Source organism: Streptomyces sp. WAC 06738 (assembly GCF_003945505.1).
Classification (GTDB): domain Bacteria; phylum Actinomycetota; class Actinomycetes; order Streptomycetales; family Streptomycetaceae; genus Streptomyces.
Genome location: NZ_CP029618.1, coordinates 6,889,336 through 6,945,059, shown reverse-complemented (window position 1 = coordinate 6,945,059; position 55,724 = coordinate 6,889,336). Strand labels below are relative to the sequence as shown.

53 protein-coding genes (1 of these 53 running past the window's edge) are annotated in these 55,724 nt (G+C 74.2%); 22 read left to right on the top strand and 31 right to left on the bottom strand.

Annotated features, from left to right (window positions below; genetic code table 11):
- On the bottom strand, nt 1-52 hold the beginning of the coding sequence (locus tag DMB38_RS30340) for a hypothetical protein (protein WP_240662549.1). 1,208 nt of this gene lie to the left of the window's left edge; 52 of the gene's 1,260 nt are visible here — the first part of the coding sequence; it begins with the start codon at nt 50-52; its stop codon lies beyond the left edge, outside the window.
- Nucleotides 53-321: 269 nt separating this feature from the next.
- On the opposite strand from DMB38_RS30340, the gene DMB38_RS30335 reads away from it, so the two are divergent.
- Nucleotides 322-1,065: a hypothetical protein gene (locus DMB38_RS30335; protein WP_125937824.1), complete on the top strand. Its 744-nt coding sequence runs from the start codon at nt 322-324 to the stop codon at nt 1,063-1,065.
- 133 nt (nt 1,066-1,198) lie between these two features.
- Complete coding sequence (locus tag DMB38_RS30330) at nt 1,199-1,945, top strand: GntR family transcriptional regulator (protein ID WP_125937823.1); 747 nt, start codon at nt 1,199-1,201, stop codon at nt 1,943-1,945.
- A gap of 19 nt (nt 1,946-1,964) precedes the next feature.
- On the opposite strand, the gene DMB38_RS30325 is transcribed toward DMB38_RS30330, so the two are convergent.
- Complete coding sequence (locus DMB38_RS30325) at nt 1,965-2,411, bottom strand: DUF6278 family protein (RefSeq protein WP_047018769.1); 447 nt, start codon at nt 2,409-2,411, stop codon at nt 1,965-1,967.
- A 177-nt stretch (nt 2,412-2,588) separates the two neighbouring features.
- On the opposite strand from DMB38_RS30325, the gene DMB38_RS30320 reads away from it, so the two are divergent.
- Entirely contained in the window at nt 2,589-4,400 is a 1,812-nt protein-coding gene (locus tag DMB38_RS30320; protein WP_125937822.1) for an SGNH/GDSL hydrolase family protein, read from the top strand.
- Nucleotides 4,401-4,448: 48 nt separating this feature from the next.
- Here DMB38_RS30320 and DMB38_RS30315 read toward each other — a convergent pair whose 3' ends face one another.
- The 8 genes from DMB38_RS30315 to DMB38_RS30280 form a co-directional block, all read right to left on the bottom strand.
- Complete coding sequence (locus DMB38_RS30315) at nt 4,449-5,240, bottom strand: exodeoxyribonuclease III (RefSeq protein WP_125939379.1); 792 nt, start codon at nt 5,238-5,240, stop codon at nt 4,449-4,451.
- 91 nt (nt 5,241-5,331) lie between these two features.
- On the bottom strand, nt 5,332-5,976 hold the full coding sequence (locus tag DMB38_RS30310) for an MBL fold metallo-hydrolase (RefSeq protein WP_125937821.1): 645 nt from the start codon (nt 5,974-5,976) through the stop codon (nt 5,332-5,334).
- A gap of 21 nt (nt 5,977-5,997) precedes the next feature.
- Nucleotides 5,998-6,540: a hypothetical protein gene (locus tag DMB38_RS30305; protein WP_125937820.1), complete on the bottom strand. Its 543-nt coding sequence runs from the start codon at nt 6,538-6,540 to the stop codon at nt 5,998-6,000.
- Nucleotides 6,541-6,605: 65 nt separating this feature from the next.
- The gene (locus DMB38_RS30300; RefSeq protein ID WP_125937819.1) at nt 6,606-7,727 is read right to left on the bottom strand and encodes an ROK family glucokinase; all 1,122 of its coding nucleotides are present in this window, start codon (nt 7,725-7,727) and stop codon (nt 6,606-6,608) included.
- A 258-nt stretch (nt 7,728-7,985) separates the two neighbouring features.
- Nucleotides 7,986-8,807, bottom strand: a complete 822-nt coding sequence (locus DMB38_RS30295; protein WP_125937818.1) for an ATP-binding cassette domain-containing protein — start codon at nt 8,805-8,807, stop codon at nt 7,986-7,988.
- On the bottom strand, nt 8,804-9,856 hold the full coding sequence (locus tag DMB38_RS30290) for an ABC transporter permease (RefSeq protein WP_125937817.1): 1,053 nt from the start codon (nt 9,854-9,856) through the stop codon (nt 8,804-8,806). Before DMB38_RS30290 ends, DMB38_RS30295 begins: the two co-directional genes overlap by 4 nt.
- Nucleotides 9,853-10,854 (bottom strand): sugar ABC transporter substrate-binding protein, encoded by a 1,002-nt coding sequence (locus tag DMB38_RS30285; protein WP_047018762.1) that lies wholly within the window; start codon nt 10,852-10,854, stop codon nt 9,853-9,855. The genes DMB38_RS30290 and DMB38_RS30285 overlap by 4 nt, the downstream gene beginning before the upstream one ends.
- A 164-nt stretch (nt 10,855-11,018) precedes the next feature.
- Nucleotides 11,019-11,783: a GntR family transcriptional regulator gene (locus DMB38_RS30280; RefSeq protein ID WP_125937816.1), complete on the bottom strand. Its 765-nt coding sequence runs from the start codon at nt 11,781-11,783 to the stop codon at nt 11,019-11,021.
- A gap of 98 nt (nt 11,784-11,881) precedes the next feature.
- On the opposite strand from DMB38_RS30280, the gene DMB38_RS30275 reads away from it, so the two are divergent.
- The gene (locus DMB38_RS30275; RefSeq protein ID WP_125937815.1) at nt 11,882-12,889 is read left to right on the top strand and encodes a Gfo/Idh/MocA family oxidoreductase; all 1,008 of its coding nucleotides are present in this window, start codon (nt 11,882-11,884) and stop codon (nt 12,887-12,889) included.
- A gap of 34 nt (nt 12,890-12,923) precedes the next feature.
- Here the strand turns inward: DMB38_RS30275 and DMB38_RS30270 are convergent, their stop codons facing one another.
- The 3 genes from DMB38_RS30270 to DMB38_RS30260 form a co-directional block, all read right to left on the bottom strand.
- Nucleotides 12,924-13,916 carry a hypothetical protein gene (locus tag DMB38_RS30270; protein ID WP_125937814.1) on the bottom strand — a complete coding sequence of 331 codons (993 nt, stop codon included), beginning with the start codon at nt 13,914-13,916 and terminating at the stop codon, nt 12,924-12,926.
- A 36-nt stretch (nt 13,917-13,952) separates the two neighbouring features.
- Nucleotides 13,953-14,573, bottom strand: a complete 621-nt coding sequence (gene eda, locus DMB38_RS30265) for a bifunctional 4-hydroxy-2-oxoglutarate aldolase/2-dehydro-3-deoxy-phosphogluconate aldolase (RefSeq protein WP_125937813.1) — start codon at nt 14,571-14,573, stop codon at nt 13,953-13,955.
- 111 nt (nt 14,574-14,684) lie between these two features.
- Nucleotides 14,685-15,656, bottom strand: coding sequence for a sugar kinase (locus DMB38_RS30260; RefSeq protein WP_125937812.1), 972 nt, complete (start codon nt 15,654-15,656; stop codon nt 14,685-14,687).
- Nucleotides 15,657-15,903: 247 nt separating this feature from the next.
- On the opposite strand from DMB38_RS30260, the gene DMB38_RS30255 reads away from it, so the two are divergent.
- On the top strand, nt 15,904-18,612 hold the full coding sequence (locus tag DMB38_RS30255) for a beta-N-acetylglucosaminidase domain-containing protein (protein WP_125937811.1): 2,709 nt from the start codon (nt 15,904-15,906) through the stop codon (nt 18,610-18,612).
- A gap of 84 nt (nt 18,613-18,696) precedes the next feature.
- Here the strand turns inward: DMB38_RS30255 and alc are convergent, their stop codons facing one another.
- Together alc and allB are read right to left on the bottom strand one after the other, a co-directional pair.
- The gene (gene alc / locus DMB38_RS30250; RefSeq protein WP_125937810.1) at nt 18,697-19,788 is read right to left on the bottom strand and encodes an allantoicase; all 1,092 of its coding nucleotides are present in this window, start codon (nt 19,786-19,788) and stop codon (nt 18,697-18,699) included.
- A complete protein-coding gene (allB, locus tag DMB38_RS30245) occupies nt 19,785-21,146 on the bottom strand; it encodes an allantoinase AllB (protein ID WP_125937809.1) in 1,362 nt (453 codons plus the stop codon). Before allB ends, alc begins: the two co-directional genes overlap by 4 nt.
- Before the next feature lie 174 nt (nt 21,147-21,320).
- Between allB and DMB38_RS30240 the strand changes: the two genes are divergently transcribed.
- The 4 genes from DMB38_RS30240 (at nt 21,321) to DMB38_RS30225 (ending at nt 25,428) form a co-directional block, all read left to right on the top strand.
- A complete protein-coding gene (locus DMB38_RS30240) occupies nt 21,321-22,112 on the top strand; it encodes an IclR family transcriptional regulator (protein WP_125937808.1) in 792 nt (263 codons plus the stop codon).
- 56 nt (nt 22,113-22,168) lie between these two features.
- Nucleotides 22,169-22,822 carry an NTP transferase domain-containing protein gene (locus DMB38_RS30235; protein WP_125937807.1) on the top strand — a complete coding sequence of 218 codons (654 nt, stop codon included), beginning with the start codon at nt 22,169-22,171 and terminating at the stop codon, nt 22,820-22,822.
- A gap of 166 nt (nt 22,823-22,988) precedes the next feature.
- Nucleotides 22,989-24,590, top strand: coding sequence for a malate synthase A (aceB, locus tag DMB38_RS30230; protein WP_125937806.1), 1,602 nt, complete (start codon nt 22,989-22,991; stop codon nt 24,588-24,590).
- 64 nt (nt 24,591-24,654) lie between these two features.
- The gene (locus DMB38_RS30225; protein WP_125937805.1) at nt 24,655-25,428 is read left to right on the top strand and encodes an SIS domain-containing protein; all 774 of its coding nucleotides are present in this window, start codon (nt 24,655-24,657) and stop codon (nt 25,426-25,428) included.
- Between the two features lie 247 nt (nt 25,429-25,675).
- Here the strand turns inward: DMB38_RS30225 and DMB38_RS30220 are convergent, their stop codons facing one another.
- The 6 genes from DMB38_RS30220 to DMB38_RS30195 are packed head-to-tail and all read right to left on the bottom strand — an operon-like array spanning nt 25,676 to nt 29,706.
- Complete coding sequence (locus DMB38_RS30220; RefSeq protein WP_125937804.1) at nt 25,676-27,052, bottom strand: 8-oxoguanine deaminase; 1,377 nt, start codon at nt 27,050-27,052, stop codon at nt 25,676-25,678.
- A 41-nt stretch (nt 27,053-27,093) separates the two neighbouring features.
- Nucleotides 27,094-28,071 (bottom strand): factor-independent urate hydroxylase, encoded by a 978-nt coding sequence (gene pucL / locus DMB38_RS30215; RefSeq protein WP_125937803.1) that lies wholly within the window; start codon nt 28,069-28,071, stop codon nt 27,094-27,096.
- Nucleotides 28,072-28,074: 3 nt separating this feature from the next.
- Nucleotides 28,075-28,476, bottom strand: a complete 402-nt coding sequence (gene uraH / locus DMB38_RS30210) for a hydroxyisourate hydrolase (protein WP_125937802.1) — start codon at nt 28,474-28,476, stop codon at nt 28,075-28,077.
- Nucleotides 28,477-28,478: 2 nt separating this feature from the next.
- The gene (uraD, locus tag DMB38_RS30205; protein ID WP_125937801.1) at nt 28,479-28,991 is read right to left on the bottom strand and encodes a 2-oxo-4-hydroxy-4-carboxy-5-ureidoimidazoline decarboxylase; all 513 of its coding nucleotides are present in this window, start codon (nt 28,989-28,991) and stop codon (nt 28,479-28,481) included.
- Between the two features lie 56 nt (nt 28,992-29,047).
- The gene (locus DMB38_RS30200; RefSeq protein ID WP_125937800.1) at nt 29,048-29,437 is read right to left on the bottom strand and encodes a helix-turn-helix domain-containing protein; all 390 of its coding nucleotides are present in this window, start codon (nt 29,435-29,437) and stop codon (nt 29,048-29,050) included.
- Nucleotides 29,434-29,706, bottom strand: a complete 273-nt coding sequence (locus tag DMB38_RS30195) for a hypothetical protein (RefSeq protein ID WP_173534898.1) — start codon at nt 29,704-29,706, stop codon at nt 29,434-29,436. The genes DMB38_RS30200 and DMB38_RS30195 overlap by 4 nt, the downstream gene beginning before the upstream one ends.
- Nucleotides 29,707-29,827: 121 nt before the next feature.
- Between DMB38_RS30195 and DMB38_RS30190 the strand changes: the two genes are divergently transcribed.
- A complete protein-coding gene (locus DMB38_RS30190; RefSeq protein ID WP_125937799.1) occupies nt 29,828-30,949 on the top strand; it encodes an FAD-dependent monooxygenase in 1,122 nt (373 codons plus the stop codon).
- Between the two features lie 360 nt (nt 30,950-31,309).
- Nucleotides 31,310-31,978 carry a response regulator transcription factor gene (locus tag DMB38_RS30185; protein ID WP_125937798.1) on the top strand — a complete coding sequence of 223 codons (669 nt, stop codon included), beginning with the start codon at nt 31,310-31,312 and terminating at the stop codon, nt 31,976-31,978.
- A gap of 4 nt (nt 31,979-31,982) precedes the next feature.
- Here DMB38_RS30185 and DMB38_RS30180 read toward each other — a convergent pair whose 3' ends face one another.
- The 4 genes from DMB38_RS30180 to DMB38_RS30160 all read right to left on the bottom strand — a co-directional run bounded on the left by DMB38_RS30180 (nt 31,983) and on the right by DMB38_RS30160 (nt 36,157).
- Nucleotides 31,983-32,645: a response regulator transcription factor gene (locus DMB38_RS30180; RefSeq protein WP_101420740.1), complete on the bottom strand. Its 663-nt coding sequence runs from the start codon at nt 32,643-32,645 to the stop codon at nt 31,983-31,985.
- On the bottom strand, nt 32,642-33,643 hold the full coding sequence (locus DMB38_RS30175) for a sensor histidine kinase (protein ID WP_240662548.1): 1,002 nt from the start codon (nt 33,641-33,643) through the stop codon (nt 32,642-32,644). The genes DMB38_RS30180 and DMB38_RS30175 overlap by 4 nt, the downstream gene beginning before the upstream one ends.
- Nucleotides 33,644-33,696: 53 nt before the next feature.
- Nucleotides 33,697-34,944, bottom strand: coding sequence for a sensor histidine kinase (locus DMB38_RS37260; protein ID WP_240662547.1), 1,248 nt, complete (start codon nt 34,942-34,944; stop codon nt 33,697-33,699).
- 118 nt (nt 34,945-35,062) lie between these two features.
- Complete coding sequence (locus tag DMB38_RS30160) at nt 35,063-36,157, bottom strand: HAMP domain-containing sensor histidine kinase (RefSeq protein WP_125937797.1); 1,095 nt, start codon at nt 36,155-36,157, stop codon at nt 35,063-35,065.
- A 196-nt stretch (nt 36,158-36,353) separates the two neighbouring features.
- On the opposite strand from DMB38_RS30160, the gene DMB38_RS30155 reads away from it, so the two are divergent.
- Complete coding sequence (locus DMB38_RS30155) at nt 36,354-37,517, top strand: peptidoglycan bridge formation glycyltransferase FemA/FemB family protein (RefSeq protein ID WP_125937796.1); 1,164 nt, start codon at nt 36,354-36,356, stop codon at nt 37,515-37,517.
- Between the two features lie 101 nt (nt 37,518-37,618).
- Here the strand turns inward: DMB38_RS30155 and murF are convergent, their stop codons facing one another.
- Complete coding sequence (gene murF, locus DMB38_RS30150; RefSeq protein WP_125939377.1) at nt 37,619-38,962, bottom strand: UDP-N-acetylmuramoyl-tripeptide--D-alanyl-D-alanine ligase; 1,344 nt, start codon at nt 38,960-38,962, stop codon at nt 37,619-37,621.
- A 233-nt stretch (nt 38,963-39,195) separates the two neighbouring features.
- Between murF and DMB38_RS30145 the strand changes: the two genes are divergently transcribed.
- From DMB38_RS30145 to DMB38_RS30125, 5 genes are all read left to right on the top strand, one after another.
- The gene (locus DMB38_RS30145) at nt 39,196-40,185 is read left to right on the top strand and encodes a D-isomer specific 2-hydroxyacid dehydrogenase family protein (protein WP_206337765.1); all 990 of its coding nucleotides are present in this window, start codon (nt 39,196-39,198) and stop codon (nt 40,183-40,185) included.
- Nucleotides 40,178-41,218, top strand: coding sequence for a D-alanine--(R)-lactate ligase VanA-Sc (vanA-Sc, locus tag DMB38_RS30140; protein ID WP_125937795.1), 1,041 nt, complete (start codon nt 40,178-40,180; stop codon nt 41,216-41,218). The genes DMB38_RS30145 and vanA-Sc overlap by 8 nt, the downstream gene beginning before the upstream one ends.
- The gene (vanX, locus tag DMB38_RS30135; protein WP_125937794.1) at nt 41,215-41,823 is read left to right on the top strand and encodes a D-Ala-D-Ala dipeptidase VanX; all 609 of its coding nucleotides are present in this window, start codon (nt 41,215-41,217) and stop codon (nt 41,821-41,823) included. Before vanA-Sc ends, vanX begins: the two co-directional genes overlap by 4 nt.
- 136 nt (nt 41,824-41,959) lie before the next feature.
- On the top strand, nt 41,960-42,781 hold the full coding sequence (locus tag DMB38_RS30130) for a TIM barrel protein (RefSeq protein WP_125937793.1): 822 nt from the start codon (nt 41,960-41,962) through the stop codon (nt 42,779-42,781).
- A 66-nt stretch (nt 42,782-42,847) separates the two neighbouring features.
- A complete protein-coding gene (locus DMB38_RS30125) occupies nt 42,848-43,762 on the top strand; it encodes a 2-hydroxy-3-oxopropionate reductase (protein ID WP_125937792.1) in 915 nt (304 codons plus the stop codon).
- Between the two features lie 112 nt (nt 43,763-43,874).
- On the opposite strand, the gene gcl is transcribed toward DMB38_RS30125, so the two are convergent.
- Nucleotides 43,875-45,662, bottom strand: coding sequence for a glyoxylate carboligase (gcl, locus tag DMB38_RS30120; RefSeq protein ID WP_125937791.1), 1,788 nt, complete (start codon nt 45,660-45,662; stop codon nt 43,875-43,877).
- A 163-nt stretch (nt 45,663-45,825) separates the two neighbouring features.
- Here gcl and DMB38_RS30115 point away from each other — a divergent pair, with 163 nt between their 5' ends.
- From DMB38_RS30115 to DMB38_RS30100, 4 genes are all read left to right on the top strand, one after another.
- A complete protein-coding gene (locus DMB38_RS30115; RefSeq protein ID WP_125937790.1) occupies nt 45,826-46,596 on the top strand; it encodes a hypothetical protein in 771 nt (256 codons plus the stop codon).
- 116 nt (nt 46,597-46,712) lie between these two features.
- Nucleotides 46,713-48,263, top strand: coding sequence for a histidine kinase (locus tag DMB38_RS30110; RefSeq protein ID WP_125937789.1), 1,551 nt, complete (start codon nt 46,713-46,715; stop codon nt 48,261-48,263).
- 98 nt (nt 48,264-48,361) lie between these two features.
- The gene (locus tag DMB38_RS30105; protein WP_276314999.1) at nt 48,362-49,018 is read left to right on the top strand and encodes a response regulator transcription factor; all 657 of its coding nucleotides are present in this window, start codon (nt 48,362-48,364) and stop codon (nt 49,016-49,018) included.
- A 24-nt stretch (nt 49,019-49,042) separates the two neighbouring features.
- Complete coding sequence (locus tag DMB38_RS30100) at nt 49,043-50,047, top strand: LLM class flavin-dependent oxidoreductase (protein ID WP_125937787.1); 1,005 nt, start codon at nt 49,043-49,045, stop codon at nt 50,045-50,047.
- A gap of 7 nt (nt 50,048-50,054) precedes the next feature.
- Here the strand turns inward: DMB38_RS30100 and DMB38_RS30095 are convergent, their stop codons facing one another.
- From DMB38_RS30095 to DMB38_RS30085, 3 genes are read right to left on the bottom strand one after another with little or no spacing between them, the layout of a single operon-like run.
- Nucleotides 50,055-50,804: an MBL fold metallo-hydrolase gene (locus DMB38_RS30095; RefSeq protein WP_125937786.1), complete on the bottom strand. Its 750-nt coding sequence runs from the start codon at nt 50,802-50,804 to the stop codon at nt 50,055-50,057.
- A 28-nt stretch (nt 50,805-50,832) separates the two neighbouring features.
- On the bottom strand, nt 50,833-52,449 hold the full coding sequence (locus DMB38_RS30090) for an AMP-binding protein (protein ID WP_125937785.1): 1,617 nt from the start codon (nt 52,447-52,449) through the stop codon (nt 50,833-50,835).
- Nucleotides 52,446-54,119 carry an AMP-binding protein gene (locus tag DMB38_RS30085; protein ID WP_125937784.1) on the bottom strand — a complete coding sequence of 558 codons (1,674 nt, stop codon included), beginning with the start codon at nt 54,117-54,119 and terminating at the stop codon, nt 52,446-52,448. Before DMB38_RS30085 ends, DMB38_RS30090 begins: the two co-directional genes overlap by 4 nt.
- A 131-nt stretch (nt 54,120-54,250) precedes the next feature.
- Here DMB38_RS30085 and DMB38_RS30080 point away from each other — a divergent pair, with 131 nt between their 5' ends.
- The gene (locus DMB38_RS30080; RefSeq protein ID WP_125937783.1) at nt 54,251-55,105 is read left to right on the top strand and encodes a LuxR C-terminal-related transcriptional regulator; all 855 of its coding nucleotides are present in this window, start codon (nt 54,251-54,253) and stop codon (nt 55,103-55,105) included.
- Nucleotides 55,106-55,143: 38 nt separating this feature from the next.
- Here the strand turns inward: DMB38_RS30080 and DMB38_RS30075 are convergent, their stop codons facing one another.
- On the bottom strand, nt 55,144-55,494 hold the full coding sequence (locus DMB38_RS30075; protein WP_047018730.1) for a VOC family protein: 351 nt from the start codon (nt 55,492-55,494) through the stop codon (nt 55,144-55,146).
- Nucleotides 55,495-55,724 lie beyond the last annotated feature (230 nt).

The following is a 55,724-nucleotide window of genomic DNA, read 5'->3' as shown; positions in this document are numbered from 1 at the left end:
GCTCGGCCAGGTCGTGCAGGAGCGACTCGACGACGTCCCACGGGGCCGGCACGGAGCCGTCCAGGCAGGCTTGCAGCCCGTCGGGATCGCCGCGGCGAAAGACTCCGTACCAGCCGGACCCTTCATCCAGCCATCCTGTGATCTGCCGCAAGAATCGCGCGAATTCCGCCATTTCCGGCGGCAGCGATTGTTCCGCCACGGCGGGCATTCGACACCCGTTGTATTTCGTCCGCGCTACGGGGGCTTTGCAGCCGCGGTAAACGGAACCCGAGGTACGGCAGCCTCGAACAATGTTACGGACGACCGCTAGCATGCCCGGTCATGAGCGAACCCATCCTCGTCCTCGTCTCGGCCGCCGCCGGCCTCGTGGTCGGCGCCGCGCTCGGGTGGTACGCGCGCGGCAGCCTCGTCGGGCGCCGCCACCGGCGCCGGGAGCGCTTCTTCGGGCTGCCGCGGAACTCGGAGGCCCTGGTCGTGGTGAACCGGGACGCCGGCGGCGGGGACTGGAGCGTGGCCAAGCACGACGCGCTCGCCCTGCTGGAGCTGTCCGCGGTGATCAAGTCCTGCGGGGCGCACGCGCAGGTCGTCGCGCAGGACACCGCGCAGCAGACGTTCGGCGACCGCACCGAGTTCTGCGTCGGCACCCCGATATCCAACCGCCGCATGGCCGCGCACATGCAGTCCCTGCTGCCGGGGGTACGGATCAACACCGACCCCGAGCCGGGCCCCGACCGCGGTGCGTTCGCGGTGGGCACGGAGCGCTACCGGCTGGAGAACGGGGTGAGCGAGCACGTGCTGCTGGCCCGGCTCTCCGCGGGCCAGGAGGCCAGGCCGGTCTTCCTCTCGTGCGGCCAGCGCTCCATCACCAACCAGGCGGCGATGCGCTATCTGGTGAAGAACGAGAGCCGGCTGAACCGGAAGTACGGCAGCAACTCCTTCGTCCTGCTCCTGAAGGTCGTCAACTCGCAGTCGTACGGACCCGATGTGGTGGAACTCGTCGGCGACGTGACCAAGCAGGCACAGACGCCGCTCGCCCAGCCGAACGGGAAGCACGGCAAGTCGTGACCCCGCCACGGCGCGCCCGCGCGGCCGGAGCGCACGCCCGGCGGCCAACGTGGCAAGGAAGCCGACCTAGGTACGCATTCGCTCCCTGAGTACCTAGCCTGTCGGGCGAGTTGCGGGAGAGGAGCCCCCGGGTATGGGCGACGCCAAGCCGGTGTACCAGCGCATCGCCGACGATCTGCGCGAGCGGATCGACGGCGGTGAGCTGTCCGTGGGGGCGCAGATCCCGTCGCGCTCCCAGCTCAAGCGCGCGTACGCGGCGAGCGACCAGACCGTCGACCGGGCCGTGCGGGTGCTGAAGGCCGCCGGCTACGCCCACGGGCAGTTCGGCCGCGGCGTGTTCGTCGCCGACCGCACCCCCGTGGGCAGCCTGCTGCGCAGCACGGGCGCGGTCGACTCCCCCTTCGCCGCCCGGCTGCTGCCCGAGGGGGTGACGCTGACCTGGGAGGCGGTCTCCACCCCCGGGCCCGCGCCGCGGGAGGCCGCGCGCCGGCTCGGCATCCCGGTCGGCGACCGGGTGATGTGCACGCAGTACGAGTACCTGGCCGACCGCAAGCCGGTGCAGCTGGCCGTGAGCTGGGAGCCGCTGGCCTTCACCGACGGCACGGACGTGGTCTTCCCCGAGCGCGGCCCGTACGCCAGGCGCGGCGTCCGCGGCCGGTTCGCGGCCATCGGGATCCGGGTGGTGCGGGCCGCGGAGCTGGTCGGCTCGCGGTCGGCGACGACGGCGGAGGCGGAGGCCCTGGGCTGTGCGCCCGGGCAGTGCGTGACGACGGTGGAGCGCACGCACTACGACGAGCGCGGCCGGGCGGTGGAGACCTCGGAGGCGGTGGTACGGGCCGACCGCTGGCGGCTGGAGTACGACATCGCCTTCACCGGCTGACGGGCCGGGGCGCCGCGCGTCAGCCCTCGGCGACCTCGGCGTACATCTGGGACAGCTCCGGCGCCCCGTTCGCCGCCCACTCCGCGCCGATCTCCAGCACGTCCATCTCCCGCCCCGAGGAGAGCCGCACCACCGGCGCGCCGTCGTGCGAGTCGATCACCCACTGCGCGCCCGCGATCGTCCGCACGATCACCGTGCCCAGGTAGAGTCCCGCGTCGCTGCCCAGCCAGGGCGTGACCTCCGGGTCGTCCCGCCAGCGCGGCAGCAGTTGGTCCAGCTCCTCCAGCGACCGCGGGGTGTCGTCCAGCTCGACGCCCGCCGACTCCGCCTGGACGCGCAGCAGTTCGCATTCGCTCAGCAGCTCGGCGACGCCCTCCTGGTCGACCGACGTGTCCGGGTGCGACGTCCGCTGCTCACGCCCGGAGCCGTGCCGTCTACGCCAGTTGTCGAGGAAGGAGATGTTCATGCCCCCACCCTCGCATCCGGGCAGGCGGGAGCACCACAGGCGCGCGGATCCACTTTCCTCACCAGGTGTTTCCCGGAACGCCTTCTTGACCGTTCACCCGTGTCTCTCTAGCTTCATTGCGCCCCCCTGAGATGACTGGTCATGTCGAGACGCCGAACCGGGACCCGGAGGGCCACCTTGCGGATTCGCCTCGTCACCACCGCCACCCTGCTCGCACTCGCCGCCACCGCCGTGCCGGTGGCCGCCCAGGCCGCCGAACGGCCCGGCGGGCCACAGCCGTTGGCGAAGCTCTTCGACAACACCGCCGTCAGCGACGACGCCGACCCCGGCGCCGCGGACTTCGACGGCGCGGGCAGCTCCCTCTCCGCCGGGGACCTGGCCGCCGCCGGCTGGACGCCCGGGCGGAAGCTGGACATCGACGCGGCCGGGCTGCGGCTGCCGCGCTACGGCCGCGGCGCACCCGACAACGTCGTCGCCGACGGCCAGTCCGTCGCGCTGGACGGCAAGGGCAACGCCGTCTCCCTGCTCGTCGCGGGCTCCACCGCGGGCGGCCCGGGCACCGGGGTCTCCGGCACCGGCACCGTGGGGTACGCGGACGGCAGCTCCAGCCCGTACAGCCTGACCGCGCCGGACTGGCGCGCCGGGCCGCTGACCACCAAGGCGCTGGCGCTGCCGCGGATCAACACCCCGGAGGGGCCGCGGGCCGAGGCCACCCGGCTGTACGCGGTGACCGTGCCGGTCACCCGCGGCAAACGGATCACCTCGCTCACCCTGCCCGACGACCCGGGCCCTCAGTCCGACCTGCACGTCTTCGCCGCCTCCGTACGGGCGGAGGCCACCGGCTGGACCGGGAGCTGGGCCGCCAGCACCTCCGGATACACCGCCGTGGGCCCGTGGACGGACCGGACGCTGCGGCTCGTGGTGCACGCCGGTGCGGGCGGCGACCGCACCCGCGTGCGGCTGGCCAACACCTTCGCCGCGTCGCCGGTACGGTTCGGGCAGGCGACCGTCGCCGTGCAGGGCGAGGGCGCCGCGACCGCGGGCCGGCCGGTGCCGCTGACGTTCGGCGGCAGGACCGGCACCACGGTCGCCGCCGGCGCCGAAGCGGTCAGCGACCCGGCCCGCTTCACCGTGCCGCCGGGATCGAACCTGCTGGTGAGCATCCACCTGCCGGAGACCGTCCGCGCCGCCCCGGTGCACGCGCTGGCCATGCAGACCTCGTTCATCAGCGCCGACGGCAGCGGCGACCGCGCGGCGGACACCGGCGCCGACGCCTTCACCGGCACCATCACCACCTGGCCGTTCCTCACCGGCATCGACGTCGGCGGCGGCCCCGGCTCCGTCGTGACGCTCGGCGACTCCATCACCGACGGGCACAGCTCCGGTACCGGCACCAACCAGCGCTGGCCCGACGTGCTCGCCGCCCGGCTGCGGGCGCAGGACGACGTGCCCCGCTACGGCGTCCTCAACCAGGGCATCTCCGCCAACCGCATCGTCACCGACCGGTACAAGGGCGACGGCGTGAGCAGCGACGTCGGCGGCGTCAGCGCCCAGCACCGGCTGGAGCGCGACGTGCTGGCGCAGACCTCGGCCCGTACCGTCGTGGTCTTCGAGGGCATCAACGACGTCCGCGCGGGCACCAGCGCGGAGGAGGTGATCGCCGGGCTGCGCAGCATCTCCGAGCGGGCGCAGGCCCGCGGGCTGCGGGTGGTGGCCGCGACCGTCGCGCCGTGCGAGGGCTACGGCGACTGCAGCCCCGCGGTCGACGCGCGGCGCACCGCGGTCAACGAGTACATCCGCGCCAACGCCACCGGGGCGGACGCCGAGTTCGACGCGATGCTCGACTTCGACGCCGTGCTGCGCGATCCGGAGCGGCCGCAGCGGCTGCTGCCCGCGTACGACAGCGGGGACCATCTCCACCCCGGGCCCGCGGGGCTGAAGGCGGCGGCGGACTCGATCGACCTGGGGCTGCTCGTGCCGCGCCCGTAGCGCCGCACGTCACACCCGGCGCATGCCGGCCCGGAGGCCGGTGACGGCCTAGAGGTCGAGGTCGACGACGACGGGGGCGTGGTCGGACGGGTTCTTGTCCTTGCCCGGCCGCCGCGCCTCCCGGTCGACGTACGAATCGGTGACGGCGGCGGTGAACGCCGCGTTGCCGTAGACGTGGTCGATGCGCATGCCCTTGTTCTTCTGGAAGCCGAGCTGGCGGTAGTCCCAGAAGGTGAAGGGGATGTCGTACTTCAGCGCCCGCGGATAGACCTCGCTCAGTCCCGCGGACTTCTGCAGCTCGTCGAGGGCCGTGCGCTCCGCCTCGCTGACGTGCGTGTGCCCGCCGAAGAGGGAGATGTCCCAGACGTCCTCGTCCTTCGGCGCCACGTTGTAGTCCCCGAGGAGGGCGTACGGCCGCTCGCCCGCGGCCTCCTGCGCGGCCATCGCGCGCAGGGCCTCCAGCCAGCGCAGCTTGTACGCGTAGTGGTCGTGGCCGACGTCGCGGCCGTTCGGCACGTACAGCGACCAGACGCGCGCCGGACCGCACGTCGCGCCCAGGGCGCGCGGCTCGGTCACGCCCTCGTACTGCGGCTGGTCCGGCAGGTCCACGGTGACGTCGGCCAGGCCGACCCTGGAGACGACCGCCACCCCGTTCCACCGGCCGTCGGCGCGGATCGCCGCCTCGTACCCCAGATCGGCCAGGGCGGCGCCCGGGAACGCCTCCTCGGTGCACTTCAGCTCCTGGAAACAGACCACGTCGGGCGCGGTCTCCTCGAGCCACTGCAGGATGCGGGGCAGCCGGGGATTGATGCCGTTGACGTTCCACGTAGCGATGCGCACAGCCATGCCCACAACCTACCCCGCCCCTCTGACACCGCTCCCGGGCCTCCCGCCGCCCCGGCCCGCACCCCCGGTCCCCGGGGCGGGAGGGCTACACCGTGAGGGTCGTGCCCCGTTCGAGGTGGAGGTGCTCCGCGCCGGCCACGCCCGGGCCGTTCGGGCCCAGCATGCGGCCGTAGAGCTGCGGTGCGAGGTCGGAGAGGAGCGCGTCGTGGACGTCGACGGCGCGGCGGGGGGCGACGGCGCGGACGTAGTCGATGACTTCGGCGACCTTGTTCCACGGCGCCATCACCGGCAGCAGCAGCGTCTCGACGGCCCGGTCCGGCACGGTCAGCGCGTCGCCCGGGTGGAAGACGGCGCCGTCCACGACGTAGCCGACGTTGGTGATCCGCGGGATGTCCGGGTGGATCACGGCGTGCAGTTGGCCGTGCACCTCGACCTCGAAGCCCGCGGCGGTGACCACGTCGCCCTCGCCGACGGTGTGCACCCGCCCGGGGAACGCCGCGGAGACCTGCTCCGCCACGCTGCGCAGCGTCCACAACTGCGCCGCCGGGTTGGTGTCGAGCGCGGCGCGCAGCCGGCCCTCGTCGAAGTGGTCGGGGTGCTCGTGCGTGACGAGGAGGGCGTCCGCGCCGACCGCCGCGTCCGGCTCGCTGTACCCGCCGGGGTCGATGACGAGCACCGCGCCGTCCTTGGCCAGCCGGACGCAGGAGTGCCCCTTCTTCGTCAATTCCATGATGCCGGTGACAACTCCTCGTCAGTACTCCGTCGTGGACACGGTACGCACCACGAGGTTCTCGGGGTCCGCGGTGTTGACGACGATGGACACGTCCGGGCGCGCGCCGGGCTGCTTGAGCTTCAGCCCCGACCAGTCCCCCTCGGTGAAGTCCCAGCCGGCGGTGTCCGCCTGCGCGGGGGTGATGGGGTTGAGCCCGTCCTTCAGCCGCGGCAGGGGCCGGACGTCGGAGCGCGAGAAGGTCGTCTCCAGATACTCGTCCACGGACTCCTGCGGGGCGGTGAAGTCGACGTACAGGGCGCTGTCGTGCAGCGCGTTCTCCTCGTAGTAGCGGATGTACTCGGCGCCGCCGGGCACGGGCACCTGGTAGATGCGGCGCAGCAGGCGCGGCGGCCAGCCGGGCTCCATGTCGGTGAAGGCGGCGCGCTCCGCCTTGTCGCGGCCGCTCTCGCGGCTCTGCTGGGTGGAGATCCAGCCGTAGACCAGCGGGATGCCGACGAGCAGGGCGATGGCGAGGTACGCCTTCCAGGAGCGGGCGACACGGCGCGGGGGGCGGTGATGCATGTGCCCATTCTGGGCGGGATCCGGGTCGTGGCGGCGCACGGGACGCTCGCCGGAGTCCTGGAGGGTCACTTGCCGACCACCTGCGCGAATCGCTCGTAGCGCTCCACCCGCCGCCGGTTGGTGCGGCGGAACCTGCGGGCCACGAGACGGGCCAGGTCGGCGGCGCCGACCAGCCCGGCGTCGTTGCCGAGGCGGGCGCGTACTATCCGCGCCTCCGGCCGGTAGCCGCGGCCGGTGAGGCTGCGGCCGAAGGCGTCCTGGGCGGGCTTGATGAGCAGGTCCTCCGCGGCGCTGACGCCGCCGCCGATGACGAAGCAGGAGGGGTCGAGGGCCGCGGCGAGGTTGGCGATGCCGACGCCGAGCCACTGGCCGATGTCCTGGAGCAGCTCTATGCACATCGCGTCGCCCTCGCGGGCCAGCTCGGTGATGAGCGGGCCCGTGATGTCGCCGACGTTGCCCTTGACGCGGTCGATGATCCCGTACGCGACTGGGGACTCTGCCGCCGCCAGCTCGCGGGCCTCGCGGACCAGCGCGTTGCCGGAGCTGTACTGCTCCCAGCAGCCCCGGTTGCCGCACGGGCAGCGGTGCCCGCCGGGCACCACCTGCATGTGGCCGAACTCGCCGGCCACCCCGTACTTGCCGCGCTTGACCTGGCCGTCCTCCAGGATGGCGCCGCCGATGCCGGTGCCCAGTGTGATCATGACGAGGTAGTCCTCGCCGCGGCCGGCGCCGAAGCGCCACTCGGCCCAGGCGGCGGCGTTGGCGTCGTTGTCGACCATCACGGGGACCCGCAGCCGCTCGGAGAGCGCGTCGCGCAGCGGCTCGTTCCGCCAGGACAGGTGCGGGGCGAAGAGCACCCGGCTGCGGTCGGCGTCGATCCAGCCGGCCGCGCCGATGCCGACGGCGTGCACGTCGTGGCGCTCGGAGAGGTCGAGGACCAGCTCGACGATCACGTCCTCGACGACCTTCGGGCTCTTGGACTTGTCGGGTGTCTCGGTGGTCGCGCGCTCCAGGATGTGCCCGTCGGCGTCGACGACGCCGGCGGCGACCTTGGTGCCGCCGATGTCGATGCCCACGGTGGGCACCCGGGGCGCGGTCAGGTGCGAGCGCCGCTCGCGGTGGCTCACGCTGCGCAGCACGGTGGCGCGGGCGGTGCTGCCGTGCGGTGTCCTCTCGGCGGCCGTCACGGGCGCTCCCCTCGCCCGGGCCGGGGATGCGGCTCGGTGGGTGCGGGTGATCGCAAGGGGTGGCCCCTTCCCCTGTCGGGAGTCGCTGACGTGTGCCGATTCTGCCTCACAGGCCCCCTCCCTCGCACGGCGGAGTGGGCAGCGGGCGGCGCCGGGGCCGCGTGCCGCCGCCGCGGGGTGCGGCGGCGGCCGCCGCGTACGGCGTCGGGCGTGGTCAGGCCCGTTTTACCGCTCCGGCGCGGGCTCTCCCGGCTCCGGCTAGGACTTCTCCCGCTGGAGTTCGTGGCTGAGCTGCTCCAGCTCGCTGCCGCCCGCCATCTGCCGGGTCAGCTCGTCCAGGGTGATGCCGGCGCGGGCGTGGCTGCCGGCCATGGCCCCCCGCTTGAGCAGGATGAACCGGTCCCCGACGAGGTAGGCGTGGTGCGGGTTGTGGGTGATCAGCACGACGCCCAGGCCGTGGTCGCGGGCGGCGGCGACGTACTTCAGCACCACGCCGGACTGCTTGACGCCGAGCGCCGCGGTCGGCTCGTCCAGGACCAGCACCTTGGCGCCGAAGTAGATCGCCCGGGCGATCGCCACCGACTGCCGCTCGCCGCCGGACAGGGTGCCGATGGGCTGGTCCACGTCCCGCAGGTCGATGCCCATGCGCAGCAGCTCGGCGTGGGTGGTGGCGCGCATCTTCGCCACGTCGAGCCGGCGCAGCGGGCCGCGGCCCAGCGTCGGCTCGGAGCCGAGGAAGAAATTGCGCCACACGGGCATCAGCGGCACCACGGCGAGGTCCTGGTAGACGGTGGCGATGCCCCGGTCCAGCGCCTCGCGCGGGTTCGACAGCCGGGAGTCCCGGCCGTCGATGCGGAAGCTGCCCGCGTCGTGCTGGTGCAGCCCAGAGATGATCTTGATGAGGGTGGACTTGCCCGCGCCGTTGTCGCCGAGCACGCAGGTGATCTCGCCGGGGTGCACCTGGAGGGAGACGGCCTCGAGCGCGCGGATGTTGCCGTAGTACTTGCTGACGTCCGCCAGTTCCACCAGCGGCCGGCCCGCCGCGGACCCTGCGGCCGTGTCGTCCGTGGCCTTGGTCATCTGGCCGCCTCCGCGCGCTTGCGTACCCAGGAGTTGAGGATCGTGGCCAGCAGCAGCATCGCGCCGAGGAAGAACCAGAACCAGTCCGAGTCCCACTGCGCGTAGACGATGCCCTGCTTGGCCATGCCGAAGATCAGCGCCCCGATCGCGGCCCCGATCGCCGAGCCGTAGCCGCCGGTCAGCAGGCAGCCGCCGATCACGGCCGCGGCGATGTAGTGCAGCTCCAGTCCGCGGCCCTCCGCGGACTGCACCACCCCGGAGAACGAGAACAGCAGGTGCTGCCCGGAGATCCAGGCCGCCACCGCGACGCCGAGGTAGAGGCCGATCTTGGTGCGCCGCACGGGGACGCCGACCGCGCGGGCCGCGTCCTTGCCGCCGCCGACCGCGAAGATCCAGTTGCCCCAGCGGGTGCGCAGCAGGATCCAGGTGGCCAGCGCGACCAGCCCGATCCACCACAGGATCGTCACCCGCACCTTGAACGAGCCGACGTCGATCGACGAGGCGAAGAGCACCCGCGCCGACTCGAAGCCCTGCATGTCCGAGATGGACTTCGTCGAGACCGTGCCCTGGATCCTCTTGGTGAGGCCGATGTTGGCGCCCCACAGCATCAGGTACGTGCCCAGCGTGATGATGAAGCTGGGCAGCCCGGTGCGGACGAGCATGTAGCCGTTGAAGAAGCCGACGGCGAGGGTGACCAGCAGGGAGACGAAGACGCCCACCCAGACGTTGGCGGTCATCTCGTACGCGAACATCGTCGACGTCAGCGCCGCCGAGGTGACCAGCACGCCCGCCGACAGGTCGAACTCGCCGCCGATCATCAGCAGCGCCACCGGCACCGCCATGATGCCGATGGTGGAGGCGGCGTACAGCACGGTGTCCAGGCTGGACAGGAAGCTGTCCGCGATCACGGCGAAGAAGAGGAAGACCGCGACGGCGCCGATGACCGAGCCCAGCTCGGGCCGGCCGAGGAGCCGGTGCAGCGGGGAGGCGTGCAGGAGGCGTTCGTCCGGCGCCTTCGGCGCCGGGTCCGCCGGGAGGGTGGCGGTCATCGGGTGCCGCGCTCCGTGAACTTCTTCAGGTCCGGGGCGTCCTCCTCGGTGACGATGGCGGGACCGGTGAGCACCGTCTGGCCGCCGCCGATCACGTTGCCGTTCGTCTCGTAGAGCCACAGCTCGTCGACCGCGAGGTAGCCCTGCAGATAGGGCTGCTGGTCCACGGCGAAGCTGAGCTGCTTGCTCTCCAGCGACGCCGCCACGGCCGCGTTCAGGTCGAAGGTCGCGACCTCCGCCTTGCTGCCGGAGGCGTCCTTCGCCTCCACTGCGGAGGCGGCGACGTCCGCGTTGAGGGTGACGACCGAGTCGATGCCGCCGTCGGCCTCCAGCTTGGCCTGGATCCCCGAGAGCACCGCGGGCTTGCTCGCGCCGTCCACGGTCAGGTTCTCCACCGAGCCGGAGAAGGTCTTCTTCACCCCGGCGCAGCGCTGCTCCAGGCCGACGTTGCCCTGCTCGTGGATGACGCAGACGGCGTTCTTGCGGCCGCGCTCGTTCAGCTCCTCGCCGACCGCCTCGCCGGCGACCGCCTCCTCCTGGCCGATGTGGCTCAGGGCCCCGTACTCCTTGGAGAACTCGGCGCCCGAGTTGATCGTCACCACCGGGATGCCGGCGTCCACGGCGGCCTGCACCGCGCTCTTCATCGCCTCCGGCTTGGCGAGCGTGACGATGATGCCGTCGACCTTCTTGTCGACGAAGGTCTGGACCAGCCGCGCCTGCTCGTCGTCCTTCTCGCTGTTGGCGTAGAGGAACTCGACGTTGTCCTTGGCCGCGGCCTGCTTGGAGCCGCTCTGGACGATGTCCCAGAAGGTGTCGCCCGGCGCGGAGTGGGTCACCATGGCTATCTCCATGCGGGGCGTGTTCACGCCCCCGCCGCCGCCCCCGCCGCCGTCGTTCTCCTCGGCGTCCTTGCCGCCGGAGTCGCTGCAGCCCGCCGCGGCGACCGCCAGCAGGGTGGCCGTCGCCACCGCCGCGAACACCCGCGTGCTACGGGCCATACGGCTGCGCGCCATCTGGGTACCCGCCTTTCTTCCCTGGTCGTCCCCCGCCGCCCGCGTGGCGGCTGGAGGTGTTCTAGCCGGGGGCGGGGGCCGAGTCAATGCCTTGTCCGATCATTCTGACCCGCGGCTACCCGCGAGTCACCCCGTGGGTCCCCGCCAGGTCAGCCCCGGTCGAGCAACTGGAACTCGAAGCTGTAGCGCGAGGCCCGGTAGAGGTGCGAGCCGAATTCCACCCCGCGCCCCGTGTCGTCGTACGTGAACCGCTCCATCGTCAGCACCGCGGCGCCCTCCTCCTCGCCCAGCCGCGCCGCCTCCGCGGCCGTCGCGGGCCGGGCGCCGACCCGCTGGCGGGCGCTGTGCAGCGCGATGCCGGCGGCGCGGAGCACCCGGTAGAGCCCCGTCGACTCCAGCTCGTCCGCGCGCAGCCCGACCAGCTCGGCGGGCAGGTGGTTGCAGAGCATCGCGACCGGCTCGCCGTGGGTCAGCCGGAGCCGGTCCACGCGGACGACGTCGGTGCCCTCGGCGATGCCGAGGGCCGCGGCGACGTCCGCGGTGGCCTTCACCTCGGCCACTCCCAGCACCCGGGTGGCGGGGCGCTGCCCGGCGGCCTCCAGGTCGTCGTAGAGGCTGGTCAGGCCGAGCGGGCGGCGCACCTGGCTGTGCACGACCTGGGTGCCGATGCCCCTCTTGCGTACGAGCAGCCCCTTGTCGACCAGCGACTGGATGGCCTGCCGCACGGTGGGCCGGGACAGGCCGAGCCGGGCCGCCAGCTCGATCTCGTTGCCGAGCAGGCTGCCGGGGGTGAGCGCCCCCTGCTCGATCGCCGCCTCCAGTTGCTGGGACAACTGGAAGTACAGCGGGACCGGGCTGCTGCGGTCCACGCCGAGCCGGAGGGCCGGGACGGGGCCTGTGCCGCGCTTCGTCACGCTCCGGAGCGTAACGGTCGGGCCGGGCCACCGGAAGGCTTCACGTCAGGTTGTCCTGACAATTGACAATCCCGCTGGCCACGGGAGATTTTGAGGCCATGCGCATCGGACTCCTCGGCACCGGCAGGATCGGCGCCTTCCACGCGGCCGCGCTGCGGCGGCACCCGGACGTCACCTCCCTCGTCGTGACCGACGCGGACCCGCGCCGGGCCGCCGAGGTCGCGTCCCGTACGGACGCCGAGGCGGTCGCCACGCCCGCCGGCGCGCTGGCCGCGGGGGTGGACGCGGTGGTGATCGCCGCCGCGACCGCCGCGCACGCGGAGCTGCTGGGCGCGGCGGCGCGGGCCGGGCTGCCGGTGTTCTGCGAGAAGCCGATCGCCGTCGACCTGGCGGGCACGCGTGCGGCGCTCGCGGAGGTGGCCGCGGCCGGGATCGTGCTCCAGATGGGCTTCATGCGCCGCTTCGACGCGGGGTACGCCGCGGCCCGCGAGGCGGTGCGCGGCGGGCGCCTGGGGCGGCTGCACACCGTACGGACCGCCACCTCGGACCCGGCGCCGCCGCCGGCCGCGTACCTGCCGCTCTCCGGCGGGCTGTACCGGGACTGCGTGATCCACGACGTCGACGCGCTGCGGTGGGTGACGGGCCGCGAGGTCACCGAGGTGTACGCGGCGGGCTCGGACGCGGGCCCGGCGATGTTCCGCGAGGCCGGCGACGTCGACACCGCGGCGGCGCTGCTCACGCTGGACGACGGCACGCTGGCCACCGCGACGGCGACCCGCGTCAACGGGGCGGGCTACGACGTGCGGATGGAGCTGGCGGGCGAGCGGGACCAGATCGCGGTGGGCCTGGACGAGCGGACGCCGCTCACCTCCGTCGAACCGGGCGCCCCGGCGCGGGCCGGCAAGCCGTGGCAGGGCTTCCTGGAGCGCTTCGGCCCGGCGTACGAGGCGGAGTTGGCGGCGTTCGTCCGGGTGGTCCGCGGCGAGCTGGCCAACCCGTGCGACGGCGCGGAGGCGCTGGCCGCGCTCCACGTGGTGGAGGCGTGCGAGCTCTCGCGCCGCGAACGGCGCCCGGTCCGGGTCGCGGAGATCGCGGACGCGCCGTAGGGCACCGCGAGGGGTGGGAAGGTCCGGCCCGGATTCACTCCGCGGCCAGGGCGGCGAGAACCTCACGGAGACGGGCGCGTTCCTCCGGGAGCGGAGTCGTGGGGGTGTGTGCCACGGTCCAGGGGGAGACACGGATCTCACCGCCTCCTTCCTGCGCCGCCAGCCGCTCGGTCAACCGGGCGAAGTCGCCGACCGGGTCGCGCTCCCCCAGCCGTTCCAGCCGCTGGGCCAGCAGGGCGGCGCCGGGGCGCAGGCCGGGCCTGGCGAAGCCGAGCGCGCCCGCGGCGGCGCGCTCGTGCTCCTCGTACCGGTCCGCCCAGAAGGTCCACTCCCAGCCCGGCCACCGGCGCGGCCCCGCCGCGGCCGTCCCCGCGAAGTACAGCAGGGTCCAGGCGCAGACGCGGCGCCGCACCGTGTCGACGTGCAGGCCGCCCGCCGGGATCGTGTCCAGCCGGTCCGTCAGCGCGGCCCGCGGCAGTTGCCCGGCCACTACGGGGCCACGGTCCAGCAGATCCTGCAGTTCCTCCTCGAAGACGGCGTACGCGCGGATTCCGTCGCCGTCGGCGACCGTGACGGCCAGCGCGGACTCCTCCCCCGGGTCGGCGGGCTCCGGCTCGGCCGTCGCGGGCGGCTCCGGGTCCGCCCGCGACCGGGCGCTGCGCACCAGCCCGGGGTCCGCCCCCACGTACGCCGCGACGTCCTCCAGCCCGTCGTACGCCCAGCGGATCCGCCACCCCGGCCACGTCCGGCCGAGCACGGTGAGCACGGCCCGCCGGTGGACGTAGCCCTCGAGGTGCCAGGTGAAGAAGAGCAGTTCCCGCGCGTCGTGATCGACCAGGGCGGCGCCCTCGCACCACACGTCGTCGAGCCAGGCATCGCGCTCCATCTCCCGCTGGGCGGTGACGAAGCGGGTCGCGCTGCCGGGGCCGTCCAGCAGGTGCACGTCGAGACCGGAGGCGCCCCAGTGCGAGTAGTACAGCCGCCACTCGCCGTCGCGCACCAGCACGTAGGTGGCCCGGTGGCCCATCGTCGGTCCTCCGCCCGCGGCGACGCTGTCGTCCGGTCAGGCCGGGGAGAGGCGGGAGAGGAGGTCGGTGGCGCGTTTGGCCACCTCTTCGCGGTCGCCGCCGGAGAGGGCCGAGCCCATGCCGACGGCCACCGCGCCCGCGGCGATCCAGTCGGGGGCCTCGGCGATCGAGATGCCGCCGGTCGGCAGCACCGCGGCCTGCGGCAGCGCGGCCCGTACGTCCTTGACCCAGCCCGGCTCGTGCGCCGAGGCCGGGAAGAGCTTCATGACGTCCACGCCCAGCTCCAGCGCGCGCACCATCTCGGTGGGGGTGGCGACGCCGGCGAAGACCGGGATGCCGTAGCGGTGCGCGGTGGCGACCACACCGGCGTCGAGGTTGGGCGCGACGAGGTAGCGGGCGCCGGCGTCGACGGCCAGCCGCGCCGAGGCGGCGTCCAGAACCGTACCGGCGCCGATGACCGCCTCCGTACCGACCTCGCGGCGCAGCGAGTTCACCAGCTCCAGCGCGAAGGGCGTGGTGAGCGAGATCTCCAGACTGCTGATCCCGGCGGAGAGCAGCGAGTCGGCGGTGGCGGCGGCACCGTCGTAGGTGTCGCTGCGGACGATGGCGACGACCCGCTGTTCCAGCGCGGCCCGGGTGATCTCCCAGCGGTACACGGTGTTCCTCCGGCTGTTCTCTCTGGGCGTCTCTGGGCGTCTTACCGGGCGGTGCCCGGTGCCGCGTTGCCCCGGGCGGGTGCGGCCGTACGTCTCGTACGGGCCGGGCGCTCAGCGGTGGACCGCGTCGCCGCCCGAGGTGAACGCGGCGAGCGCGCGGTCCCGGGCGGCCGCGGTCGGCAGCCCGTCGGTGTCGGTCACGGTCTGGATGACGAGGGCGGCGACGCAGGCGCCCTCGGCGAGCGCGCGGTCCAGCGGCAGGTCCCGCAGCCGGGCGGAGAGGAACCCGGTGGCGAAGGCGTCGCCGGCGCCGACGGGGTCGGTGAGCCGCACGTCGTACGGCGGCTGGTCGACGCGCTCGCCGGCGGCGGTGAGCGCGGTGGCGGTGTGGTCGGCGCGCTTGATCACGACGGTGTCCGTACGGCCGCGCAGCAGCCGCGCGGCGGCGGCGTCGGCGGGCTCGCCGGTGAGCGTCTCCAGCTCGTCGTCGCCGGCGAGCAGCAGGTCCGCCTCGGCGAGCAGCGGTCCCACGACCTCGGCCCAGCGCTCGGGTCCGGCGAGCTTGCGGCGGACGTTGGGGTCGAAGGAGACGAGGGCGCCGGCCGCGTGGGCGAGTTCGACCAGCTTCACCGTCGCCTCGGCGGCGGACGGCGACAGGATCGGCGTGATGCCGGAGAGGTGCAGCACCCGCGCGCCCTCGACGACCTCGGGGCTGATGTGCTCGGGGGCGAGGCGGGAGGCGGCGGAGCCGGCGCGGTAGTACTGCACGTCGATGGCGCGCTGCGGGTGGCTGTCGCGGAGCAGCATGCCGGTGGGCGCGTCCGGGTCGACGTCCGCGTACGACACGTCCACGCCGTCCGCGCGGAGTTGGGCGAGGACGGCCTCCCCCGCGGGGTCCGCGCCGACGCGGCCGAACCAGCGGGCCCGGTGCCCGAGCCGGGAGAGCCCGGCGGCGACGTTCGACTCGGCGCCGCCGATGGCGCGGCGGAAGTTCACGGCGCGCGCCAGCGGCATCCCGGGCTCGGCCAGCATCAGCAGCATGGCCTCGCCGCAGGTCAGCACCTCCGGTGCGGGTTCCGCCATCAGTTCCTCCACGGTGGTGGCGCGCGTTCGTGCTCCGATGCGTCCTCCGAACGTTATCCCGGGCGGCGCCCGCGCCGGTATGGCGGGGGGCACAGGGCGACCCCGGCGAGCGGCCCGTTCGGGGCTCCGGGGACGACGTGAGTCCATGCCGGAGCGCGGGTAAGTCCATTGCCTCCGGGGCCGGTCGGGGTGACGCTCGACGCTGAGTGACGTGTGCACTACACCCCCGAGATCCCGGAGGTTCCGGATGCCCGTCCCCCGCCCGGCCGTCGTCGGCGCCGTACTCCTGGCCCTGGGCTTGAGCCCGCTCGCCGCCCCGCCGGCCGCCGGCGCACCACCGCCGCCGGCCAGGGCCGGCGACATCAGCCCGACCCCGCGCTCCGTCGAGGCGCGCGCCGACAGCGTCACCGTGACCCGCACCGTCACCCTCGTCACCGGACCGGAGCCCGACGGGCCCGCGCTCGCCGTCGCCGAGAAGGCGCTGCGCGACGCGGGGGCCGAGGACGTACGGCGCACGGCGACCGCCCCGGACGAGAGCCGCGGGCTCACCGTCTACCTCGGCGGCCCCGACGCCAACCCCGCCTCCGCCGCCGCCCTCGGCGCCCTCGGCGTCGAGGGCCCCGCCGGGCTGCCCGCCGACGGCTACGTCCTGGCGGCCGGCACCGCGGAGCCGGCCGGCGGCACCCCCGGCGGCGACGGCATCGTGCTGGCCGGCACCGACGCCACCGGCACCTACTACGCCGCCCAGAGCCTGCGCCAGCTCCTCCCCCACCGCGACTCCCCCGGCACCCGCGTCGCCGGCACCGCCGTCCGCGACTGGCCGGGCACCGGCTGGCGCGGCGCCATCGAGGGCTTCTACGGCGTCCCCTGGTCCCACGCATCGCGCCTGGACCAGCTCTCGTTCTACGGCGAGCACAAGATGAACATCTACGTCTACTCGCCCAAGGACGACCCGTACCTGCGCGAGCGCTGGCGCGAGCCGTATCCGGCGGACGAACTCGCCCGCATCGCCGAGCTGGTCGAGCGCGCCCGCGCCAAGCACGTCGAGTTCACCTACGCCCTCTCCCCCGGTCTGTCGGTCTGCTACAGCTCCGACGCGGACGTGCAGGCGCTGAACGACAAGTTCCAGACGCTGTGGGACATCGGCGTCCGCACCTTCGCCGTGCCGCTGGACGACATCAGCTACACCGACTGGAACTGCGCCGCCGACGAGGAGCGCTTCGGCACCGGCGGCGGCGCCGCGGGCGCGGCCCAGGCGCATCTGCTCAACCGCGTCAACCGCGAGTTCGTCCGCACCCACGACGGCGCCGAGCCGCTGCAGATGGTGCCGACGGAGTACTACGACACCACCCCGTCCCCGTACAAGAAGGCGCTCGCCGAGCAGTTGGACGATGACGTGCTGGTGGAGTGGACCGGCATCGGCGTCGTCGCGCCCGTGATGACGGTCGCGCAGGCGCGCGACGCCCGCGAGGTCTTCGGCCACCCGATCCTCACCTGGGACAACTACCCGGTCAACGACTACGCGCAGCAGCGGCTGCTGCTCGGCCCGTTCAACGGCCGGGAGAAGGGGCTGCCAGGCGAGCTGGCGGGGATCACGGCCAACCCGATGAACCAGGCCGCCGCGTCGAAGATCGCGCTCTACACGGTCGCGGACTTCGCCTGGAACGACGCCGCGTACGACGCGCGGAAGTCCTGGGCCGGGGCGCTCGCCGAGCTGGCGGGCGGCGACCGGCACACGACCGCCGCGCTCCGGGCCTTCGCCGACGCCTCGTACGGCTCGGCGCTCAACCCCGGCCAGGCGCCGGAGCTGTCGGCGGCCATCGCCGCGTACTGGGACCGCGGCGGAGAAGACGCCCTGGACGACGCGCTGGCCGCCCTGGAGGCCGCGCCGGGCGTGCTCCGCGACCGGCTGCCCGACCGGGCCTTCGTCGACGAGTCGGGTCCCTGGCTGGACGCGACCCGCGACTGGGGCACCGCGACCCGCACCGCCCTGCGGATGGTCGAGGCCGCCCGCGACGGCGACGGCGAGCGCGCCTGGCGGCTGCGGCAGCGGCTGCCGGAGCTGGTGGACCAGGCCACGTCGCACATCTACACGGGGCTCGGCGGGCGCGAGGTGAAGGTCGTCGTCGGCGAGGGCGTGCTGGACGCCTTCGTCGCGGACGCCGCGGCGGCGCACGACCGCGCGCTGGGGCTGCCCCCGCGGCCGAAGGGCGCGACGAACCTCGGTACGTACCAGGGCAACACCGTGGACCGGATGACGGACGGCGACGACTCGACGTTCTTCTGGAGCGACGGGGCGCCGCGCGCCGGCTCGTGGGTGAGCGTGGACCTGCACGGCGAGCGGGAGATCGGCGAGGTCGGGCTGGCGATGGCGAAGTCCGGCAGCCCGAACGACTATCTCCACCAGGGCGTGCTGGAGTACTCGGCCGACGGCGAGACCTGGAAGGAGCTGGCTTCGTTCTCCGGTACGCCGGACGTCGAGGCGACGGCGCCCGAGGGCACGAAGGCGCGGTACGTGCGCGCCAGGTCGACGGCGGCGCAGGGCAACTGGCTGGTGGTACGGGAGTTCACCGTCGCCGGCGGCGGCCCCGCCACGACGTCCGGCGGTCCGCCGGCGGCCGAGGGCAGCTCCCTGGCCGCCGCGGCGGACGGCGACACCGCCTCCGTCTACCGCGCCGCGCGGGCGCCGCAGGCGGGCGAGTCGCTGGACATCCGCTTCGCGGAGCCGCGCGCGGCGAAGTCCCTGATCGTGCTCCGCCCGCAGGACGCGCCGAACGCGGGCGCGACGGTGGAGATACGCAACGAGCCGGACGGCCCGTGGCGTACGGCGGGCACGCTGGCCGGCGCGTACACCGAACTCCGCGTACCGGGCGGGGCGGTGGCGGAGGTGAGGCTGCGCTGGTCGGGCGGCGGGGCCGTGCCGCAGATCACGGACGTGGGGGTGGCCGGAAGCTGAAGCGCGGCGGCGGCCCGGCGGCGACCTGACGCGGTCGCCGGGCCGCCGCCGGTCACGGGACCGTCCGCCCCTCACCCGTCCCCCTCACCCGGCCCCGCCGCCCTCCGGCGCCAGGCTCCCGTGCAGCCGCAGCCGCGAAATCCCCCCGTCCGGATGGATGTCGATACGCGCGTGGGTGCCGACCGCCGCGGCGGGCAGCACGAAGCGGTGGTTGGTGTCCGGCTGGAGGCGGGTGCGGGGCAGGATCTCGGTCCACGCGCCCGCGGACCCGTCCCGTACCGACACCGCCGCCCAGCCCGCCGCGTTGCCCTTCAGATACGCCGTGTCTATCTCCACCGCCCGGATCTCCCCGCGGCCCGCGAGCGCGTAGCGGATCCAGTCGTGGCCGGTGTCGCGGCGGCGCCGCGTCTCCCAGCCGTCGTCCATCTGCCGTGAGCGGCCCGGCCTGATGGTGTTGACCGGCGGGGAGTAGAAGCGGTCCGAGGCGTCCTCGACGCGGCCGCCGTGCTCCAGCGCGACGAGGTCGAAGGTGCCGAGCGCCGCCAGCCACACCGGGTCCGGGACGACCTCGCCGTGGACGCGCAGGCGCGCGATGCCCCCGTCGGGGTGCTGGCGCAGCCGCAGATGCGTGAACCGCCGCCCCCCGGCGACCGCGAAGCCGTTCGCGGCGTGGCCGCCGACCTCCGTGCGGGGCACCAGTTCCGTCCACCGCACACCGTCCGCGAGCAGCGCCTCGGGCGACGGCGTACCGGCAACCTCCGCGCCCTCGACGCTCACGGACCGGGGGTGGTTGCCGCGGAAGTGGGCGGTGTCGACGACGATGCCGCGTACGACGCCGGGGGCGCCGAGGCGTACCAGCGCCCAGTCGTGGTCGTCCGCGGCCGGGTGCGGGGCCCCGGCGGAGGCGCCGCGGCGACGCCTGGTCTCCCAGCCGTCCATGACCTTGCCCTTGTGCCCGAACGCCGCCGGGTCGAACTCCGCCCGCTCCGGCAGCAGCAGGTTCTCGCGCGGGGCGAAGAACTCGTCGTTCGCGGCGATCACCGCGCCGCCGAGGCGCCGGTCGGCGAGGTCCGGCAGCGCGGCGAAGGCGAAGTCGGCGGTGCGGTAGTCGGCGTAGGGGTCGCCGCCGCCGTACGGGGCGGCGGCGCCGGTGAAGCGGGTGATCTGGGCGGTCATGCCTGCTGCTGCCTTTCGTCCCGGTCGGTACGGCCGAGGAGGAGGCCGCGGGGTTCGGTGTGCACGCCGCCGTGGTGGATGCGGCGGCCGCGGAGCCAGGTGGCGCGTACGACGCCGTGGAGTCTGCGGCCCGCGTACGCGGTGACGCGGTTCCTGTGCTCCAGGCCCGCGGGATCGACGGTGAAGGCGGCGTCGGGGTCGAGGACGGCGAAGTCCGCGTCGCGGCCCGGCTCGATGGCGCCCTTGGCGGTGAGCCCGGCGAGCCGCGCGGGGCCCGCGGCCATCCAGCGGGCGACGTCGGCGAGCCCGTGGCCGCGGCGGCGCGCCTCGGTCCAGACGGCGGGCAGGCCGAGCTGGAGGGAGGAGATGCCGCCCCAGGCGGTGGCGAAGTCGCCGGTCTTCAGCTCGGCGGTGGCCGGTGAGTGATCGGAGACGACGCAGTCGATCGTTCCGTCGGCCAGGCCCGCCCAGAGCAGGTCCCGGTTGGCGGCCTCCCGTATCGGCGGGCAGCACTTGAACTCGGTGGCGCCGTCCGGGATCTCCTCCGCGGTGAGGGTGAGGAAGTGCGGGCAGGTCTCGGCGGTGACGGGCAGCCCGGCGCGGCGGGCGGCGGCCAGGACGGGCAGCGCGTCGGCCGAGGAGAGGTGCAGGACGTGGACGCGGGTGCCGTGGCGCTCGGCGAGCGCGACGACCCGGGCGACGGCCCGGTTCTCGGCGGCTCGCGGGCGGGAGGCGAGGAAGCCGGCGTAGCCGGGTCCTGGGACCTGCGGGGCGCCGTCGAGCACATCGGGGTCCTCGGCGTGGACGATGAGCAGCGCGCCGAGGCGGGCGGCCTCGGCGGCGGCCCGCTCCAGGTCCGTACCGGCGAGGCGCGGGAACTCGTCGACGCCGGACGGGGAGAGGAAGCACTTGAAGCCGAAGACGCCGGCGGCGTGCAGCGGCGCGAGGTCGGCGGTGTTGCCGGGGATGGCGCCGCCCCAGAAGCCGACGTCGACGTGCGCCCGGGGGCGGGCGACGGCCTGCTTGACCGCGAGCGCCTCCGTGTCGGTGGTCGGCGGCAGGCTGTTGAGCGGCATGTCGATCAGGGTGGTGATCCCGCCGGCGGCGGCGGCCCGGGTGGCGGTGGCGAAGCCCTCCCACTCGGTGCGGCCGGGGTCGTTGACGTGCACGTGGGTGTCGACGAGGCCGGGGAGCAGCGCGTCGTCGCCGCAGTCCGCGGCGCGGGCGCCGGGCGGCGGGGCCGTCTCGTACGGCAGCACGGCGGCGATCCGGCCGCCGGCGACCGCGACGGCGGCGGGCCGCACGCCCTCGGGGGTGACGACGCGGCGTGAGCGCAGCACCAGTTCGGCGTCCGGCACCCGGTCTCCTCTCGACGGCCCACAGCTTCAACGTTCTGTTGAAATGCACTGTCGTCGCGGGTGCCCGCCCTCGTCAAGGGCCGGTTCGCGGGCGGTTTGGCGGATTCCACATGCTGAAAGCGGGATTCCGGACCGTTAAGCTGCGGTCGCACCCGTACGGAAGGAACCGCGAACGTGCCCCGCAGCACCGATGAGCCCAGGCCGCCCGCAGGCGGCGGCGTCCAGTCGCTGGAGCGCGCCTTCGACCTGCTGGAACGGATGGCCGACGCGGGCGGCGAGGTGGGGCTGAGCGAGCTGGCGGGCAGCAGCGGGCTGCCGCTGCCGACCATCCACCGCCTCATGCGGACCCTGGTCGCCACCGGCTACGTACGCCAGCAGCCCAACCGCCGCTACGCGCTGGGCCCGCGGCTGATCCGGCTCGGCGAGAGCGCGTCCCGGCTGCTCGGCACCTGGGCGCGGCCGCATCTGGCGCGGCTGGTGGAGGAGACCGGCGAGACCGCGAACATGGCGCTGCTCGACGGCGACGAGGCCGTGTACGTCGCGCAGGTGCCGTCGCGGCACTCGATGCGGATGTTCACCGAGGTCGGGCGGCGGGTGCTGCCGCACTCGACCGGGGTGGGCAAGGCGCTGCTCGCGCACCTGCCGGACGAGGAGGTACGGGCCCTGCTGGCCCGTACCGGCATGCCGGCGGCGACCGAGAAGACGATCACCTCGGCGGACGTCTTCCTCAAGGCGCTGGCCGCCGTCCGCGCGGACGGCTACGCGGTGGACGACAACGAGCAGGAGATGGGCGTGCGCTGCCTGGCCGTCGCGGTGCCGGACGCGCCCACGGCGGCGGCGGTCTCGATCTCCGGGCCCGCGGGCCGGGTGACCGAGGCGGCGACGGAGCGGATCGTGCCGGTGCTCCAGGAGGTCGCGCGGGAGTTGTCGGCGGCACTGACGGACGCGACCGCGGGCGCGGACTGACGGCGCGGCGGGACGGCCCTCGTGACGCGGCACACCACCGGAAACGGACGCTTCGGATGAGCGCGGCCACCGGACCCTCCGGCAGCGGCCCCGCGGTCGCCGGGCTGCTCCTCGCCGCGGGCGGCGGGCGGCGGCTCGGCGGGCGGCCCAAGGCGCTGCTGCCGGCCGGTCCCGCAGGGCGGCCGCTGGTGGAGCGGGCGGCCGGAGTGCTGCGGGCGGCCGGCTGCGCGCCGGTGCACGTGGTGCTGGGCGCGGCGGAGGAGGCGGTACGGGCCGGGGCGCGGCTGGCCGGCTGCGTACCGGTGTCCAACCCGGACTGGGAGTCGGGCATGGGCTCGTCGCTGCGCGCCGGTCTGGCGTCGCTGGAGCCGACCGCCGCCGCGGCGGTGGTGGTGCTCCTGGTGGACCAGCCGCGCGTCGGGCCCGCGGCGGTCGCGCGCGTGGTCGCCGCGTACGCCGCCGGCGGCGCGGAGTTGGCGGCGGCCACGTACGACGGGGTGCGCGGCCACCCGGTGCTGCTGGGCCGCCCGCGCTGGCCGGAGGCCGCGGCGGGCGCCACCGGCGACCGGGGCGCCCGCGACGTGCTGGCCAGCGCGGCGCGCCGGGGGGAGCTGGCGCTGGTGGAGTGCGGCGACGTCGCGGCGCCCGACGACGTGGACACCCCCGCGGATCTGGCGCTGCTCGACGAGCCGCGGGCAGGCTGGCACTGAGCGCCGCTCGGCCCGTACCGAAAAGCCTCTCGACGTCAACAGACCGTTGAACTTCCGGCATAAGGAAACTATTCTCCACAGGCCAGAAGGGTTCGGAATGCGCTTCCGGCCGCCCACGCCACGTTCCGCTGCGCCCGGCACCCCGTGCCGCCAAGGAGTGACAGCCATGTCCGCAGTCGTCGCCGCCACCGAGCCCGCGCCCGGCCAGGACGACGTCCTCACCGACGCCGCCCTCGCCTTCCTCGGCGAACTCCACCGCCGGTTCACCCCCCGCCGCGACGAACTCCTCGCCCGCCGCGCCGAACGCCGCGCCGCCATCGCGCGCACCGCGACCCTCGACTTCCTCCCCGAGACCGCGGCCGTCCGCGCCGACGACACCTGGCGCGTCGCCCCCGCCCCGCCCGCGCTGGAGGACCGCCGGGTGGAGATCACCGGCCCCACCGACCGCAAGATGACGATCAACGCCCTCAACTCCGGCGCCCGGGTCTGGCTCGCCGACTTCGAGGACGCCTCCGCGCCCACCTGGGCGAACGTCATCGGCGGCCAGGCCAACCTCATCGACGCCTACGAGCGCCACATCGACTTCACCGACCCCGCGTCCGGCAAGTCCTACGCCCTCCGGCCCGCCGCGGAGCTGGCGACCGTCGTCGCCCGGCCCCGCGGCTGGCACCTGGACGAGCGCCACCTGACCGTCGACGGCCGCCCCGTGCCGGGCGCGCTGGCCGACTTCGGGCTCTACTTCTTCCACAACGCCCGGCGGCTCCTCGACCTCGGCAAGGGCCCGTACTTCTACCTGCCGAAGACCGAGTCGCACCTCGAAGCGCGCCTGTGGAACGAGGTGTTCGTCTTCGCCCAGGACTACTGCGGCATCCCGCAGGGCACCGTGCGGGCCACCGTCCTCATCGAGACCATCACCGCCGCGTACGAGATGGAGGAGATCCTCTACGAGCTGCGCGACCACGCCTCCGGCCTCAACGCCGGCCGCTGGGACTACCTCTTCTCGATCGTGAAGAACTTCCGCGACGGCGGCGCGAAGTTCGTCCTCCCCGACCGCAACGCCGTCACGATGACGGCACCCTTCATGCGCGCCTACACCGAACTCCTCGTCCGCACCTGCCACAAGCGCGGCGCGCACGCCATCGGCGGCATGGCCGCCTTCATCCCCTCCCGGCGCGACCCCGAGGTGAACGAGGTGGCGTTCGAGAAGGTCAAGGCGGACAAGGACCGCGAGGCGCACGACGGCTTCGACGGCTCCTGGGTCGCGCACCCGGACCTGGTGCCCCTCGCCATGGAGTCGTTCGACGCGGTGCTCGGGGAGCGGCCGCACCAGAAGGACCGGCTGCGCGAGGACGTGTCCGTGGCCGCCGCCGACCTGATCGCCGTCGACTCCCTGGACGCGAGGCCGACGTACCCGGGGCTGGTCAACGCCGTGCAGGTGGGCATCCGTTACATCGAGGCGTGGCTGCGCGGCATGGGCGCGGTGGCCATCTTCAACCTCATGGAGGACGCCGCCACGGCGGAGATCTCGCGGTCGCAGATCTGGCAGTGGATCAACGCGGGCGTCGTCTTCGACGACGGCCGGGCGGTGACGGAGGAACTGGTGCGGCGGATCGCGGCGGACGAACTCGCGGACATCCGCGCGGAGCTGGGGGCCGAGGCGTTCGCGGCGGGGCGGTGGCAGCAGGCCCACGACCTGCTGCTGCGGGTGTCGCTGGACGCGGACTACGCGGACTTCCTGACGCTGCCCGCGTACGAACTCCTGGACTGACGCGCCCGCCCCGGCCGCCGGCACCCTCTGGCGGAGCGTGGCCCTCGCGTGGTCGCATGCTGCCATGACCGACGACACACACGACTCCCCCGGCCCCTCCGGTGCCTCCGGCGGCGGTGCCCGCGCCGCCGTGGCCGGCCGCTTCCGCGGGCTGCTCGACGACCTCGACCGGACCTCCGGGACGGCGGTCGCGGACGCCGCCACGCTGATCCTGGACGCCGTCGCCGCGGGCGGCCTGGTGTACGCGGCCGGGGCCGGGCACTCGCTGGCGATGGTCTGCGAGACGTTCTACCGGGCGGGCGGGCTGGCCTGCGTACGGCCCGTGTGGGACCCGGAGATCCTGCCGCTGAACGGCGCGACGGCGAGCACGGCCGCGGAGCGGCGGCCGGGCTCGGGGCGGGCGACGGTGGAGCGGGTGAAGCCGGGGCCGCAGGACGTGGTGGTGGTCTTCTCCACCAGCGGCCGGAACCCGTATCCGGTGGAGATCGCGCAGGAGTGCATGGCACGGGGGGTGCCGGTGGTGGCGGTGACGTCGATGCCGGCGTCGGCGAGCGCGACGGCGCGGTCGAGCACGCGGCTGGCGGACCACGCGACGGTGGTGCTGGACACGCGGGTGCCGCCGGGCGACGTGGTGCACCCCCAGGAGTCGCCGCGCACGGCGGCGGTGTCGACGGTGCTGGGGGCGTACACGTGGGCGCTGCTGCTGGCGGAGCTGGACGAGCGGGCGGCGGAGCGCGGGGTGGAGCTGCCGCGGTGGGTGAGTGCGAACGTCCCGGGCGGGGACGAGGCGAACCGCCGCAACTTCACCCGCTACGGGGGCCGCGTCCCGGAGCTGTAGCGGGGGCGCGGGGCGGGGGGTTGTTCCCCTGACCCGCCCCTTCCCGACACTCGGGGGCTCCGCCCCCGAGACCCCCGGAGCGGGCGGGGCCGCCCAAGCCCCAACCGGGGGCTGCGCCCCCAAACCCCCCCACGCGGGTTTCACCGCGGCTCCGCCCCTCCCCTGACCGCACGCCCGGTCCCACCCCCGCCCCCAGTCCCGGTCCCGGCCGGGGCCGTCCCCCCGGCCGGGAGTCTGTGGGTTCTCCTCAGGCGCCGTTCGCCAGCCGCGCCAGTCTTACGGCCTCTTCCCTCGTCTTCGCCGCCACCGACTCCTCGTCGACCGTCACCAGCCGGCCCTCCTCCACCACCGGCTTTCCGTCGGCCAGCGACAGCGTCACCGGCGCAGGCGCGCCCAGAACCAGGGCCGCCACCGGGTCCGCGATCGAGGCGTGGGCCAGGCCGTCGAGTTTCCACAGCACCAGGTCCGCCAGCTTGCCCGGCTCCAGGGAGCCGATCGCGTCCTCGCGGCCCAGGACCTGGGCGCCGCCGTACGTGGCCAGGCGCAGGGCCTGGCGGGCCGTCAGGGCCTTCTCCCGGTGCGCGCCCAGCCTGTTGATCAGCAGCGCGTTGCGCAGCTCCGTGTGGAGTTCGCCGGACTCGTTCGACGCGCTGCCGTCCACGCCCAGGCCGACCGGGATGCCCGCCGCCAGCATGTCCGGGACGCGGGCGATGCCCGCGGCCAGGCGGGCGTTGGACGAGGGGCAGTGGGCGACGCCCGTGCGCGTACGGGCGAAGGCGGCGATGTCGGCGTCGGTCATGTGGACGCAGTGGGCCATCCACACGTCGTCGCCCAGCCACCCCGTGGATTCGAAGTAGGCCGTCGGGCCCATCCCGAACCGCTCGTGGCAGAACTTCTCCTCCTCCACCGTCTCGCTGCCGTGCGTGTGCAGCCGCACGCCCTTGCGGCGGCCCAGTTCCGCGCCCTCGCGCAGCAGTTCCGTGGAGATGGAGAACGGCGAGCACGGCGCCGCCGCGACCTGCACCATCGCGTCGTACGACGGGTCGTGGTGCGCGTCGATGACCGCCTCCGTGCCCGCGAGCGCGCCGTCCAGGGTCTCGACCGCGAAGTCCGGCGGCAGTCCGCCGGCCGTCTCGCCGAGGTCCATCGAGCCGCGGGCGAAGGTGAAGCGCAGGCCCGTCTCGCGCGCGGCGCGGATGATGGCGCCGGAGAGGTCGCCGGCGCCGCGCGGGTAGACGTAGTGGTGGTCCATCGCGGTGGTCACGCCGCCGCGCGCGAGCACCGCCAGCGAGCCCTGCGCCGCCGCGTGGCACATCGGCTCGTCGATACGCGCCCACGTGGGGTAGAGGGCGACGAGCCAGTCGAAGAGGTTGGCGTCCTGGGCGAGGCCGCGGGTGAGCCACTGGTAGAAGTGGTGGTGGGTGTTGACGAGTCCGGGCGTGGCCAGGTGTCCCGCGGCGTCGATCCGGCGCGCCACGCCGGCGAGCCCGGCCGGCGCCGGGCCCGCGCCCACGGACTCGATCCGGTTGTCCGCGACGACGACGTGCCCGGAGGCGTACTCCGTGCCCGCCGCGTCCACGGTGGCGATCGCGCAGTTCTCGACGACGGTGCGGCGTGCTGCCATGGGTTCCTCGGCTTCCTTCACCGGCGGCGGGTGGCCGGCGGTCAGAGGTTGGTCATGTCGTCGGGGATCCGGGCGTTCGCCCCGGCGCGCAGGACGGTCGCCTCGATCAGACCGTACGGGCGGTCGGCGGCGAAGTAGACGGCGCCGTCCGCGGCGTCGTTCTTCAGCCCGAAGGGCTCCAGGTCGACCCGGAAGTGGTGCTTGTTGGGCAGGGAGAAGCGGATCTCCTCGATCTCCGGTCGGTGTTCGACGACCCGCGCGCCCATGGCGTACAGGCTCTGCTGGAGCGAGAGCGAGTAGGTGTCGGCGAAGGCGGTCACGAGGTGCTTCGCGGTCTGCTCGTACGACTCGTCCCAGGCGGGCGGCTCGGCGCCGGCCGTACCCGCCGTGCCGGTCCAGCGGTGCCGCCACCAGGCGGAGACCTCGGTGGCGAGGATGCGGTCGTAGTCCTCCCGGAGCGTCGTGTACGCGTCCTTGGCGTAGCCCCAGAACTCCGAGGCGGTGGTGTTCATGACCACCAGGTCCTTGAGGCCGCCGAGGACTTCGAAGCGCTCGCCGTCGTAGGTCACCTGGGCGAGGCGGGTCTCCCGGCCGCGGCGTACGAAGGAGTGGCGAGTGGGGGTACCCCCGCCAGTGAGGGCGTAGCCGGCGGGGGAGGGCGCGTCGATCCGCTCCCAGGCGTACTCCTCGACGCGGATGCGGGCGCGGTGTATCGCCTCCTGGGTGGTGGTGAAGTGCCGGGCGAGGTGGACCGCGAACGCCTCGGGGGACTCGATGCCGTACCGCTTGGCGAAGGCGAAGACGGTGTTCTTGGTGGTGTCGGTGGGGAGCACGTGGGTGTTGGTGCCGGAGTAGTGGACCTCGTCCATGTCACCGGCCAGCGCGACCGAGACGTTGAGGTCGCGGACGTGGTGGGTGTCGCCGTCGCGGGTGACCTTGACGACGCGGGTCTCGGCCTTGCCGTACTGGTTGCGGCCGAGCACGGCGGGGCGCGCGGCGCGCGCGGGGCGGTCTGCCATCTGCTAGCTCCCTCGGTATACGGAGTAGCCGAACGGGGTGAGCAGCAGCGGCACGTGGTAATGCTCGCCGGAGGCGACGGCGAAGACCACCGCCACCTCCGGGAAGAACGCGCCGCCGTCCCGGTGCGCGGGGGCGTCCTGCCGGTCCTCGGCTGCTGGTTCGCTGAGGTACGGGCCGGTGGCGAAGACCAGCCGTACGTGGGTGGTGCCCGCCGGCAGCGCCGGGAGGTCCCGGACGCGGCCGTCGGCGTCGGTGGCGGAGGTGGCGTGGGCCGTCCAGCCGCCGGCGTCCCCGTCGCCCGTACCGCCGGTCCTGACGGAGAGTTCGACGGCGACCCCGGCCGCGGGGCGGCCGAGGCTGGTGTCCAGGATGTGCGTGGAGACGGAGGCGGCGCCGACGCTCATGGTCAGGCTCCTTCTGCTTCGACGAGGCGGGTCAGCCGGATACGGTTGATCTTGCCCAGCTCGCCGCGCGCGATCTCCCGCTCCCGCTCCGGCGCGTTGCCGAGGCGCGCGCGCAGCGCGTCGCGCATCCGTACGGCGCCGAGGCCGGTCGCGCAGATGAGGAAGACGTGCCCGAACCGCTCCTGGTACGCGAGGTTCAGCTCGCGCAGCTCCGCCCGCAGTTCCTCCGGCGCCCCCGCCATGCCCCGCTGCTCGCGCGCGGAGGCCGGGTCGCCCGGCGCCGGCCGGCCGATGGGCGGGTGCCCGGCCATCGCCTCGGCCAGCCCCGCCTCGTCGAGCGCGGCGAGCGCCGCCTCGGCGGCGGCGTACAGGTGCGCGGGGTCCGGGTAGGGGCGGCCCGCGGCCACGGCCGCGATCCAGGGGCCCGCCGCGCACACCTCGTGCAGCAGCGCGGCAACGGCCCGGTCGTCGGCGGAGTTGAGCCGGGCGAGGCCCGGCGGAACGCGCGAAGTCACAGCCGCAAGCTATGAGCCCCCGGCGCATCGCGTCAACAGTTTGTTGAATTTTCCGGTCAGCCGCCCTCGCGCGGCGGACCCTGCCCGGCTTCCCTGTTCAGGTAGTTGTAGATGGTGAACCTGCTGACGCCCAGCGCGCCGGCCACCGTCTCCACCCCGTGCCGTACGGAGAACGCGCCGCGGGCCTCCAGGACCCGTACGACCTGCTGCTTCGCCTTGCGGTCGAGCTGCGCGAGCGGCACGCCGTGGCGGCGCTCCAGCTCCGCCAGCATGTGGTCGAGCGAGTCCGCCAGATGGGGCAGCCGGACCGCCACGGCCGGGCGGCCCTCCCAGGACAGCACGACATCGTCGCCCGCCGCCGCCTCCGGCGGGACCATCTCCCCGCCCATCGCGTCGACCAGCGGCTTGACCGCGGCGACGAACGGGTGGTCCGCGGGCTCCGTCATGCGCCGGCCTTCCCCGGCTCCTCCGGCGCGCCCCCGACGACGCTCACCTGCAGTGAGATCCGGGTGGCGCCGGACGCCAGCGATCTGCGCAGCAGTTCGTCCACCGCGTCGAGCACGACCTCCGCGCCACCCTCGGCGCTGTTGCCGAAGGGGCCGACGTCGACGGCGTCGAGGTCCGCCGACTCCACCAGATCCCGGGCCGCCACCGCGTGCGGCGGCGGCTCCTCCAGGTCGAACGGCTCGGTCGTGAACTCCACCCTGAGTCGCATCCGAGCAGCATACGTGCCCGGTCACGGCTCCGGCGGCGGCCGGGCGGCGCCGGGGCGCCGCTCCCAGGTGCCCGGGACAGCGGGTTGCCTAGCGTAGCCGCGTGATTCCGGGAGGTAACACATGACAAGGAACCTGCGGGTGGCTGTCGCCGGCGCCGGGCTCGGCGGGCTCGCCGCCGCGGCGGCGCTCGTCCGGCAGGGCCTGGAGGTCGCCGTCTACGAACAGCGGCCCCGGCTGCCCGAGGACGAGACGGCACTGCACCTCGCGCCGAACGGCACCCGCATCCTGCAGCGCTGGGGCCTGGGCACGCAGTTGCTCGCGCTCGCCGTGCAGCCGGTCGCGCTGGAGTTCCGCGAGTGGAGCGACGGCACGCTGACCTGGCGGCAGCCGCTCGGCAGAATGGGCCCGGGCGCCTTCGCGGCCCCGTACTGCACGCTGCTCACCGACGAGTTGTACGACCTGCTCCTCGCCCGGCTGCCGCAGGAGCGCATCCGGCTGGGCCGCCGGCTGTCCGGCTTCACGGAGACGGCGGACGGCGTGGAACTGGAGTTCGCGGACGGGGGCAGCGCGACGGCCGACGTGCTGGTGGGCGCCGACGGCGTGCGTTCGCTGGTGCGCTCCCGGCTGATCGGCACGCCCCGGCGCGTCTACCACGGCACCACCGCCTACAGCGGCGCGCTCCAAGCCGACGAGGTGCCGGGTCTTGCCCGCGACCGGATCACCGTGTGGCTCGGCCCGGAGTCCCGCATGGTGGGCGCGCCGGTGTCGGAGGGAGAGCAGATCGGCTTCGTCGCCGTGGTGCCGTTCCGCGGCCGGACCGCCGGGCAGCGTCCGGTACGCGGCCAGCCCGCCGCGCTGGCCGCGGACTTCGGCGGCTGGGCGCCGGACGTCAAGGCGATCACGGCCGCGGCGGGCGGCATCCGGTCCTGGACGCCGTACGACCACGCGCCGCTCAAGCGGTGGGGCAGCGGCCGCGTCACGCTCCTCGGCGACGCCGCGCACCCGATGCTGCCGTACCACGGGCAGGGCGTCAGCCAGTGCCTGGAGGACGCCGTGGCCCTCGCCCACCACCTCGCCACGGCCCCCGCTCCCGCGCAGGCGCTGCGCCGGTACGAGGCGCTGCGGCTGCCGCACACCGCCCGGGTGCAGCTCGGCTCGCGCGCCAACGCCTTCCGCCCCGCCGCCGTACCGGACGTCACCTGGGCGCAGGTCTACGACATCGAGGAGCACCTTCCGCACTGACGGCGGAGAAGAACTCCGGCGCCCCGTCTGGGGGGGCGGGGCGCCGGGAAGGACGGCCCGGAGGTCGGCACCGGGCCGCACGGCCGCGAGCGGCCGGCAGGCGGCGGGCACGGCACGCGGTGCGATTGGGCCTCGCACCGGCTCCCCCGCCCCGCCCCGGCCTCTTCGCGCGGGCCCGCGCGCCCGTCCGAGACGGCGCGCGGCCTCGCGGAACTCGCGGTCCTTCAGGGCCCCTTCCCCCGTTTCGCGTGGCGGGGGAAGGGGCCCGCCTCTGGCCGGAGTTGCACCCCCCGTGACGAGGCGGTGACGCACCGGCGGTATCGTCACGCCCGCAGGGGGCCGGGGACGGGGCGTGTACACATGTCGATCCGAGTCGTGGTCGCCGACGACCAGGCGCTGCTGCGCGGGAGCTTCCGGGTGCTGGTCGAGACGGCGCCCGGGCTCAGCGTGGTGGGCGAGGCGGCGACGGGGGCGGAGGCGGTGGGACTGGCGGCGGCGGAGCTGCCGGACGTGGTGCTGATGGACGTACGGATGCCGGAGGTCGACGGCATCGAGGCGACGCGGCAGATCTGCGGCTCGCCCGCGACGGCCGGGGTGCGGGTGCTGATCCTGACGATGTTCGACCTCGACGAGTACGTGTACGGGGCACTGCGCGCGGGCGCGAGCGGCTTCCTGCTCAAGGACACCCCGCCGGCGGAACTGCTGCGCGCGATCCGCGTCGTGGCCCGGGGGCAGGCGCTGCTGGCGCCGTCGGTGACGCAGCGCCTGATCCGCCACTTCAGCCGGCTGCCGGAGCCGCTGCCGGACCTGCCTCGGGACCTGACGCGGGTGACGGTACGGGAGCAGGAGGTGCTGGTGCTGGTGGCGCGGGGGCTGGCGAACGGGGAGATCGCGGACCGGCTGGGGCTGAGCCTGCCGACGGTGAAGTCCCACGTGAGCCACCTGCTGACGAAGCTGGACGCCCGCGACCGCATCCAACTGGTCATCACCGCCTACGAAACCGGCCTGGTAACCCCCTCCCGCCGCTGACCGGTCACTCCCCCAGTCCCGCCTCCCGCGCCCGCAGCATCGCCGCGATCCGGTCCTGGACCCCCAGCTTCGTGAAGATGTTCGAGATGTGGTTGCGCACCGTCTTCTCCGACAGCACCAGTTCCCGCGCGATCCGCCGGTTGTTGTAGCTGCGCGCGATCAGGTCCAGCACCTCCCGCTCCCGCTGCGTCAACTGCGGAAAGGCCCGCCCCGCCGGCACCGTGTGCAGCGCCGAGAAGTACCGGCTCAGCCGCTCCGCCACCGCCGGGCTGAAGACCGCGCCGCCCGCCGCCACACACCGCACCGCCCCCAGCAGCTCCGCCCGTGACGCGGCCTTGTCCAGGTACCCGTACGCACCCGCGCGCAGCGCCGCCACCACCGCGTCGTCCTCCACCGACGCCGACATCACCAGCACCCGCGGCGAAGGCCCCCCGCGGCGCGGGGAGTTGAGCTGCCGCGTCGCCTCCACCCCCGAGCAGCCCGGCAGATGGAGGTCCATCAGCACCACGTCCACCCGCGCGTCCGGCTCCGCCAGCGCCGTCAGCGCGTCCTCCCCCGCCCCCGACTCACCCGCGATCTCCAGGTCCGGCACGTTCTCCAGCGCCACCCGCACCCCGTCCCTGAACACCGGGTGGTCGTCCACCACGTACACCCGCACCGCCGTCATACCGTCCCTCCCGGCAGCAGCGCGCGCACCAGCGTCCCGTGCGGCAGGTCCGTCCGCGGCAGGATCCGCAGCGTGCCGCCCACCTCCTCCGCGCGCCGCGCCATCGACGCGATGCCCAGGCCCAGCGGGCGCCGCGGCGGGCGGCCCGGGCCGTCGTCGGCGATGTCCAGGCGCAGCGCCGTGGCCGAGGTCCAGACCCCGAGCTGGACCGTACGGGCCGCGGCGTGCCGCAGCGCGTTGGTCAGGCCCTCGGCGGCGATCCGGTACGCCGCGACCTCCACCGCCGGGTGCAGCGCGCGCAGCCGCCGCGGCACCCGCGCCCGTACCTCCGTGCCGGTGCCGTCGTGGCGGGCGGCGAGCCGGACGAGCGCGCCGGCGAGCCCGGCCTCGGCGAGGTCGGGGGGTCGCAGGTCGTCGATGACCGAGCGGATCTCGGCGTTGATGCCGGCGGCGGTGCGGGCGGCGTCGGCGACGAGCCGCCGGCCCCGCGGCTCGTGCACGAGCAGGTCGGCGGCCGTCTCCAGGCGCAGCCGGATGCTGGCGAGGTTGCCGCCGAGGCCGTCGTGCAGGTCGCGGCGGAGCCGGTGCCGCTCGGCCTCGCGGGCGGCGACGACCTGGTCGCCGCGGCGGCGCAGTTCCTCGCGGAGCACCAGCGCGGCGACCATCGGGGAGAGTTGGTCCACGTACGTGTCGAGGCCGCAGCCGCGCGGCGGCGCGTAGAAGCTGAACACCCCGTAGACCTCGCCCTGGTGGACCAGCGGCCGGCGCACCGCGGGGGCGGTGGGCAGGCCGGCCCGGGCCCGGCAGCCGGCCGCGGCGCCGCGCCGCAGCGTGCGCAGGGCGGCGCCGGCGACCCCGAGGTGGGCGACCGCCAGCTCGCAGGCCAGCGTGACCGCCTCCGCCGGCCGCACGTCGTCCCGTATCCGAGCGGCGAGGAGGCGCAACGCGGCCTGGACGCCCCGCTCGGGACGCTCCCTCACCACGGCATGGGTCTCCACCGTGTCACCATCGCTTCCCCCCCGCTGCCTGTGCGTGTCACCGTTCCCCGGGCTCAGGGTCCCGGCACGCCCAACCGGACTCCGCTTCCCGGCGCCGGCTCGTACGGCAGCCGGGCCACCACCCGGTAGCCGCCGGCGGCCGTCGGGCCCGCGTCGAGCACCCCGCCGTACATGGCGGCGCGTTCGCGCATGCCGACGAGCCCGTGGCCGCCGTCCGGCCGCGCCGCCCGGTCGGGTGCGGCGCGGCCGTCGTCGGTCACTTCTATCCGTACGTCCTTGCCGTCGGCCTCGACGTCGACGCGGCAGGTCGCCACCCCGGCGTGCTTGACCACGTTGGTGAGCGACTCCTGCGCGATGCGGTAGACCGACAGGCCGACGCCCGCGGGCACGTCGTCGAGTCCGCTGGTCGTCAGCTCCACCGCGACGCCCGCGGCGCGCACCCGGTCGGCGAGCGCGCCGAGTCCCGCGACGCCCGGTGTCGGGTCCAGGTTGTGCGGGTCCAGGTTCCGCGGGCCCGGGCAGGAGTCGGCGGGGGCGCCGGTGTCGACGCGCAGCAGCCGCAGCATGCTGCGGAGTTCGGCCAGCGCCTCGCGGCTGATGGACTCGATGGCCCGCAGCGACTCGACGACCTCGGCGGGCCGCTCGGCGGCCACGTGGTTGGCCACCGACGCCTTGACGGCGATGAGCCCGATGCTGTGCGTCACCACGTCGTGCAGTTCGCGGGCCACGCGCAGCCGTTCGCCGGCGACGGCGCGCAGCGCCAGCTCCTCCGCGGCCCGTGCCGCGGCCAGCCGCCGGTCCCGTGCCAGGCGCCCGGCGACCCAGGCGGTGGCGGGCAGCAGGACGGCGAAGCCGAGCGTCTGGGGGTGCACGGGTACGTCGCCGAAGAGCCCGGCGGCGGCCAGGCAGAGCGGCCCGCCGGCGAGCACGGCGGCCACGACGCGTGCGTCCACGTCGCGGCGCGGCTGGGTGAGCGCCACCGGGTAGAGCGTGTACGCGACGGCGGCGAACCCCGCGGCGCCCCAGCCCAGCGGCCACGCCGCCACCGCGACGGCCAGGCTCGCGCAGCAGGCGGGCAACGGGTATAAGCGGCGCAGCGCGGGCGCGACGGCGGTGGCCGCGGCGACGGCGGCGACGAGCCAGCCGGGCGGGTGCGAGCGTACGGGCAGCGGCGCGAGCGCGGTGAGGACCGTCAGGCCCGCGAAGCCGGCGGCGGCGAGCAGGTCCAGCGGCACCACCCGGCCGCGCCGCCGCGGTCGGTGGTGCCGGGCTGTGCCTCCGTCGCTTCCGTCGCTCCGCACGGGAGGACCATAGAGGGCACGGGGTGCCATGCGCCTCCTTCCCGAGTAGGTCATCCTCACGCACGATAGGCATGACAGCACGGTCGGTGACATCCGGGGGCCGGAAACTCCGGGTTCGTCAGGCGCGGGTGGGCGGGGGCGCCGGCGGCAGCACGACGGTGACGCGGAGCCCGCCGGAGGAGCGCGGGGTGAGGGTGAGCGTCCCGTCGTGCGCGTGGGTGAGGGTTTCGACGATGGCCAGGCCGAGGCCCACGCCCGCGCGGTCGCTGTGGACGCGCTCGGTGCCGCGCTGGAACGGCTCGGTGAGCGTCGGGGCCAGCTCAGGGGAGATGTGCTCGCCGGTGTTCTCGACGATGAGCACCGCCCCGGTGTGGTGGACGCCGGTGCGCACCCGGACGACTCCGCGCTCGGGCAGGTTGTGGACGATAGCGTTGTGCACGAGGTTCGTGGTCAGCTGCAGCAGGAGCGCCGGCGACCCGAAGGCCGGGGTGATGTCACCGGAGGTCTCGATGGTGACGCCGCGCTTCTCGGCGAGCGGGAGCAGCACCTCGGTGGCCTCCTCCGCGAGCAGGGACAGGTCGACGTGCTCCCGGCTGAAGGACCTCTGTTCCGCGCGGCTGAGCACGAGCAGCGCCTCGGTGAGGTCGATCGCGCGGGCGTTGACGGTGCTCAGCCGGTCGACGAGCTTGCCGGGCTCGTGGGCCGGGTCGCTGCGGGCCACGTCGAGGAGCGACTTCGAGATCGCGAGTGGCGTACGCAGCTCGTGCGACGCGTTGGCGGCGAATCTCCGCTGCTCGGCGACGTGGGCTTCGAGCCGGGCGAGCATCGTGTCGAAGGCGTCGGCGAGTTCGCGGAACTCGTCGCTGCGGCCCGGCAGGCGGATCCGGTGGGAGAGCGAGCCGTTCGTGGCCATGCGGGTGGCGTCGGTGATGCGCGTCAGCGGGGCGAGCATGCGGCCGGAGAGGATCCATCCGCCCAGGAGGCCGAAGCCCAGGAGGAAGAGCATGACCGCGGCGGCGGTGGGGGCGAAGCCGCGCACGAAGGTGGTGCCGGGGGTCGCCCTCCATGCTCCCTCCGCGTTGGTCTGCAGCCACCCCTCCCGTACGAGGAACAGTCCTATGGCGGCGAGCAGCAGGGCACCCGCGAGCATGAGGAATCCGGCGTAGCTGAGGGTGAGCTTGACGCGAACGCTCAGACCCGGCCGCCTATTCACGGCCGCGCCTCTCCCGTCCGGTGCCGGCTGTCGGAACGTGCATGGCACTCATGCTAGGAGTCGGGGCATATCGTCCGGATATCGATTACCCCCCGCATCCGGGCGCCGGGCCGTGACCCTACCTGTCGGTAGCTTGTCGTCGGCGTATCGAAAACCCCATACGTGCGGAGAACATCGCGCCGTCTTGACTGGGCGCATGTCCTCCAGCGAGCCGGGCCCGAGCCTCTCCGTCCGGCCGATCACCGCCGCCGAGCACCTGGCGTTCGTACGGCGGCAGCGGTCGGTCAGCTTCCTGCAGACCCCGGCGTGGGGCCGCGTCAAGACCGAGTGGCGCAGCGAGTCCCTCGGCTGGTACGACGGCCGGGAGCTGGTCGGCGCCGGGCTCGTCCTGCACCGCCCGGTGCCGCGGCTCGACCGTTTCACGCTGGCCTACCTGCCCGAGGGCCCGGTCCTCGACTGGACCGGCGGGATCGACGCGTGGCTCGACCCGCTGGCCGCCCGGCTGAGGGCGGACGGCGCGTTCGCGATCCGGCTCGGCCCTCCGGTCCGTACCGCCACCTGGAACGCGGACCAGGTCAAGGAGGGCATCGCCGACCCCGGCGTGAAACGCCTCACCGACGTGCCCGGGCACTGGGCCGACCCGGTCGGCACCCGCGTGGCCGGCCGGCTCCGGGACGCGGGCTGGCTGCCGCAGAGCCCCGAGGACGGCTTCGGGACCGGGCATCCGCAGTTCAAGTTCGAGATCCCGCTGGCCGGCAGGACCGAGGACGACGTGCTCGCGGGCATGAACCAGCTCTGGCGCCGGAACATCAAGAAGGCGGCCAAGGCGGGTGTCGAGGTCACGGTCGGCGAACGCCCCGGGGATCTGGGAGCGTTCCACGCCCTGTACGCCCACACCGCCGAGCGCGACCGCTTCACACCGCGTCCACTGGGCTACTTCGAGACCATGTTCGCCGCGCTGGGCGCCGAGGACCCCGAGCGCATCAGGCTCTATCTGGCCCGGCACCGGGGCGAGCTGGTCGCCGCCGCCGTCCTGGTCCGCGTCGGCGCCCACGCGGTGTACGCCTACGGCGCCTCCTCCACCGCACACCGCGACGTGCGCGGCTCCAACGCCTGCCAGTGGGCGATGATCCGCGACTCGCTGGCGGCCGGCTGCGACGTCTACGACCTGCGCGGCATCACCCCGACCCTGGACGCCGGCGACCCGCACATCGGGCTGATCCAGTTCAAGGCGGGCACCGGCGGTCAGGCCGTACGGTACGTCGGCGAGTGGGATCTGCCGCTGCGGCCGATGGTCTACCGGGCCTTCGACCTCTATCTGAAGACGCGCGAGTCCCGCAGGCGGCGGGGGCGGGCATGAGCAACGGCCGGGGCGCCGGCCCGGATGCGGCCCGCGACGCGCCGTGACCCGGCCGTCCGAAGGGCGGCGGGCGGCATTGATCCACCGGCTCGCCCCACCGGTCACCCGAGTGCGGCGGCGACCTCGTCGAGTCCCGCGCCGCGCGACGCCTTGACGAGCACCACGTCACCGGCGGCGAGGTTGCCGCGCAGCCAGTCCACGGCGGCGTCGTTGTCCGCCAGCGCCACGGCCCGCTCCCCCGCGCCGTCGGCGATCGGCCGGGCGGCCTCGCCGACGGCGAGCACCAGATCGGCCCTGGCGGCGGCGTACGCGCCGACGGCCCGGTGCGCGGCCCGGCTCTCCTCGCCCAGCTCCAGCATCTCGCCGAGGACGGCGATGCGGCGCCCGCCCTCGATCGCCGACAGCGCGTCCAGGGCCGCGCGAGTGGAGTCGGGGTTGGCGTTGTACGAGTCGTTGAGGAGCGTCACGCCGCCCGCGAGGTCGCGCAGTTCCATGCGCCACTTCGACAACGACGCGGTGGCGAGCCCCTGCGCGGCCACGTCGAGGGGGATGCCGGCCGCGAGTCCGGCCGCCGCGGCGGCGGACGCGTTCAGCGCCTGGTGGGCGCCCACGAGCGGCAGGGCGACGCGGGCCGAGGCGTCGGCGGTCCGCAGCGTGAAGGACGGCCGGCCGCAGGCGTCCAGCGCCAGGTCGAGCACCCGCACGTCGGCGTGCTCCGCCCGGCCGAAGGTGAGCACCGGGCCGTCGGTGAGCGCGCGCATCGCGGCGACTCGCGGGTCGTCGGCGTTGAGGACGGCCGTGCCGCCGGGCGCCAGCCCCCGCACCAGCTCGCCCTTGGCCGTGGCGATGGCTGCGCGCGAGCCGAACTCGCCGAGGTGCGCCTGGCCGACGTTGAGGACGACGGCGACGTCGGGCGCGACCAGGCCGGTGAGCGCCGCGATGTCGCCGACGCGGCGGGCACCCATCTCCAGGACGAGGAACCGGGTGCCCAGGTCGGCCCGGAGCATGGTCAGGGGCACCCCCAGCTCGTTGTTGAACGAGCCGAACGTGGCGGTCGTGGGCGCGGTGCCCGACAGCACGGCGGCCACCAGGTCCTTGGTGCTGGTCTTGCCCTGGGAGCCGGTCAGCCCGAACACCGTGAGACCGCGGCGCAGCCGGGCCACGACGTGGGCGGCGAGTCTCTGCAACGCCGCCTGGACGTCCTCGACGACGACGGTGGGCAGCGGCGTGGGCCGGGAGCCGAGCACGGCCACCACGCCGGCCCGGCCGGCCTGCCCGGCGTAGTCGTGGCCGTCGGCACGCTCGCCGGCGACGGCGACGAAGAGGCCGCCCGGCTCGGCCTGCCGCCCGTCGAGCACGGCAGGGGCGGTCACCGTGACGGCACCGTCGCCCTCGACCGTCCCGCCGACGACCGCGGCGATCTCGCGGAGGCTGAGCGGCACGATGCCCGCGCGACGCGGGAGCCGGGCGGCGGGATCGAGGCCGGAGAGGTAGAGGTAGGAAGAGGCTCGTTCGCTGTGGGTCACGCGTCCAGTCAAGGAAAGGCGGCGTTGCGGGCGCGTATGCGGATTTCGATATGCCGACGATATCCCGTACACCGATACCAATCGGTAACATATCGCCGGGATATGGGAAAGAGGATACGCCCCGGCAACACCGCGTCCCGTTGGCTGGAGGCATGACCTACAGCGAACCGCCGGCCGTCACGGCGGGTATCACCCTCTACGGCTGCGGGCGCGACGAGGAAAAGCTGGTCCGCGAACTGGCGCCGCGCCTGGGCGTGGTGCCGACCCTCACCGCGGCGGCGATCTCGGAGGCCAACGCCGGGCTCGCGCACGGAAACCGGTGCATCAGCGTCGACCACAAGACCCGGATCACCGGTTCCACTCTTCGCGCGCTCAGCCGGGTCGGCGTCGCTTACATCTCGACCAGAAGCATCGGATACAACCACATCGACGTCGCGTACGCGGAAAGCATCGGAATCTCCGTGGAGAACGTGGCCTATTCGCCCGACAGCGTGGCCGACTACACCCTGATGCTCATGCTGATGGCCATGCGGCATGCGAAATCCACCCTCCGTCGCGCGGACGCCCACGACTACAGGCTGCAGGACGTCCGCGGGAGGGAACTGCGCGATCTGACCATCGGGGTGGTGGGAACGGGACGCATCGGCGCGGCGGTCATCGGCCGGCTGCGGGGCTTCGGCTGCCGGATCCTGGCCCACGACGCCCGTTCCGGCACCGATGCCGACTACGTTCCGCTCGACGAACTGCTGCGGCTGAGCGACGTGGTGACGCTCCATACGCCGCTCACCCCGGACACCTACCACCTCCTCGACGGCCGGCGCATGAAGCTGATGAAGCACGGCGCCGTCATCGTCAACACCGGACGGGGCGCACTGCTGGAGACCGAGGCCCTGCTGGCGGCGCTGGAGGACGGCAGGCTGGGCGGCGCCGCGCTGGACGTCCTCGAAGGCGAGGAAGGAATCTTCTACGCCGACCACAGGGACGAGCCCCTCACGACCGGTCCGCTGCCGCGGCTCCAGGAACTCCCGAACGTGCTCATCAGCCCGCACACCGCGTACTACACGGACCACGCGCTGAGCGACACGGTCGAAAACTCCCTCACCAATTGCCTTGCATTCGAAAGCAGGAATCAGCGTGGCTAGACTGAAGGTCGGAATCCTCTTCGGCGGCAGCTCGGAAGAGCACCCCGTCTCCGTGAAATCCGCGCAGCAGGTCGCCCGGAGCCTCGATCTCGAAAAGTACCAGCCGTTCTACGTCGGGATCACGGAGAGCGGCGCCTGGAAGCTCTGCGACGGCCCCGGCCCCGGCTGGGAGAACGGCAATTGCCGTCCGGCGCTGCTCTCACCCGACCGCGGCGTGGGCGGGCTTCTCGTGCTGGAGCAGGGGCGATACGGGACGATCGGTCTGGACGTCGTCCTGCCCGTGCTGCACGGCAAGCTCGGCGAGGACGGTGCGATACAGGGCCTGCTGGAGCTGACCGGCATCCCCTACGCCGGCTGCGATGTGCAGAGTTCCGCCGTGTGCATGGACAAATCACTTGCCTATCGCGTCGTCAGGAGCGCGGGAATCGCCACGCCGGACTTCTGGACCGTCACGGCGGACGACGTCGTCGACCCCGGCCGGCTGACGTATCCCGTGTTCGTCAAACCGGCCCGCTCCGGCTCGTCCTTCGGCGTCAGCAAGGTTTCCGGCCCCGCGGAACTCCCGGATGCGGTGAAGACGGCACGGCAGTACGACTCGAAGGTGCTGATCGAGGAGGCGGTGGCCGGCAGCGAGGTCGGGTGCGCCATCCTGGGCGACGAGCCGGATCTGCTGGCGGGCGAGGTGGACCGGATCGCGCTGTCGCACGGCTTCTTCAAGATCCATCAGGAGGCGGATCCGGAGAGCGGTTCCGAGAACTCCACCCCCCTCGTGCCCGCCGACATCCCGGCGGAGTCCCGCGCGCTCGTCCGGGAAACCGCGAAGGCCGTCTACCGCGCCCTGGGGTGCAGGGGACTGGCGCGGGTCGACCTCTTCCTCACGGACGAGGGGGACGTGGTCCTCAACGAGGTCAACACCTTTCCCGGCATGACCTCCTACAGCCGGTACCCGAGGATGATGGCGGCCGCGGGGCTGCCGCTCTCCCAGGTGATCGACCGGCTGATATCGCTCGCCCTGAACGGGAACGCCCGGTGAACGAGGACTTCGCCTTCCTGGACGAGCTCGTACCCGGGCTGCGATGGGATGCCAAGTACGCCACCTGGGACAACTTCACCGGGAAGCCGGTGGACGGATACCTGGTCAATCGCATCGCCGGCACCAGGGCCCTGGGCGCGGCCCTGGGCAGGGTGCGGGAGAAGGCGGCGGCCCGCGGCTTCGGCCTGCTGCTCTGGGACGGCTACCGCCCGCAGCGGGCCGTGGACTGCTTCCTGCGCTGGTCGGAAGAGCCGGAGGACGGACGCACCAAGCAACGGCACTACCCGAACATCGGGAGGGCCGAGATGTTCGAGCGGGGGTACGTCGCCGCCAGGTCGGGCCACAGCCGGGGCAGCACCGTCGACCTCACCCTCTACCACCTCGGCACCGGTGAACTCGCCCCCATGGGCGGTGACCACGACCTGATGGATCCCCGCTCACACCACGGCGCACCGGGGATCACGCAACGCGAGGCGGGAAACCGCGCGCAGCTCCGTTCCCTCATGGAGACGTGCGGCTTCAGCTCCTACGCGTGCGAGTGGTGGCATTACACGCTCACCGACGAGCCCTACCCGGACACCTATTTCGATTTCCCCGTCGCGTAGGGCCGTCCGCCGCGACCCGCCGGAGCCCTCGGCCGCGGACCGCCGGCCGGCACCTTGACAGTGCTCGCACCGAACCGGCAGAGTTTCCGTTATTCAGAATGATACTTCCGAGATACGGAAGGAGCGCGGAAACCTCATGGGCTTCGGCGACCAGCGCTTCACAGTGAACATCTCCCTCCTGTTCACCGAGCTTCCGCTCCTCGAACGCCCGGCCGCGGCCGCCGCGGCCGGCTTCGACGCGGTCGAGCTGTGGTGGCCCTGGCCCGACGCACCCGTCCCGGATCCGGCGGAACTGGACGCCCTGCGCACCGCGCTGGACGCGGCCGGCACCCGGCTGACCGGGCTCAACTTCTACGCGGGCCGGCTGCCGGGACCCGACCGCGGCGCGCTCTCCGTGCCCGGCGCGGAGTCCGAGCGGTTCCGCGCGAACCTCGACGTGGCCGCCGGCTTCGCCGCCGCCACCGGCTGCACCGCGCTCAACGCCCTCTACGGCAACCGCGTCGAGGGCGTCACCGCCGCCGAGCAGGACCTGCTCGCGCTGGAGAACCTGGTGCTCGCCGCCCGCGCCGCCGACCGGGCCGGCGCCGTCCTGCTCATCGAGGCGCTGAACGAGCCCGAGTCCCCGCACTACCCGCTGCTCGACGCGGCGGCGGCGGTCGCGGTGGCCGACAAGGTCGACGCCGCCTCGGGCCTGGGCAACGCCCGCTTCCTGATGGACCTTTACCACCTGTCGATGAACGGCGCGGACCTGGAGCAGGTCATCGACGCCCACGCGGACCGCACCGGGCACGTCCAGATCGCCGACAACCCCGGCCGCGGCGCCCCCGGCACCGGCACGCTGCCGCTCGCCGCGCTGCTGGACCGGCTGGCCGCCGCCGGGTACGACGGGCACGTGGGCCTGGAGTACAAGCCGGGCGACCGGCCGAGCGCCGAGTCCTTCGGCTGGCTCCCGCGCTGAGCGCCGACCGCCGCCCACGCGTCCCGTACCCCCGCGCCTCCGGCCAGAGCAGAAAGGCACCACCCCATGACCACCAACTCCGCGGCCCCCGGGGCCGGTCTGCCCGCGATCGCCTGGATCGGCCTCGGCATCATGGGCTCCCCCATGTCCGAGAACCTGATCGCGGCGGGCTACCCGGTCACCGGCTACACCCTGGAGCAGGAGAAGCTCGACCGGCTGGCCAAGGCCGGCGGCACGGCCGCCGGGTCGATCGCCGAGGCCGTCGCGGACGCGGACGTGATCATCACGATGGTCCCCGCGTCGCCGCAGGTCGAGGCCGTCGCCTACGGGCCCGACGGCATCCTGGCGCACGCCAGGAGCGGCGCGCTGCTCGTCGACATGTCCTCGATCACCCCGCAGACCTCCGTGGACCTGGCGAAGAACGCCGCCGAGCGCGGGATCCGGGTGCTCGACGCCCCCGTCTCCGGCGGCGAGGCCGGGGCGGTCGAGGCGGTGCTGTCCATCATGGTCGGCGGCGAGCAGGCCGACTTCGAGCGGGCCCGGCCGGTCTTCGAGGCGCTGGGCCGGACGATCGTGCACTGCGGCCCGCACGGCGCGGGCCAGACGGTCAAGGCCGCCAACCAGTTGATCGTCGCGGTGAACATCCAGGCGTGCGCCGAGGCCGTGGTCTTCCTGGAGAAGTCCGGCGTGGACCTGGCGGCCGCGCTCGACGTCCTCGGCGGCGGCCTGGCCGGGTCGACCGTGCTGGCCCGCAAGAAGGACAACTTCCTGGGCCGCGACTTCCGGCCCGGCTTCCGCGTCGACCTGCACCACAAGGACATGGGCATCGTCAACGACGCCGCCCGGAACGTCGGCGCCGCGCTGCCGGTCGGCGCGGTCGTCGCCCAGCTCGTCGCCGCGCTGCGCGCGCAGGGCGACGGCGGCCTGGACCACTCGGCGCTGCTGCGCGGCGTGGAGCGCCTCTCCGGCGGCGAGGTCTGACCCGTACACGCCGCACGCGGACGGGAGACGAGGACGAAGCGGCAGAAGACGGCAGAGGACGGCCCTCGCCCCCCGTCCGGGGCGAGGGCCGTCCGCTCGCGGGCGGCCGCCGTCAGCTCTTCAGCGGCAGGATCGATGTGGGGGCGTGCCACGGCTCGGTGGCCAGGTCCTCCCACTCGCGCACGTCGCTGATGTCCGCCGTGGTGCTCATGGAGATGTTGGTGATCCGCTCCAGGATCGCCTCCACCACCACCGGCACGCGGTGCTCCGCCGCCAGCTTCCGCGCCCGGGCGAACGCGGCGCCCAGCTCGCCCGGCTCGGTGACCCGGATCGCCTTGCAGCCCAGCCCCTCGGCGACCTTGACGTGGTCGACGCCGTAGCCGCCCAGCTCCGGCGAGTTGACGTTCTCGAACTCCAGGTTGACCTGGAAATTCATGTCCAGGCCCAACTGGGCCTGCCGGATGAGGCCGAGATAGGAGTTGTTGACGAGGACCTGCACGTACGGGATGCGGTGCTGGGCGCCGACCGCCAGCTCCTCCACGAGGAACTGGAAGTCGTAGTCCCCGGAGAGCCCGACGACCAGCGCCTCCGGGTCGGCGGTGGCGACGCCGAGGGCGGCGGGCACGGTCCAGCCGAGGGGTCCCGCCTGGCCGCAGTTGATCCAGTGCCGCGGCCGGTAGACGTGGAGCATCTGGGCGCCGGCGATCTGGGAGAGGCCGATGGCGGTGACGTAGCGGGTGCCGGGGCCGAACGCCTTGTTCATCTCCTCGTAGACCCGCTGCGGCTTCATCGGCACGTCGTCGAAGTGGGTACGGCGCTGGAGCCGCGCCCTGCGCTCCTGGGTGGCGGCGGCCCACGCGGCGCGGTCCGGCAGCCGGCCGGCGGCCCGCCGTTCGCGGGCGACCTCGGTGAACTGCCGCAGCGCGGCGCCCGCGTCGGAGGCGATGCCGTAGTCGGGGGCGAAGATCCGGCCGATCTGGGTGGGTTCGACGTCGACGTGGACGAAGGTGCGGCCCTCGGTGTAGACGTCGAGCCGGTAGCCGGTGTGGCGGTTGGCCCAGCGGTTGCCGATGCCGAGGACGAAGTCGGCGGCGAGGAGGTTCTCGTTGCCGTAGCGGTGGGAGGTCTGCAGCCCGACCATGCCCGCGTTGAGCGGGTGGTCGTCGGGGAGGGCGCCCCAGCCCATCAGGGTCGGCACGACGGGGGTGCCGGTCAGCTCCGCGAACTCCACCAGCTCCGCGCAGGCGTCGGCGCCGATGACGCCGCCGCCGGCGACGATCAGCGGCCGCTCGGCGGCGCAGAGCATCGCGACGGCCTTCTCCGCCTGCGCCCGGGTGGCGGCGGGCCGGTGCACGGGCAGCGGCTCGTACGTGTCCGGGTCGAACTCGATCTCGGTGAGCTGGACATCGGTGGGCAGGTCGACGAGCACCGGCCCGGGGCGGCCGGAGCGCAGCAGGTGGAACGCCTGCTGGAAGACGCCGGGCACCTGTGCGGCCTGGAGCACGGTGGTGGCCTTCTTGGTGACGGGGGCGGCGATCGCCGCGATGTCGACGGCCTGGAAGTCCTCCTTGTGCAGCACGGGCGTCGGCGCCTGTCCCGTGATGCACAGGATCGGGATCGAGTCGCCGATCGCCGAGTACAGCCCGGTGATCATGTCGGTGCCAGCGGGGCCCGACGTGCCGATGCACACGCCGATGTTCCCCGCCCGGGCACGGGTGTAGCCCTCGGCCATGTGCGAGGCGCCCTCGACGTGCCGCGCGAGCACGTGGCCGACGCCGCCGGCCGCCCTCAGGGCCGCGTAGAACGGGTTGATCGCCGCCCCCGGGACGCCGAACGCGACCTGGACGCCTTCCTTCTTGAGGATCTCCACCGCCGCGCGCGCGGCTGTCATACGAGGCATCGCGTGCACCTGCTTCTTCCCTGAGCTTTTCCGTATGACGGAATTTGAGTTTTGCTATATGGAAGCAATCTAGAAGCGGGGCAACTCGGCGTCAAGAGCCGGATTCGTAAGGGATGCTGGAGTGCGGAACCCACCACGCGGCCCAGAACCAGGAGCACTTCCCATGCCAGAGAGCGTGCCGGTGCGCTGCCCGGCCTGCCGGCGCGAGCACGCGTACACCCCGAGCACGTTCCCCTGCGCCTGCGGCGCCCCGCTCACGCTCCCGCTGCTGCGCGGCGGGGTGCCGGTGGAGCTCAAGCACCGCACGTGGCAGGACTCCTGGGTGACGGTGCGCTGTCCGGTCTGCGACCGGCGCGACGATTGGCCGCGGCCGGAGCTGTCCTGCGACTGCGGCGCGGTGGTACGGCTGCCGGTGGCCCCCGTGCAGTCCCGCCGTCCCCGGCCCGCGGCCCCGCCGGTCCCGCCCGCACCGGCGGCCGCGCCGCCCGCACCGGCCCCGCCCGGCCCCCCGCCCCGGCCGGCGGCGGCGCCGGCGCCGCGGCGCCCCGCGTTCCGCCCCGTGACCATCCGCAACACCGGCGACGCGGTGACGGCCGCCGCGCAGTACCTGCGCTGGCTGGGCTTCACGGACCTGGTGAAGAACGAGGACCGGCCCGCCTCCGGCGTCGACGTGCGCGGCGCGGGCGTGGTCGCCCACGTCGACCCGACGACGACGCCCACGGCGCTGCGGCACGTCGAGTGCGTGTGGCTCAGCGGTCTCAACGCGTCGGCGCTCGCCGTCTTCTTCTCCCTCGCCGGCTACACCCGCGAGGCCCGTACCCGGGCCGACGAGCTGCGGCTCCCGCTGTACGTGATGGACCTCACGGGCACCCCGCAGCCGGTCAACGACCCGGGGGACGAGCTGATCCGCACGGGCGCCGCCCCGCGCGGCTGACGGGGCGGTCCGGGGCGGCGACCAAAGTATGCGGGCGGGCCGCCGCGGTCGTACGAAGGTCTCGGTGCCGTCCTCGGGGGGCGCCGCGGCGGGCGGACGACCGTAGATTGGCCGGTATGCCCCGTACCGCCTCCGAGACCCGCCCCGCCGGCAGCACCCGGCGGGACCGGCTCGCCGACGCCGGCCTCGTCCTCTTCGCCGGGGCCTTCTCGTTCCTGTCCGCCGACTCCGTGCTGCCGGAGGACGGCGCGGGCGTCTCGGAGAACGTGCTCTTCGCCGAGGCACTGGCCGCGGGAGCGGCCTGCCTGGCGCTGCCGCTGCGGCGCCGCCGGCCGGTGCCGCTCGCGGTGGCGTTGCTCGTCGCCGACTCCTTCGGCCACTTCTTCATCGGCCCGACGCTGGTGGCGGTCTTCACCGTCGCGGCGCACCGTCCGCTGCGCGCCACCGGCTGGATCGCCGCCCTCGTCTTCGCCCGGCTCGTGGGCTTCCTCGCCACCACCCCGGACCCGCAGGACCCGCGGACCGGCGCGGGGGTGGCGTACTTCTCGCTGGTCACGGCGGCCGTGGTCTTCGGCCTCTACCGGCGTTCGCGCCGCCAGCTCGTCGCCTCGCTGCGCGAGCGCGCGGAGCAGGCGGAGGCCGACGCGGCGCTGCGCGCGGAGCAGGCGCAGCGGCGGGCCCGGGAGGAGATCGCGCGGGAGATGCACGACGTGCTGGCGCACCGGCTGTCGCTGCTGAGCGTGCACGCGGGGGCGCTGGAGTTCCACCCCGGCGCCCCGCCCGCGGAGGTCGCCCGCGCGGCGGGCGTGATCCGCGACAGCGCGCACGAGGCGCTGCAGGACCTGCGGGACGTGATCGGCGTGCTGCGCGCACCGGCCGACTCCGGCCCGGGCGCCGGGCGTCCGCAGCCGACGCTCGAAGACGTGGACCGGCTGGTGGCGGAGGCGGGCGAGGCGGGCATGCGCATCGCGTACGCACCGGACGTCGCCGCTGCGGAGGCGGTCCCGGCGGCGACGGGGCGCACGGCATACCGCATCGTGCAGGAGGGCCTGACGAACGCCCGCAAGCACGCGGCGGGCACGAAGGTGACGGTGACGCTGACGGGGAGCCCGGAGAACGGCCTGACGGTGGAGGTGAGCAACCCGCTGCCGCACGGGGGCGGGGGGACGGACTCCGCCGCGCACGGCGAGCACGGGGCGGGCGTTCGGCGCGCGGAGGCCCCCCGTAACGGCCGGCCCGCGAACGGCGGACAGCGGACCGGCAGCCGGGATCCGGACGCCGCCGCGGGCGGCCGGCCGGCCGGGAACGGACCTTCGGCCGGTACCGGCCCCGGCACCGGCAGAACCGCGGGGATCCGGCGCCCTGCGGCCGGAACGGACGCCGCCGATACCGGCCGGGTTGCGGTGCCCGCCCTCGCGGCGGAGCCGCGGGGCGGGGCGGGCCGGCTCGCCGCGGCGTCCGTCGGCTCCGGAGCCGAGGGCGGCTCCGGCCGGGCCGTCGCTGCCGGTACCCGCGCCACCGGCCCCATCCCCGGGGCCGGGCAGGGCCTCATCGGGCTCGCCGAGCGCGCCGCGCTGGCCGGCGGGCGGCTGGCGCACACGGCCGACGGCGACGGCTTCCACCTGCGCGCCTGGCTGCCGTGGGGCCGCCCGTCCCGTACGGAATGAGCCTCCGGCGCTCCCGCTAGGGTGGGCGCGTGCCCGACCAGACCCCCGGTCCCGCAGACCCGGCAGATCCCGCAGATCCCGCAGATCCCGCTGCCCGCATCGCCGTCCTCCTCGTCGACGACGACCCCCTCGTCCGGGCCGGGCTGCGGCTGATGCTCGGCGGGGCCGGCGACATCGACGTCGTGGGCGAGGCCGCGGACGGCGGCGAAGTGCCGGCGCTCGTGGCCGCGCACGCGCCCGACGTCGTGCTCATGGACATCCGCATGCCCCGCCTCGACGGCCTCGCCGCCACCGAGGCGCTGCGGCGGCGCGCGGAGCCGCCGGAGGTGCTGGTGCTGACCACGTTCCACACCGACGAGCACGTGCTGCGGGCCCTGCGCGCGGGCGCCGCGGGATTCGTCCTCAAGGACACCCCGCCCCGGGAGATCGTCTCGGCCGTACGGAAGGTCGCCGCCGGCGAGCCCGCGCTGTCGCCCGCGGTGCTCCAGCAGCTCATCGCCCAGGTCTCCGGCGCCGGCACCGAAGGACCGGCGCGGGCCCGGGAGGACGCCCGCCGCCGGCTCGCCGCGCTCGGCGAGCGCGAGCGTGAGGTCGCCGTGGCGGTCGGCCGCGGCCGGTCGAACGCGGAGATCGCCGCCGAGTTGTACATGAGCGTGCCCACCGTGAAGACCCACGTCTCGCGCATCCTCACCAAGCTCGACCTCAACAACCGCGTGCAGATCGCCCTCCTCGTCCACGACGCTAGGGAATCCTGAGCCGTCCGCGGTGTTGTAGGGATCATGGACATCCCTCTCTCCGTGCTCGACCGGTCACTGCGGCGCAAGGGCCAGGACCCGGCCGACGCGCTGCGCCGCACCGTGCGCTTCGCGCAGCAGGTGGAGGGGTACGGCTTCCACCGCTTCTGGGTCTCCGAGCACCACAGCGTCCCCGGCGTCGCCGGTTCCGCGCCGACCGTGCTGGCCGCCGCCGTCGCCTCCGCCACCTCCCGGATCCGGGTCGGCACCGGCGGCGTGATGCTGCCGAACCACCGGCCGCTGGTGGTCGCCGAGCAGTTCGGGGTGCTGGGCTCGCTCTTCCCCGGCCGGATCGACATGGGCCTCGGCCGCTCGCTGGGCTTCACCGACGGCATCCGGCGGGCGCTGGGCCACGGGATGGCGGACGCGGGGGACTTCGGGGCGGCGCTGGCGGAGCTGCTGCGCTGGTTCGAGGGCACACAGCCCGCGTACCCGGGCGTGCACGCCGTACCGGCGGAGGGGCTGCGGGTGCCGGCGTACGTGCTGGCCATCGACGGCGGCGCCGACATCGCCGCCGCGCACGGGCTGCCGCTGGTGATCGGCGCGGGCCGGCGCCCGGAGAAGCTGCTGCGCGCGGTCGGGCGCTACCGCGAGGCGTTCACGCCCTCGGCACAGCAGGGCGCGCCGTACGTCGTCGTGGCGGTCGCCGCCGCGGTGGCGGACACGGCGGAGCAGGCCGCCGGTCTGCTGCTGCCCGAGGCGTGGGCGACGGTCTGGTCGCGCACCCGCGGGGAGTTCCCGCCGCTGACGGCGGCGGAGGAGATACGGGCCCGTACGCTCACCGAGCGCGAGGCCCGTTACCTCGACGAGGCCCGCGGGTCCCAGGTGTCCGGCACCGGGGAACAGGTGGCCGCCGCCCTGGGCGACCTCGTGGCCCGCAGCGGCGCCGACGAACTGCTGGTCTCCCTGCACACCCCCGACGAGGACGCCCGGCTGGAGTCCTTCCGGCGGCTGGCGGAGCTGAAGATCGCGGCGCCCGCGGCGGGTTGACGGCCGGCTACAGCTCCACCGCCTCCCCCGGCCGCGGCAGCCGCAGCCGGTGTCCGAGCCCCGCCGCGTCGAAGGCGGCGACCAGCGAGTCGGCGCCCTGCGTGAAGTGCGCCCAGTGCTCGAAGTGCAGCGGCACCACGTCGTGCGCCCCGAGCACCGCGGCGGCGGCCGCCGCGTGTTCGCTGGTGAGCGTGAGGTGCGCGGCGCCGAGCAGCGGGGTCTGTGCGGCGCCGGCGAAGAGCACGGCGATGTCGACGGGGCCGAGGCGGGCGGCGATCGTACGGACCACGTCGAGCGAGGCGTTGTCGCCGCTGACGTAGACCGTGGGCAGCCCGTCCCCGGTGAGCACGAAACCCGTGACCTCGCCGGTGAGATGGCCGGTGCCGGGCGGGCCGTGCTGCGCGGGCACCGCGGTGACGCGGACCGGTCCCACCGCGTACGACTCCCACGCCGGCAGCGCCCGCACCGGGCCGCGCAGCCGCTCCGCGGCCGACGCCGTGGAGAGCACCAGCGGCGCGGCGGCGGCGCACTCGCGCCCCGCCCGGTCGAGGTTGTCGGGGTGCTGGTCGTGCGAGAGCAGCACCGCGTCGACCGGGCCGAGGTCGGCCGGGGCTATCGCCGGGCCCGCGGTCTTCACCAGCCGCCGCCCGCCGACGGGGTACTCGCCCGGCGGGTCGAACGTCGGGTCGGTGAGCAGCCGGACCCCGCCGAGGTGGAGGAGCGCGGTGGGACCGCCGACGTAGTGCAAGATCGTCATGGCAGTCCCAAGTACCCGCGGGCCGCCGCTATTCCGCAGCACTGAACTGCTCCCGCAGCTCGACCTTCCGCACCTTCCCGCTCACCGTCATCGGGAACTCCTCCATGATCCGCAGATGCCGCGGGATCTTGTAGTGCGCGAGCCGGTTCTCGCAGTAGTGGGCCAGCTCGCGCCGGGAGAGCGCGTGCCCCGGATCGCTGAGGATCACGCAGGCGAGGATCTCCTCCCCGTACGTCTCGTCCGGCACGCCCACCACCTGCACGTCGGCGATCTTGGGGTGGGTGTGCAGGAACTCCTCGATCTCGCGCGGATAGACGTTCTCGCCGCCCCTTATGATCATGTCCTTGATCCGGCCGACGATCTCCACGCAGCCGTCCTCGCGCATCCGCGCCAGGTCGCCGGTGTGCATCCAGCGGCCGGCGTCGATGACCTCGGCGGTGCGCTCGGGCTGCTCCCAGTAGCCCTGCATGACGCTGTAGCCGCGGGTGCACAGCTCGCCGGTGGTGCCGCGGGGCATGGTGACGCCGGTGACCGGGTCGACGACCTTGACCTCGATGTGCGGCAGGACCCGGCCGACGGTGGTGGTGCGGCGCTCCAGGTCGTCCTCGCGCCGGGTCTGGGTGGCGACGGGGGACGTCTCGGTCATGCCGTAGCAGATGGTCACCTCCGCCATGTGCATCTCGTTGACCACCCGCTTCATCACCTCGACGGGGCACGGCGAGCCGGCCATGATCCCGGTGCGCAGCGACGTCAGGTCGTAGAGGGCGAAGTCGGGCAGGGCCAGCTCGGCGACGAACATGGTGGGCACCCCGTAGAGCGAGGTGCAGCGCTCCTGCTCGACGGCCGCGAGGGTGGCGGCGGGGTCGAAGGAGGGCCCGGGGACGACCATGCAGGCGCCGTGGCTGGTGGCCGCGAGGTTGCCCATGACCATGCCGAAGCAGTGGTAGTACGGGACGGGGATGCAGACCCGGTCCTGCTCGGTGTAGCCCAGCGTCTCGCCGACGAAGAAGCCGTTGTTGAGGATGCTGTGGTGCGACAGGGTCGCGCCCTTGGCGAAGCCGGTGGTGCCGGAGGTGTACTGGATGTTGACCGGGTCGTCGCAGGAGAGCAGCGCCTCGCGCTCGCGGACCCGCTCCGGGGGCACCGCGCGGCCGGCCTCGATCAGCCGGCCCCAGCCGGAGTCGCCGATGTAGAAGACGTTGCGCAGGGCGGGACAACTGCCGCGTACCTGCTCGACCATCCGCCGGTAGTCGCTGGACTTGTGCGCCAGCGAGGCGACCAGCAGGGAGGTGCCGGACTGGTTGAGAACGTACTCCAGTTCGTGCACCCGGTAGGCGGGGTTGATGGTGACCATCACCGCGCCGATACGGGCCGAAGCGTACTGGACGAGCACCCACTCCGGGCAGTTGACCGCCCAGATGCCGACGCGCTCGCCCTTGGCGACGCCGCGGGCGAGCAGCCCGCGCGCCACCTCGTCGACGGCGGCGCCGAACTCGGCGTAGGTCCAGCGGCGCCCGGAGACCACGTCGACCAGGGCCTCGCGGTCGGGGTGGGCGGCGATGGCGCGGTCCAGGTTGGCACCGATGGTGTCGCCCAGCAGCGCGGTGGTGCCGGTGCCGCTCGTGTAGGACGGCTCTGCGGTCATGTGTGGTCCTCCTCGCGGTACTCGTCGGCGGATCCGGCGGCGGTCGCCTCGCGGAGCTGCACGCGGCGGATCTTGCCGGAGACGGTCTTGGGCAGATCGGCGAACTCCAGCCGCCGGACGCGCTTGTACGGGGCGAGCACGGCGCGGGAGTGCGCGAAGATCGCCTCCGCGGCGGCGGCGCCCGGCTCCCAGCCGGCGGCGAGCACGACGTACGCCTTCGGCACGGCGAGCCGCACCGGGTCGGGCGCGGGCACGACGGCGGCCTCGGCGACCGCCTCGTGCTCCAGCAGCGCGCTCTCCAGCTCGAAGGGGCTGATCTTGTAGTCGCTCGCCTTGAAGACGTCGTCGCTGCGCCCGATGTACGTGATGTAGCCCTCGGCGTCGCGGGCGCCTATGTCGCCGGTGCGATAGTAGCCGCCGGCCATGGCCTCGGCGGTGCGGGCGGGGTCGCCCTCGTAGCCGGTCATCAGGCCCACGGGGCGCGCGGTCAGGTCGAGGCAGATCTCGCCCTCGTCGGCGGGCTTGCCGCTGACGGGGTCCAGGAGCACGACGTCGTATCCGGGAGTGGGACGGCCCATGGACCCCAGCTTGACGGGCTGCCCGGGGGAATTGGCGATCTGCACCGCGGTCTCGGTCTGGCCGAAGCCGTCCCTGATGGTGAGGTTCCAGGCCCGCCGGACGGCCTCGATGACCTCCGGGTTGAGGGGTTCACCTGCGGCGACGGCCTCCCGCGGCGGGGTGGCGAGACCGCTCAGATCCGACTGCACGAGCATCCGCCAGACGGTGGGCGGGGCGCAGAAAGTTGTCACGCCGCCGCGGGCCATGGCGTCCAGCAGCGCCCCGGCGTCGAAGCGCGTGTAGTTGTACAGGAAGACCGTCGCCTCCGCGTTCCAGGGCGCGAAGAGATTGGACCAGGCGTGCTTGGCCCAGCCGGGTGAGGAGATGTTCAGGTGGACGTCACCGGGGCGGATGCCGATCCAGTACATCGTCGCCAGATGGCCCACGGGGTACGAGACATGGGTGTGCTCGACGAGCTTGGGGAGCGCGGTGGTGCCCGAGGTGAAGTACAGCATCAGGGTGTCGTCCGCGGCCGTCGGCCCGTCCGGCGTGAAGCTCGCGGGGGCCTCGTACGCGTCCTCGTACGGGAGCCAGCCCGCCCCGCTGCCGCCGACCGAGATGCGGGTGTAGTCGCCGGGCACCTCGGCGAACTTGGCCTCGTCGGCGGCCCGTACGAGCACGTGGGCGGCCCGGCCGCGCTCGATGCGGTCGGCGAGGTCGGCCGGGCCGAGGAGGGGCGTGGCGGGGATGACGACGGCGCGCAGCTTCATCGCGGCGAGCGCGGTCTCCCACAACTCCGCCTGGTTGCCGAGCATGACGACGATCCGGTCGCCGGCCCGCACACCCTGCGCGCGCAGCCAGTTCGCCACCCGGTTCGAGCGCTCACTCATTCGAGTGAAACTCAACCGCGTCTCGCGGCCGTCTTCCTCCACGATGTGGAGGGCCGTGCGCTCGTTGCCCTCGGCGATGGCGTCGAACCAGTCGAGTGCCCAGTTGAAGCGCTCCGGCCTGGGCCAGGAGAAGGCCGCGCGGGCGGCCGCGTAGTCCTCCCTCCGCGCCAGCAGAAGATCCCGCGCGGACCGGAAGTCCGCGGTCGGATTCGTTGCCGTCACATGTCCTCCTCGTACGGCGGCGGCTCGCTAGCATCGTGCTGCGAGTGACCTACGCCTCACTACCCCCATACGGGGGTGCACTGCCGCCGGCCACGCCGGCGATCCCCCGTCAGCACCAGGGAGCGAGCGACATGCCGGAGACCGCGGACGCAGCGGAGGTGCGCGGCGCGCTGGCCCGGCTGCGCCGGTTCGGCGGCGTGCCCGTCGCCTTCGGCGGGCTGCTCACCGACGGCGGGCGCAAGCTGCGGATCAGCGAGCTGAGCGGGACGGTGACGCTCTCCCTCCAGGGGCTCGGGGTGGCCACGGGCAACGGGCTCGGCGGCAAGGCCATTGCCTTCTCCCGGCCCTGCGCGGTCACCGACTACACCTCGTCCCGCGCCATCAGCCACGAGTACGACGGCCCGGTGGGCGCCGAGGGCCTGCGCTCGGTGCTGGCGGTGCCCGTCGTCGTACGCGGCCGGGTGCGGGCCGTGCTCTACGGCGCGCTGCGCGACTCGCTGCCGCTGGGCGACCGGTCGCTGACCGCGGCGGTGGAGACGGCGCGCCACCTGGAGCAGACCCTCGCCGTACGCGACGAGGCCCGCCGGCTCCTCGCCGTCGCCACCCCCACCGCGCAGCGGGCGGCGGACCCCGCCGCCTGGGAGAACGTCCGCACCGCGCACCGCGACCTGCGCACGCTGGCGCCGCGTATAGCCGACGAGGAGCTGCGCGCGGAACTGCTGGCGCTCTGCGACCGGCTGGCCTCGGCGGCCGTCACCGTCGCCCCGCCCACCGGGGCCGGGCCCGACCGGACGGTGCTGGCGCCGCGGGAGCTGGACGTGCTGGCGTGCGTCGCGACGGGCGCGACGAACGCGGCGGCGGGCGAACGGCTGGGGCTGCGGCCCGAGACGGTGAAGAGCTATCTGCGCTCGGCGATGCGCAAGCTCGGGGCGCACACCCGGCTGGAGGCGGTCACGGCCGCCCGCCGGGCGGGGCTGCTCCCGTAGGCCCAGAGGGGGCCTGGCCCCGGGGTCTGCCGGGCGGGTCACCCCTGGTGCGCGACGACGTTCACCACCTGCCCGTTGGGGTCGCGGACGAAGAACCGCCGCACGCCCCACTCCTCGTCGGTCAGCGGGTGCACGATCTCGGCGCCCGCGGCGCGCATCGCCTCGTGCGCCGCGTCGACGTCCGCGACCTCGATGCTCATGTCCGGCTCCACGGGCGCGGAGGCGTCCCGCTCCATGAAGATCAACTGCGCGGTGGGGTTGCCGGGCGCGGCGAGCGCCATCACCCACCCCAGGTTCATCACCTCCTCGAAGCCGAGACGCTCGTAGAACTCGCGGCTGGCCTCGAAGGACTCGGTCTTGATGTCGGGTACGACCCTCCTGATGCTCATGCCGCGGAGGCTACCCGCCGGCGGTGACACCGCCGGGCCGCGCGGCCGTCCGCGGCGTTCCGGTGCCGGTCGCGCGCGGGGGGAGCGTCCGCGGGCGGCCGGGGGCGCCGGACGGGCGTCGGGGGCGCACACGTCCGGGCATGCCGCGCACCGCCGTGCGGGTGCGGTGGCCCGCGTGCGTCAGGGGCGCATGGCAGCACGTGCCTCCCCGAGGGCGACGTCGCGGCGGC

Excerpts from the sequence above, each read along its gene's own strand:
- DMB38_RS30330 (WP_125937823.1), top strand. The coding sequence starts at position 1,199 with ATGGGCGACGCCAAGCCGGTGTACCAGCGCATCGCCGACGATCTGCGC.
- DMB38_RS30285 (WP_047018762.1), bottom strand. The coding sequence starts at position 10,854 with ATGGCCCGTAGCACGCGGGTGTTCGCGGCGGTGGCGACGGCCACCCTG.
- DMB38_RS30335 (WP_125937824.1), top strand. The coding sequence starts at position 322 with ATGAGCGAACCCATCCTCGTCCTCGTCTCGGCCGCCGCCGGCCTCGTG.
- DMB38_RS30310 (WP_125937821.1), bottom strand. The coding sequence starts at position 5,976 with ATGGAATTGACGAAGAAGGGGCACTCCTGCGTCCGGCTGGCCAAGGAC.
- DMB38_RS30185 (WP_125937798.1), top strand. The coding sequence starts at position 31,310 with ATGTCGATCCGAGTCGTGGTCGCCGACGACCAGGCGCTGCTGCGCGGG.
- pucL (WP_125937803.1), bottom strand. The coding sequence starts at position 28,071 with ATGGCAGACCGCCCCGCGCGCGCCGCGCGCCCCGCCGTGCTCGGCCGC.
- DMB38_RS30270 (WP_125937814.1), bottom strand. The coding sequence starts at position 13,916 with ATGGGCCACCGGGCCACCTACGTGCTGGTGCGCGACGGCGAGTGGCGG.
- DMB38_RS30145 (WP_206337765.1), top strand. The coding sequence starts at position 39,196 with ATGACCTACAGCGAACCGCCGGCCGTCACGGCGGGTATCACCCTCTAC.
- DMB38_RS30195 (WP_173534898.1), bottom strand. The coding sequence starts at position 29,706 with ATGCGACTCAGGGTGGAGTTCACGACCGAGCCGTTCGACCTGGAGGAG.
- alc (WP_125937810.1), bottom strand. The coding sequence starts at position 19,788 with ATGACCGCCCAGATCACCCGCTTCACCGGCGCCGCCGCCCCGTACGGC.
- DMB38_RS30275 (WP_125937815.1), top strand. The coding sequence starts at position 11,882 with ATGCGCATCGGACTCCTCGGCACCGGCAGGATCGGCGCCTTCCACGCG.
- DMB38_RS30080 (WP_125937783.1), top strand. The coding sequence starts at position 54,251 with ATGCCGGAGACCGCGGACGCAGCGGAGGTGCGCGGCGCGCTGGCCCGG.
- DMB38_RS30110 (WP_125937789.1), top strand. The coding sequence starts at position 46,713 with ATGCCCCGTACCGCCTCCGAGACCCGCCCCGCCGGCAGCACCCGGCGG.
- DMB38_RS30295 (WP_125937818.1), bottom strand. The coding sequence starts at position 8,807 with ATGACCAAGGCCACGGACGACACGGCCGCAGGGTCCGCGGCGGGCCGG.
- DMB38_RS30095 (WP_125937786.1), bottom strand. The coding sequence starts at position 50,804 with ATGACGATCTTGCACTACGTCGGCGGTCCCACCGCGCTCCTCCACCTC.
- DMB38_RS30115 (WP_125937790.1), top strand. The coding sequence starts at position 45,826 with ATGCCAGAGAGCGTGCCGGTGCGCTGCCCGGCCTGCCGGCGCGAGCAC.
- DMB38_RS30200 (WP_125937800.1), bottom strand. The coding sequence starts at position 29,437 with ATGACGGAGCCCGCGGACCACCCGTTCGTCGCCGCGGTCAAGCCGCTG.
- DMB38_RS30260 (WP_125937812.1), bottom strand. The coding sequence starts at position 15,656 with ATGGCGGAACCCGCACCGGAGGTGCTGACCTGCGGCGAGGCCATGCTG.
- uraH (WP_125937802.1), bottom strand. The coding sequence starts at position 28,476 with ATGAGCGTCGGCGCCGCCTCCGTCTCCACGCACATCCTGGACACCAGC.
- DMB38_RS30130 (WP_125937793.1), top strand. The coding sequence starts at position 41,960 with ATGGGCTTCGGCGACCAGCGCTTCACAGTGAACATCTCCCTCCTGTTC.
- DMB38_RS30180 (WP_101420740.1), bottom strand. The coding sequence starts at position 32,645 with ATGACGGCGGTGCGGGTGTACGTGGTGGACGACCACCCGGTGTTCAGG.
- DMB38_RS30125 (WP_125937792.1), top strand. The coding sequence starts at position 42,848 with ATGACCACCAACTCCGCGGCCCCCGGGGCCGGTCTGCCCGCGATCGCC.
- DMB38_RS30305 (WP_125937820.1), bottom strand. The coding sequence starts at position 6,540 with ATGCATCACCGCCCCCCGCGCCGTGTCGCCCGCTCCTGGAAGGCGTAC.
- DMB38_RS30225 (WP_125937805.1), top strand. The coding sequence starts at position 24,655 with ATGACCGACGACACACACGACTCCCCCGGCCCCTCCGGTGCCTCCGGC.
- aceB (WP_125937806.1), top strand. The coding sequence starts at position 22,989 with ATGTCCGCAGTCGTCGCCGCCACCGAGCCCGCGCCCGGCCAGGACGAC.
- DMB38_RS30325 (WP_047018769.1), bottom strand. The coding sequence starts at position 2,411 with ATGAACATCTCCTTCCTCGACAACTGGCGTAGACGGCACGGCTCCGGG.
- DMB38_RS30190 (WP_125937799.1), top strand. The coding sequence starts at position 29,828 with ATGACAAGGAACCTGCGGGTGGCTGTCGCCGGCGCCGGGCTCGGCGGG.
- DMB38_RS30155 (WP_125937796.1), top strand. The coding sequence starts at position 36,354 with ATGTCCTCCAGCGAGCCGGGCCCGAGCCTCTCCGTCCGGCCGATCACC.
- DMB38_RS30290 (WP_125937817.1), bottom strand. The coding sequence starts at position 9,856 with ATGACCGCCACCCTCCCGGCGGACCCGGCGCCGAAGGCGCCGGACGAA.
- DMB38_RS30090 (WP_125937785.1), bottom strand. The coding sequence starts at position 52,449 with ATGACCGCAGAGCCGTCCTACACGAGCGGCACCGGCACCACCGCGCTG.
- DMB38_RS30235 (WP_125937807.1), top strand. The coding sequence starts at position 22,169 with ATGAGCGCGGCCACCGGACCCTCCGGCAGCGGCCCCGCGGTCGCCGGG.
- DMB38_RS30100 (WP_125937787.1), top strand. The coding sequence starts at position 49,043 with ATGGACATCCCTCTCTCCGTGCTCGACCGGTCACTGCGGCGCAAGGGC.
- DMB38_RS30220 (WP_125937804.1), bottom strand. The coding sequence starts at position 27,052 with ATGGCAGCACGCCGCACCGTCGTCGAGAACTGCGCGATCGCCACCGTG.
- gcl (WP_125937791.1), bottom strand. The coding sequence starts at position 45,662 with ATGCCTCGTATGACAGCCGCGCGCGCGGCGGTGGAGATCCTCAAGAAG.
- DMB38_RS30075 (WP_047018730.1), bottom strand. The coding sequence starts at position 55,494 with ATGAGCATCAGGAGGGTCGTACCCGACATCAAGACCGAGTCCTTCGAG.
- DMB38_RS30255 (WP_125937811.1), top strand. The coding sequence starts at position 15,904 with ATGCCCGTCCCCCGCCCGGCCGTCGTCGGCGCCGTACTCCTGGCCCTG.